A 44,777-nucleotide genomic window follows, 5' to 3' on the forward strand; every position below is an offset into this window, starting at 1 on the left:
CCCATCAGCCGGATCAGCTGCTCCTTGGCGAGCTGCGCGGCCAGTCGCGCCTCGGCGGTCTGGCCGGTCAATTCCGCATAGAACACCTGCTCACGAGCCTGATCGATCTTAGGAAAAGCCCCTGTCTTCCCGAGTTCGGTGGCAAGCTCAGCGGCCGCATCGGCGGCAACCTTCGCCCGGTTCATGTAGGCCACGGTTTCCCAGGCGCCGACCGCTTCGATCCATGCGGCACGCGTCTGCGCGGCCAGTGCGAGCGTGCTCTCGACAGCACGCAGCCGCGCCTGAAGAACGCGAACCTCGGAGACGTCCAGTCGCCGTTCACGCGTCATCAGCCGGATGACGTTGGCCGCAATCAGCCCCTCGACGGTTCGAAGCGCGCCGATGCCTGCGTAACTGACCGACAGGTTGGGATTGACCGGCAGGCTTTCCTGCCAGAGATCGGCAATCGACATGCCGATATCGGCGTAGGCGGCCTGCAGGCTCTTGTTGTTCAGCAACGCAACTTGCACGGCCGTTTCGACCCCGACGGTCTTGTTCGCCAGGAGCTGGCTGACGCGCTTGTTGACGGCAGCCGCCTCGGCCCGGTTCTGGACCCAGGCAGTTTCCTTGCCGAGGGTCGCCGCGGTCTGATTCTGCACGATCGCAAAGCCGAGCTTCGGATCGAAGTCCTCGGTGATGGCAACGCAACCGGAGATGACGAGTGGCACGACGGCAATGGCCGCATTGCGAAGAAGACGTATCATTTGGACGTCTCCTCCTCGGTCTCGGCAGCTTCGCCGACCGGCGCGATTTCGACGCCGGATCGACGCCATCCGGTCGGCTCGGCCGGACTGCGCCTGGAATAGCCGCCGATGACGGAGCGGTAATCGGCGCTACGGACCGCCGCGGAGGGATCTTCCGGTGAGGGGTATGTGAGAACTTGCAGCAAACCCATGGGTTCGCTTGTCGCGCAGCCAGCCAGAAGCAGGCCGGGCAAGCCGACAATCATGAAGCGGATCATTGAAAGGACCTAACGGGCGAACTTTACCGTTCGCCAGCCATTCACGGGCCGGTCGATACGATGAAGTTCAAAAATGTGGGGACGCGAGAACACCAGACGCCTTGGGCGTGAGGCGGACTCATCCGAGGCGATGTCCGGTCCGTCAGGAACGGCATGCGAACATCATAGGGCGCGCGGCGGCGCCGTCAGATCAGGTTCGCGGGGGTCTTTCGCCGGCGGGAACCTGGCTTCCCACCAATTCGACGACGTGCCAACCAGGAATCCAGTTGGCGGGCCAGTCCAGGTGATTTTCCACCAACAGGTCCGGCATCGAAGCCGGCGGGCAGTGATCGTTGTGTTTGTCGCCCGTCGCCTTGGGCGGATACTTGTCGGCGTAGCTGACGGCGTCGTTCACGACCGAAGCGACATGGTCCTCGGCAACTTGAGCAGCCGATGGACCGACGATGGAAACTGCAAAGGCACGATCGCCCGAATGCGGCAACGCGTGCGCCATCTGGGACGACAGCACCGCCACGCAGAACAGCGCTGCGGCGAACAGCCTGCCTATCGCTTGCGAGGGGTACTTCGAGATCGTCATCGGCATCCGCCTAGGGGATTCGCGTGAATCCGTCCATCCTGAAATGTTCACGTCGACGTCATCGGCTAGAAAGCGTCGCACTGCAAATTCTCCGAATCGCAGAGCAGTGAGCATTGTCGACGGCGTTCGATCCCATCGCAAAGTGTCCGAACTCGGGCGAACGTGATTGAAATCGGCTCCAACCTTGCTCCGAGATTGCGCGTGCGATCGCAACGCCAGGAGATCCCGTCCCGTCGTGAACCACGTGTTCGATCCCATGGTGTGACGGCGTATTGTTGACGTAGTCACAGGGGGACGCGCTATGGGCCGATTTCTTCACGGCAGCGCCAGCTTTCGACCACGACCTTGGCTTCGGCCAGCAGCCAGTAGAAGATATCGCCGTTCAGGAGTTCGTCCCGGAGCCGGGCGTGGAAGCTCTCGCAGTAGCCGTTCTCCCAAGGATTGCCAGGTTCGATGAACGCGAACTTTGCGCCGACGGCGACGATCGATTCCGGCACTGCCTTGGCGAAAAATTCCGGCCTGTTGTCCGATCGTATGTGACCCGGCGTGCCGCGCAGGATGAAGAGGTCTGTCAAGGCGTTGATGACTCTGGTCGAGTTCAGCTTGCAGTCGATCCGGGCGAAGGGCATTGCTTGGGGACGGCGGCCTCCGATAGGCTCTTTTGAAGCCGCGCCGCGGCCTCCGGCCAAGCGGTATTCGCATGCTGAAGCCAGGCCGCCTCACATCGTTCCGCTGACGGTCGTCAGACCCAGTATTTTCCAGGCCTGCATGCCACCGCGATAGTAGAAAATTCGGTCAGCCGGGTAGCCTTCCCTCAACATGGCCTGAATTGCCGTGGGCGATTGCCCACACCAGAGGCCATTGCAATAGAGGGCGACCCGCATCGCGCCGCTGCAATCCCAGGCTCCGGCCGCACCGACGCACCCGAGTTCGTCGAGACGGCCCGCCACTTCGGTGTAGGGAATATGCGTCGAGCCGGGGATCGTTTCCTCCAGGTGCCATTCCAGTGTTCGCGCGTCGATGACGCGGACGTTCTCATCGGCCAGCATATCGAGGAGTTCCAGTTCACCGATCGTCTCGACGCCGTCGGCAGCCCGGGCCGGTTGGATGCAGAAGGGCGGGCATTCGCGAGATGTCTTGGCGTAATAGCCGCTGACCTCGTTGTCCGTGTCCTGGATCCGCTCGATGACGACCGGCCCCTCGTCGGTTTCCACGGTCACGCTAGGAACGTCGGGGCTGATCTTGACGGCCGGCTCCTGGCTTGATGCGGGAGCAGTGGCCGCCACCGATACCATCATTGAAACAGCGACGCCGACGAGCCAATGCATGTCATTTCTCCCAAAGCTTCGGTTCACCGCCGAATTCTTACGCCATCATGGCTTGGAGCCCAACCCCTGAGTGACAAGAGTTTTCAGCATGTCGTGATGTCCTGAAGGTCGCGAGACGGCGCGGGGGCGGGTGCAGATTACGGCAGATCATCTTCGTCCCACCGCCCCCTCTCGTAATCGGGAGGCGCGTATGCAGAACGATGGTCTCAGTCCGGTTGTCGACCGATCGGCGCCTTGAACGATGCCGCAAAACCGTCCGCCCGGCCCGGGGCGGGCGATTGCAGCGTGAGCGTCGCCTGTGCCCCGTCCGCAATGGCCTTGGCGATCGACAGGCCCAGCCCGCTGCCCTCCGATATGGCCTGACCCCGCTCGAAACGCGCCGCCAGCCGCGTCAGCGTTTCGGGTGGGACGGCAGGGCCGTCGTTGATCACGCAAAGGACGCGGTCCGCTGTCAGGATCACCCGAACCGGAGCGTCGCCGGTGCCGTGGCGCTGCGCATTCTCGATCAGGTTGCGGGCGAGAATCGCAAAGGTATCGGGGTCGATATCCGACAGGACCGGGTCGTCCGGCAGTTCGAAGTCGATGCGCTTTTCCTTGGCAATCCCTTCAAGATCCGAGACCACCATGCGCAGCACGGGGCGCAGGTCCGCCGCAGTCTCGCGCCGCAATCGCCCGCCCTCGGCTCGGGCCAGTTGCATCAGCTTCTCGGATAGCCGCGTCAACCGTTTGAGGGCGGTCTCGATCTCGCCGGCCCTTTGGCCCACGGCGGGATCGGGGATTTCCGTCATCAACCTTTGAGTCTGTGCCAGCGCCGCCGCCACGGGAGTGCGCAATTCATGCGCGGCATTGGCGGTGAAGTTACGCTCGGCCTCCAGCGTACGCCGCAGCCGGTCCAGCAGCTGGTTGACGGCCTCCGCCACCGGCAGGATCTCATTTGGAAGATTGCTGTCGCCAACCTCGGACAGATCGCGGGCACCACGGCTGGCCAGCGCGCGGCTGAACCGGCGAACGGGCCGCAAGCTGCGCCGGACGATCACCAGCACCCCGAGAAGGCTGATCGGAATGACGAGGATCAGGGGTAGAGCGAGGCCAGCCAAAGCCTCGCGCGCCACGTCGGCACGGTGGCTCAATGGCTCGGCGACGGTGATGGTGATCGTGCCTTGCAGCGCCGCGTCGTAGTAGAGCCGATGCGTCTTCGTCTGGCGAAAACCCATGCCATCGAATGCCGGAAAGACCACGTCCTCGGTCCCGTGCGAGCGCAACAGCACGCGGTCCTGGTCGTCGCGCACGATGTAGGTGAAGAGCTCCTCGTGGCTTCGCAGGGTGGCGATGCGCTGGCTGACGCCCTGCTCTTCGCGGCCGATGATGTCCATCACCGCCAGCGGCAGGATGCGTTGGGCGGTTTCCTCAAGCGCGGAATCGAACACCTCGTTCATCTCGCCGCGCAGGATGGTGGCCGTCGCCCATGCCGTTGCCAGCCAGAGCAGAGTCAAGCCCAGTCCCAGCCCAAGCGCCAGCCGTGCCTGTAGTGAGCCCGGCCATCTCATGCCGCGCCCAGCCGATAGCCGAAGCCGCGCACCGTCTCGATCCAGTCGCGCCCCAGCTTCTTGCGCAACCGGCTGACATGGACCTCGATCGTGTTGCTCTCGATCTCGGTCTCGAAGGAGTAGAGCCGTTCTTCGAGCTGCGCCTTGGACAGGATCTGCCCGGGCCGCTGCACCAAGGCCTCGAACAACACCCATTCGCGGGCGGTCAGGGGCACGGCCCTGCCGCCCCGCCGGACTGTTCTTGCCGCAAGGTCGATTTCCAGATCCCCCAGCGTGATCAGCGGGTTGGGGTTGCCGGAATAGCGCCGGGCGACAGCATTCAGTCGCGCCGAGAGCTCGGAGAGATCGAAAGGTTTGACCATGTAGTCGTCGGCGCCGGCGTTCAGCCCCTCGATCCGGTCGCTGATCTGGTCGAGCGCGGTCAGGATGATCACCGGAGTCACGTCGCCTCGCACCCTCAAGGCGCGCAAAAACGGCTGGCCGCGCCCATCGGGCAGCATCAGATCCAGCAAGATCAGGTCGTAGACCGCCACTCCAAGATATTCGCTCGCTGCGTCAAGCCGCGTCGCCCAGTCGACGGAATGGCCGTCGGCGGCGATCTGGTCGCGCACCGCGGCGCCCAGCACCGTGTCATCCTCGATCAGCAGCACACGCATGTCGTTCCGGTCCCATTCGCTCTATCGGTCCCGTATTCACTGCGAAACTTACAGGCACCTGACGCGAAGAGTCGGCGTGCTTCAGGTCGCCGTCAGAATAGCGCGCGAAAAGGGCGCATCACCACCCGTTACGGGAGACGGAAAATGAAGAAATCCCTGATGGCCGTCGCACTTCTGTCGGGCGTTGTCGCGGCCGGGGCCGCCCATGCCGATGATGACGATTGCAATGTCCCTATGGCCAATTGGCAACCGCGCGAGGCGGTCCAGAAGATGGCCGAGGCGCAGGGCTGGACCGTGCGCCGGATCAAGACCGATGACGGCTGCTATGAGATCGATGGCCGCGACGCAAAGGGTCGTCAGATCGAGGTTACGGTCGATCCCGGCACGCTGGCAATCGTCGAGACGGAGTATGACGACGAGGACGACGCGGGCAACCGGCCGGAAAGGAACGCCACGCCCGCCGGAACGGTGGCGCCGCCGGATAGCGGTCTGTTCACCCCGGGCAGCAAGCCCGGCATGGTCGTCGAGTGATGACCCGCGTCTGGGGTCCGGTAGTGCGCCTGTTCCACTGGGCGCTGGTGGTAACTTTCGCGATCGTCTGGCTGACAGCGGACGAGCTTCAGCGGGTTCACGAAATCGCAGGCTACGTTGTGGCGGGCCTCGTCGCGTTCCGGTTGGTCTGGGGCCTTTTCGGCAGCCGCTACGCGCGCTTCGCGCAGTTCCTGCGCGGTCCGGCCACGACGCTCGCCTATCTGGGCGACATGGCGAGGGGGCGAGAACGCCGCTATCTCGGCCACAACCCGGCGGCCGCGGCGATGATCGTGGCGCTGCTCGTCACGCTATCCGGCACCGCCTTCTCTGGCTGGCTAATGGAAGAGCCGAGCCGTGTCGCGATGCTTGCCGGCCTGCCGCATATCGTTACTGCCGCCCATGCCGACGAGGAGGGCGACGAAGCCGGGTATGGTGAAGCGGAAACGAACGGGCCGCTGAAGGAAGTGCACGAGACGCTCGCCAACTTGATGCTTCTCCTCATTGCGCTGCACGTAGGAGGCGTGGTGCTTGCTTCGTTCCGCCATCACGAGAATCTCACCCGCGCCATGATCACGGGCAACAAGCGCGCGCCCGGCCCCGGTGATATCGCCTGACCCTGTTCTCAAGTGCCACGTGTCCCTCGGCCTGGACTGAGCCCTGCCTGCGTGGCGGGGTTTTTTCCTGACAACAAGCTGAAGCAGAAACGTCTGCGTTGTCAGGAAGCCCTCAGGTGGCGTCGCCAAATTGACCTTATCGGTTCAAAGGAGACCCACACCATGAAAACGAATCCAGGAAAAGGCGCGCTTCTATCGAAGGCAACGATCATGCGCACGTCATTCGTCGTCTCTGCCGTCGCCGCGTCCGTATTCGCCGCGACGGCTTCGGCAGATCCCCTTGAAATCCCGTACCTGCTGAGCGCGGCCCATGCGGACTTCCTCACGCAGCTCGAGGAAGTTGCCGGCACACCGGGTCAGATCGGCGGTGCGGCCCGCGCTGCGGCCGATCTTCTGGGCCCCCACATCGAGGCGGAGGAGAGGGCCGTCTTACCATCCCTCGGGCTCATCGAAGAGGTCACGGAAGGAAAGGCCGTGGCAGGGTCTCTGCCGACATTGGCGAGCCTGCAGGCGGAACTGCCCCTGCTGATCGACGGTCAGATAGAGGCCATCGGCGCGCTGGCAGAGCTGTACGCTGCGGGAGATGCGGGAGACCGGCCGGAGGTGTCGCGTCTTGCCGAGAGGATCATCTGGCACGAGATGAGCGATGCGGAGTTTCTCTATCCGGCGGCCGTTCTTGTCGGCTCTACCGCCCGCGCGGCCGAGGTCGATGCGTCTGAGAGCCAGAGCGACCCGGCGCCGCTCTACGGCCGTGACCCGATCCCGATGATGGGGCTGGGTAACCCGCACGCGCTCCACGCCCCTCAATGAACCAACGGCCCTCGTGTAGCGGGTTCCGCGAAGGCCGGCCGTTGCGGCCGGCCTTCCGTGACGCCGGCAAACCGCGGACGATGACCATCCGAACCGCGATGATAGTCGCCGTCCCGGCAAGAACGCCAAACTGCGTGCCGATCGACCATTTTCTTTGCCTGACACCAAGCTGAAGCGGAAACCGCGTCGCTGTCAGGAAACCCTCAGGTGCCATCTCCAGACTGATCCCATCGGATACAAGGAAACCTCGCCATGCGTAAACCTCTCGCCCTGCTTGCCACCACGGCACTGACGCTCGCCGCCATCGGCGTGCCCGCCTGGAGCGCGCTGCAAACCCCGCCCGACGGCGAGGAAAGCAGCTTTGCCGCATTCGTCCACGATGGAGCGGAGTCGCTTCAGTTCCTCCTCGTCAGCGACGAAGATGATGACGATCGCCGGCGGTCCAGCCACCGCGAAGACGACGAAGACGACGATGACGACGATGATGACAGCAACAGCGCACGCAATCCCGCGCCGGCCAAGTCCGTTGCGCCGCCGCAGAACCCTCTCTTCGGCAACGGCGCCGCGCCGCAGGTCCAAGTGAACTGACCCCCGCCCGTCGCCCCGTCCTCACCCCCGAACAAGAAGGCAGATTCCTATGAAGTTTGTTTTAGCAACGCTCGCGCTGACGACAGCGCTGACGTTTCCCAGCCTCGCCATGGCGCGCCCTGTCGTGCTGACGACGACGCTCAACACCTATGGCGGCGATGGTGCCTATCTTGCCTACTATGTCACCGATGCGCAGGGCGCCTATGTCGGCAGCCTCTGGATGGCTGGCGGCAAGTCGAAGTACTACGAGCACCTCTCGGACTGGTACCGCGCCACCGGCGGTGACCCGGCCCAGATCAACGGCATCACCGGCGCCAGCGTGGGCGCGGGTCGGCAGCTGAAGATCACGCTCGATCTGGCCGATGCGCTGTTCGATGCGGGATATGAACTGCACGTTGACGCGGCGGTCGAGGACATGCGCGACAGTCCGAACGAGATAGCCGTGCCGCTGACGACGAACGGCGCAAATACGCCGGTCCGCGGGCGCCGCTACATCGCCAACTTCAGCTACGGCATGTGAGGAGGCGAGGTCATGCTCCGGGCGCTCCATCGCTGGCCGGGCCTCGTGGCTCTGGCTCTCGTCACCGTTCTGGCGCTCAGCGGGGCGGCGCTGTCCGTCTTTCCGGCGGCGGAGCGCCTCGCTGCGCCGCAGGCGGAAGCCGGTCTGACCGTGGCCGACCTCGCTTCGCGCATCCAGGCTGTCTATCCTGGCGTCGAGCAGATCCGCCGCGCACCGTCCGGCCGGATCACCGCCTACTGGTTCGATGCCGGCACGCCGGGCGCCGCGGTCATCGATCCGGCTACGGGAGAGGGGATCGCTTCGGCTGACCCCAACCAGACCGAGCGCTGGCTGACCAACCTGCATCGCTCACTGTTCCTCGGGGACGGCGGACGCATCACCATGGCGGCGGCCGCTTTGGCGATGCTCGTCCTTTCGGTTTCCGGGGCGCTTCTGGTCGCGCGGCGGGCAGGTGGGTGGCGCCGCTGGTTCTCCCCGCTGCGCGGTCCGATGCCAGGCCGCCTGCATGTGGAGATCGCCCGCGTCGCGGTGTTGGGCCTCGCGCTCTCTTCAGCCACCGCGCTCTGGATGACGGCCTCCACCTTCGATCTTTTACCCGACGGCGGAGTGCCGCTTGCCGTCCCGTCCGAGATGAGCGGCGAAACTGGCGTGGCGCTCGGTGCGATCGACCTGCTCGGCGGAACCCCGACCGCGGAACTTCGCGAACTGAACTTTCCCTATCCCGGCGACGCAACCGATATCTTCACGCTGAAGACCGACCGGGGCATCGGGTATCTCGATCAGGGCACGGGCGCACTACTTGGCTGGACTGACCTGACCGGGTGGGAGCGCCTCTCGGAAACGATCTACATGCTGCACACCGGCCAAGGAGCGGCAACGCTGGGGCTGGTGCTCGGGCTGATGGCTCTCGGCGTGCCGGTGATGGGCGGAACCGGGATGGTGCTGTGGTGGGCGGGGCGGCGGAGCAGGCCGCAGATCCACGCCAACCAGCCAGCTTCCCGGGCCGAAACGATCATTCTGGTCGGCAGCGAGGGTGGCAGCACATGGAGCTTTGCCGCGACGCTGCACAAGGCGCTGACGGATGCGGGCCAGAGCGTTCATGCTGCACCGATGTCGGCCTTCGATCCGGCCCGCTACACCCGCGCGCAGCGGATCGTCGTTCTCGCCGCGACCTATGGCGACGGCGATGCGCCGGCATCGGCAAGAGGGTTCCTCGACCAGGTCGCGCAGCTCGAAGCGCCGCCCGCCGCAGCTTTCGCGGTGCTGGGTTTCGGTGACCGCAGCTTCCCGGCCTACTGCGCCTTCGCCCGCGTCGTTGCCGAGACTGCCGAGGCGCGGGGCTGGAAGATGCTGCTGCCGTTCGACACGGTCGACCGCCAGTCGCCGCAGGATTTCGCCCGCTGGGGCCGGGCGCTCGGCACCGCCATGGAGATCGAACTCGAGCTCGGCCACCAGCCGGTTCTGCCGGCGACAGAGGCGCTGACCCTGATCTCGCGCCGCGACTACGGGGCCGAGGTGCAGGCGCCGACCGCAATCCTGCGCTTCGCCCCGCCCACGGCCTCGCTCTGGAAGCGCGTGCTCGGCCGCGGCTTCGGAGGCTTTCGGCCCGGCGATCTTCTGGGCATCGTCCCCGACGGATCCGCCGTGCCCCGGTTCTACTCGCTCGCTTCGGGACGCGGCGATGGCTTCGTCGAAATCGTGGTCAAGAAGCACCCCGGCGGTCTTTGCTCCGGGCAGCTTCTCGACCTGCAACCGGGCGACAGCATGCCGGGCTTCATACGCCGCAACCCCGCGTTTCGGCCCGCGCGAAACCACAAGCCGATAATCCTCATCGGCGCTGGGGCAGGCATCGGACCACTTGCCGGATTCGCGCGGGCCAATCGGCGCGCCCGGCCGATGCACCTGTGGTTCGGCGCCCGGCACCCCGACAGCGATTTTCTCTATGGCACGGAGATCGCCGGTTGGCGGACGGAAGGCCGGCTTGCCTCTATCACGACCGCGTTCTCACGGACGGAGCAGCGGGCCTATGTCCAGGATGCGCTGCGAAGGGACGCCCCGAAGGTCGCGCGACTGATCGCCGACGGCGCGCAGGTGCTGGTCTGTGGCGGACGCGACATGGCTGCAGGGGTGGCGGAGGCGCTGACGGATATCCTGACCCCGCAGGGTTTGACACCTGCGATGTTGAAAGCGGAGAATCGCTATGCCGAGGACGTTTACTGATCTGGTTCGCCACGCGCTGAATGGGCCAACCATGGGCACCCGCTGGTCGGCGCTATTCGATGCATCGCCCGCTACGGACCCCGTTCCGATCCGTTGCGCGTTGGCCGAAAGCGTGGGCCTGTTGGATCGCCAGATGTCCACCTGGAAGCCCGATAGCGACCTGATGTGTGTCAATCGCGCGCCGGTGGGTGAATGGGTTTCGGTCCCTCCCGAACTGATGGAGGTTTTGGCCCGTGGCCTCGAGATCGGGCGGCTGTCCGGCGGGGCGTTCGACATCGGCATGGGCGATGTCGTCACAGCCTGGGGGTTCGGGCCGCAGCATGCGGACCCACAGGCGATGCGGGTAGCCCTGGGCAGGGCCCACGCCTTGGCGCATGAGGTTCTCGAGCTTGACGGCGATGCGCTGAGGGTTCGCAAACACGCGCCCATGACGCTGGACCTGGCGGGCATCGCCAAAGGTTACGCCGTCGATCGCATGATGGCGGTGCTGGGGCGTTTCGGGATCACGGATGCCCTGGTGGGGCTCGATGGCGAGATGCGCGCATGCGGTCGGCGCGCCGATGGCCGCCCCTGGACGGTGGCGCTGGAGCGGCCCGACTTTGAGACGCGCGCCCCACTCTCGATCCTGGAACTTGCCGATTGCGCGGTGGCGACATCCGGTGACTACCGACACTGGCTTGATGTTGGCGGACGGCGCCTGTCCCACACCATGGACCCGGCTCGCGGCGGCCCCGCGACGGGATCGCCGGCATCGGTCACCGTGCTGGCGGAAAGCTGCATGGACGCGGACGCCTGGGCCACGGCTCTCATGGTACGGGGCGCGCGCGCAGGGCTGGAGATCGCACGACATCGCGGGTTGAAAGCGATTTTCATCGAACGTGTCGGCGAGACCTTGCGTCAGAGCCGCGTCGGATGGATGGACCGGAAGGAGCATCCGGCTGCGCACTCACCAGTCGTTGACGCCTGAAGCAGACCCGCAGAAGCGTAAAACTTCCCCTGTGGATCGTCGCTGATGGCGCGTCGGCCGTGCAAGGTCGCGGGCGTGGGCGCTGGCCAACAAGATCGCCTGCGCGATCTGGGCGCTTCTCGTGGAGGGAGGCATCTATCGGGCGCCGGCGATCGGGGCGAAAGCGAGCGGCAAGGTGCCAAAGCGTGATGAACCTAAAGGGCGATGCCTTGATGCCAAACAGACCGTCAGAGGCACTGCGCCTTCGAGTGAGGGGAAATTGAACAGGCGATCAGTGTCGCAAATAGCGGAACCGCCCGCCATGCTCACCCGATCAGCGCGTTCAGATGCGCAACGACGCTGCGAGCAAGCGCCCCGGGTTCGTAGCCGCCCTCAAGCATGGAGAGCACGCGGCCTTCCCCATGCGCGCGTGCGACGGCAAGAAGCTTGTCGGTCACCCATACATAGTCGGCCTCGGTCAGGCAGAGGTCCGACATGTCGTCCAGAATATGGGCGTCGAAGCCTGCCGAAATGAACACCATCTGCGGTGCGAAGCGTTCAAGGGCGGGGAGCCAATGATCGGCAACCGCTTCGCGGAACTCCGGTCCGGCCGCCCCGGCGGCAAGCGGGGTAGCGACGAGATTGGGCGTCTCGGATGCACGTCCGGTAAAGGGATAAAACGGGTGCTGGAAGGACGAGCAGAACAGAACCCGCTCGTCATACTTGAAGATTTCCTCCGTGCCATTGCCGTGATGAGCGTCGAAATCGATGATCGCGACACGCTTCAGCCCATGTGCATCGAGCGCATGGGCTGCGGCAACGGCAATGTTGTTGAACAGGCAAAAGCCGAGCGCCGCTCCCGCCTCCGCATGATGGCCCGGCGGACGGACCGGACAGAAAATCGGGCAGGCCTCGCCGGAGAGGATCAGGTCGACCCCGAGGATACCGCCGCCAGCCGCCCGTTCCGCGGCGCGCAAGGTACCCGGTGACAACACTGTATCACCGTCAATCGCCACCAAGCCGGCGGCGGGCGACGTGGCTGCGAGCCGGTCGAGATAAATCGGTTCATGCACGCGCTCGAGCTGGGCGCGAGTGACAAGCGGTGCGTCGTAGTGCCGAACCACGAAATCGAGGCCGGATGAAATCATCTGGTTTGAAATCGCGTCCAGCCGCCCGCGCGTGTCGGGGTGGAGTGGCCCGGCGTCGTGTTCCAGGCAGTCGGGGTGCGAAACGATGCCGAGCATGTCTCACAGCGCCCGCTCGACGAAGACAAGTCCCGGGTCGTCGGGATCGGGACTTTCCGAGAAACCGAGTTCCGCCATCAGTTGCAGCATCGAGGCGTTGCGCGCCAGCACCGTACCCTCCATCACCGTCAGGCTGTGCTCGTCGCGCGCCGCTTCCATCAGCGCCTTCATCAGCCGCGTGCCGATGCCCTGCTTCTGCACCTCGTCAGAGACCACGACGGCGAACTCGCAGCTTTTCATATCCGGATTGATGACATAGCGCGCGACGCCTTGCTGACGTGGTCCGCGCGCCCCTTCGGTCATCGCAACCAGTGCCATCTCGCGGCGATAGTCGATCTGCGTGAAACGCACGAGCATCTCCTGCGAAAGCTGGTTCAGCGTGCCCATGAATCGGAACTGCCTGGCTTCCGGCGAGAGTTCGCGCACAAAGGTCTGCTCACTTTCCGCATCCTCCGGGCGAATCGGCCGGATGATCAGTGACGTGCCGTCGGAGAGGTGGTCCTTCCAGACGAGATGGCGCGGGAACGGATGGATCGCGACATGGTCATATGGACCGCTGCGCGCCGGCGGTCGGGCGATACCGATGCGCGCATCGACGGCGATGACGCCATCGCGACCGGCAAACAGCGGGTTGATGTCGAGTTCCGTCACCTCGGGTAATTCGCAGACGAGATCGGAAATGCGCAACAAGACGTCGATCACCGCCGCCCGGTCCACCGCAGGGCGGTCGCGAACGGCGTCGAGAAGGCGCGAAACCCGCGTGCGGTTGATCAGCCGGTTCGCCAGAACCGCGTTCAGAGGCGGAAGCGAGACGGCGCTGTCACGCAGCACTTCGACCATCGTGCCGCCGGCTCCGAACAGGATGGTCGGACCGAACACCGGATCGCGGCTGGCGCCGATGACAAGCTCGCGCGCATCCTCCACATGGGCCATGCGCTCAACAGTGACCCCGAGAAAAGCTGCGTCGGCGCGTGCCTTTGCCACGCCCTCGGCGATTTCCCGGAAGGCAAGCTTGACGTCGGCTGCATTCATGACGTTGAGGCGCACGCCGCCGACATCCGACTTGTGGGTGATGTCGGGTGAGTTGACCTTCATCGCGACCGGAAAACCGACCGTCTCGGCGGCGATCACCGCAGCGGCGGGGGTTGCGGCCTCGATGGTGACGTTGATCGGAATGTTGAAGGCATGCAGCAGGGCCTTGGATTCGATGTCGGAGAGCATGCTGCGCCCCTCGCCGAGTGCGTCGGCGATAATCATCCGCGCTCCGCTCAGATCCGGCGAGAAGGCGTTGCCGGGGCCGGGGGTTTCCAGCGCCAGTTTCCGGTGCCGGTAGTGCTGGGCCAGATAGGAGAATGCCTCGACCGCACGCTCGGGCGTGGTGAAATCGGGAATGCCGTTTTCGCTCAGATGGAAGCGTCCCTCGGCGACCGAGCTTTCGCCCATCCAGCAGGCGAGCACTGGCTTGAAGGGTTTTTCGGCGAGGGCCGAAACAACCGCTTCCGCCACTGCGGTCGCGTCGGTCATCGCCTGAGGTGTGAGCATCACGAGCAGACCATCGAAATTTGGATCGGTGAGGCCTGCCCTCACTGCCGCCACGAACTTGTCGGGCGCGGCGTCGCCGAGAATGTCGATCGGGTTGGCGCGCGACCAATAGGGCGGCAGGACCTTGTCCAGCGCGGCGACGGTGGCCTCCGACGGAGCAGCGAGATCGACGTCCATGTCGCCGGCGCGATCAGCGGCAAGAACACCCGCGCCTCCGCCATTGGTGACGATGCCAAGCCTATTGCCTTTCGAACGCTTGTTGGCTGACAGGATCTCGGCCGCGGCGAAGAGTTGGCCGAAGGTGCGGGCCCGCACGGCCCCGGCGCGGGCAAGCGCGGCATCGAAGACCTCGTCCGATCCTATCAACGCGCCCGTATGGGTGTGGGCGGCCGACGAACTCTGGTTGTGGCGGCCGGCCTTTAGCACAATGACCGGCTTTGTGCGGGCTGCGGCGCGTAGCGCGCTCAGGAAAGACGGCGCATCGCGCACGCCCTCGATATAGAGAAGGATCGCCTCGGTTTTCGGGTCGACGGCAAGGAAATGCAGGGCATCGCCAAAATCGATGTCAGCTGAGTTGCCGAGTGAGACGATCGCCGAAAAGCCGAGATGATGGGGTGCGGCCCAGTCGGCGATGGCCGAGCAAAGCGCGCCGGATTGCGAGATCAGAGCAAGACGGCCCTGCGGCACGCCGGAGTTCAAAAATGTTGCATTCAACCCTAGCCAGGGGCGGACAAGCCCGACGCAATTGGGACCGAGGAACCGTATATCCGCGCGACGCGCGGCGTCGAGCAGTTGGCGATGCAGCCGCTGGCCTTCCGCGCCGGCCTCCACGAAGCCCGCCGACAGGACGATAGCATTTCTGATGCGTTTTTCGCTGCAATCCTCGATGATCTGCGGGATCGTGCGGGCCGGCGTGGCAATGACCGCCAGATCGATGTCGCCGGGCACATCGAGGATCGAGCGGTAGCACGCCACTCCACCAATTTCCTTGTGCTTCGGATTGACCGGAATGAGGCGTCCCTTGAAGTCTTCAGCGGTCAGATTCGACCAGACCTTCGCGCCGACGCTGTTTTCCGCATCGCTGGCGCCGAACAGGGCGACGGACTCCGGATTGAAAAGCCGATGAAGTGGGCTTCGGTCGAGATAGGCTTGCATAGCGTCGCACCTTTGCTTGGGGACCGCGCGCGTGGATGGGGCGGCGGAACGACCAAGCTCCGACCGGCCGGAGCGCGGTCTTGCGCGATTTTGCGGCGATGGTAACCGCCCGGCATGACGGGACGTTGATCTCTATCAAGCAGGCAAAGTGATTTTGCCGCGGGCGTGGCGCCGCTTTCGTGAAGCCGAGCTTCGATCGCGGCATTCTACCGGTTGGAACTGAGACGACGAAATTGTCCTGATCGGCAGGAGTCTTTGAACGCTCGTCTTTCCTTCAGAGCTTTCCGCTTTCTCCGGGTTAGGTCCATCCGCCATAGCACCTGGTCTGCGGAGGCAGGCCCCGCTCCTGCTTACACCCGGCGCTGATGGGGCGACCTCGGCAGAAATGTCGACCGCGACAGAATCCGGCCCTCGACCTCCACGGTCAGTCTCAGCGCCCAGCTTCCATGATAGAAGGTCAGCCGAAAGCGGCCGCTGTCCTCCTCGATCCCCGTCTCGCAGCGGCTGGTGATCTCGCCCACAGCCATCCGCGAGCGCACGGTTCCGGGATCGAGCGCGAAGGCCTCCGCCAGGATCTCGGCGTCGACCACGAAACTGTCTGGCGTGACGGTGACGGTGCTACTCATGCATCCGTCCGCCTGCGGCTGCTGACCGCCACGATGCCGGCGAAACCGGGCGTCACGGCCAGGTCATCGACCTCACCCGGCGTGGCGGCCCGCGGCGACAAGGTGGCTCTCCTCAACCGGTCCACGTGCGAGGAAATGCTCAGGGATCGGATCATCGGTGTGTCCATTGCATCGAGATCATGCCGGCACGACCATGGGTCTGGGCAGGGCGACGTCCGCCAGCGTCGAGCGGTCGAGATCGGCGAGGAAGAGGGCTTCGGCCGCGCGCAGCCGCGCCTTTAGCCGGCAGCAGCCCGTGATCGAACAATCGCTGCCGCCAGGTGCGAAGCACTCGACCAATGCCTGCCCCTCCTCCAGAATGCGGATCACCGTACCGAGCCGAATGTCCCGCGGCGGCTTCGCCAGAACCGCGCCGCCGCCGCTGCCGCGCCGCGTGGCCACCAACCCGCCCTGCGCCAGCCGCTGCATGATCTTGCTCAGATGATTGCGCGACAGGCCAAATTCCTGCGCCAGCTCGGCGGTGGAATAACCGCGCTCCGGCGCGCTGGCCATGCGCATGAGCATCCTGAGGCCGTAATCGGTGAAGGAGGTGAGGCGCATCGCCGTCCAGGCTCCTGAGAAATGGGTATTTACAATACCTATTAGCGGGATTAGACCGAAATACAACCCTGTTCGACCGGAGCCCGCCATGCCGCAGAACCCAGCCATACTTCCACCCATCCGCTCGGCCCGGCCGGTGCTGACCGCCGGGATCATGGCGGAGACCGGGCTGGACGAGGGCCGGCTGACGGCTTTGGTCCACCGCTTTTATGCCAAGGTGCGCACCGACGCGATGCTTGGGCCCGTTTTTGCTGCGCGGATCTCCGACTGGGAGCCGCATCTGGCCAGGATGGTCGATTTCTGGTCCTCGGTCGCGATGATGACCGGGCGCTATCATGGTACTCCGGTGGCCAGACATGCGGGCCTGCCAGTGGCATGGGAGCATTTCGAACGCTGGCTGGAACTCTTCCGCGAAACCGCCGCCGAGACCTGCACCCCCGCTGGCGCTGCCCATGTTGTCGAACGCGCCGAGCGGATCGCACGCTCGCTCCACATAACCATCAAGGATGCCGCGCATCCGGAGCGCGACGCCCCGCCACGGCTTTGACGCCCGCGAAAGGAGACAGACATGACCGAAACCGTTCCGACCGACGATCCGGCCGAACTGACCCGCTGGATCGAAACCCACTATCACGCCCGCCACCGCGAGCAGCTTCCCGAACTCGCCGCGCTCGCGGCAAAGGTCGAGCAGGTCCACGCCGCTGCCCCGGAGGTGCCAGCGGGCCTATCGGAGCTCCTGCGGCAGATGATAGGCGCGCTCGAAGTGCATATGAAGAAGGAGGAGTTGATCCTCTTTCCGGCGATCCGTCGGGGCGGCATGCCCGGGATCGAGAACCCGATCGCGGTCATGCGCGCCGATCACGACGAGCACGGCGCCGAGATCGCCCGCATCCGCACTCTCACCAACGACCTGACGCTGCCAGGCGATGCCTGCCGCAAATGGACGGCCCTTTACGAAGGGCTGGCGGAATTCATCGCCGAGTTGGAAGTTCACGTCCGGCTGGAAAACGAGGTGCTGTTTCCGCAGTTCGAAACCGCAACCTGACAGGACGGGGCCACGACCGCCCTCGGCTTGCCGAATACTACCAATACGCATGGCGAGCACTGCGTCATTTTGTGACCTCTGCTGTGAAAGAGGTCGGAGCCAGGGAATTCGTACGACCGGTTGGCCACGGCGGAAGAGCCGAGTGATTGCGATCGTCGGCGAATGCGCCGATGGCCGCCAGCGCCGCGCCACTGAAGATCATCGATAACTGCCTCTGATACATCCCATACATGAGGTTGCTGCTCCCCGGCGGAGAGGCGAACCTTTCGGCTGTCGATATCCAGTAGGAATGGAGAGCAGCGATGCGATTGTATGCCGGTTTGGATGTGAGCCTCAAGACGACGCAGATTTGCGTGCTCGATGAAGAGCGGCGGATTGTTCGGCGAGGGTCGAGCGACACGCAGTCGGGGATGATCGCCGAGCGGCTGGAGCCGCTTGGCAGGAGCGTCATGCTGGTTGGTCTCGAGACGGGCTCGCTGACGCCCTGGCTGTATCATTCCCTGAAGGCCGCGGGTCTTCCAGTTGTTTGCAGGACGCGCGGCGCGCGGTCGACGCGGTGCGCTCTCGCCCGAAGAAGACCGACAAGGCCGATGCCCAGTCGCTGGCCGAGATGTTGGCATGCAGGTAGTATGCGCCGGTTCTCGTCAAGAACCTCGACAGCCACCGCCACAAGGCGTTGCGCGGTGCCCGCGACCAGTTGGTTCGCGTGAAGCGTCAGCTCAACGGTCAGGTGCGCGGGCTGCTGCGCCCGTTCGGCCTTTGGCGGATCGGATTGACGTCGATCAATGCTAAGATGGTCCCAACCGCCTCTGATGGTTGGGCTACGAAGGCAGATGCGCTGCTGCTGGCGCGCAGCTTGGCGTACCGCATCCCGGTGAGGGCGAAGGCAAACAGGTTTGGGATCGCGCTTCCCTGATCATCGGACTTATTGCGATCGTGTTGTCAGCAGTCAGGAGTCTTGCATGAGTTATGCCTCGATCTTGGTACATGTCGAGAACGCCGAGGCGTCCTCTAACGCGCGGCTCGACCTCGCTGTCGCTCTTGCCCAACGCTTCGACGCGGCTCTAATCGGAGCCGCCGCCGCCACGTTCCGTCCACCGCCGGTCGACGCATTCGGCGGTGTGGTGTTCGTCGATGTCGTCGCCGACGAACGAGAGCAGATCGCCGCCGAACTGCGAGACGCCGAAGCGCGATTCCGTTCACATTGTGCCGGCCGGACCCTCGCAACGGAATGGCGCTCCGCGGTTGATATGCCTGCCGAAATGCTGGCCCGCGAAGCCCGTTCGGCGGATATGATCGTTATCGGGCGCGATTTGGATCGCCAGCGTGCGGACGTCTACCGGACCGCCGATCCCGGCACAGTGATGATGGCCGCCGGCCGGCCCGTTCTCGTCGTCCCCGCGGGCACCAGCGTGCTTTCGGCCGAGCATGTGGTCATCGCCTGGAAAGACACCCGCGAGGCGCGCCGGGCGCTGTGGGATGCGTCGCCCTTTCTGCGGGCGGCGGCAGGTGTCCATGTCGTCGAGATCACCCGGGAAACGGAGTTCGAAGCCGCGCAAGCTCGCACTGCGGATGTCATCCGTCATCTCGAGCGTCATCAGGTCAAGGCGCGCTCGGACGTGCGCGTACAGCGGGAGGCGTCCGTGGCCGACGAACTTGTCCTGACTGCCGAGCAGAATGGGGCCGATCTCATTGTCGCTGGGGGATATGGCCATGCGCGCTTGCGAGAATGGGTCTTTGGCGGCGTCACCCACGACCTGCTGCGTCGCTGTCCAAAATGCTGCCTCCTGTCCCATTGAGCAAATCCGCCTGTCGACGACCTGCCTCGCATGCTGTGGGCCACCGCACTCGATCGTGTCGATCGCCGGCTCGGGCTTGCCGGGCAGGGCGGGGCAATCCAACAAGCGCTGAACACACATGACCTGGAAGAACACCATCCTGCGGGAGTCCGACACATGCTGGCGGATTGAAGACGCGACAAGGATTGCGCTCTTGGTCGACGGCTGGGCGTACCTGCCGGCGATGCGCGCCGCTATGGAGCGGGCCAAGCATTCCATTCTTCTTATCGGATGGGACTTCGACGCGCGAGTGCCTTTAGGACCCCCAACCGATGAGAACGGAGATAGCGAACCGCTCTGCGATCTGTTGACGCGCCTGTTGGCGCGAAACCCAGATCTCAAGGTCCATATTCTTATCTGGAAGATGGCGATTGGTTACAGCGTCCAGCGCCGAGACAGTCCTCAGCGTGCGGCGCGATGGCTGCCCGGAGATCGTCTGGAATATCGGCTGGACGGCGGCCATCCGGTCGGTGCTTCGCACCATCAGAAAATACTGGTCGTAGACGACAGCGTCGCATTTTGCGGAGGTTCCGACTTCACGCGCAATCGCTGGGACACCTCCTTGCACCTGCCCGTCGATCGCCGTCGCCGCACGCTCGACGGGAGCCTCTACAAACCTCGTCATGAGGTGATGCTCGCCGTCGCGGGGCCTGCGGCGGCGGCACTTGGCGAATTGGCGAGACGACGTTGGCGTCGCGCCACCGGTGTTCAACTTCCGCGGCCGGCCGCGGAAAAGACTGCGTGGCCCGAAAATCTCGCACCCGACATGAGCGACGTCAGATTGGGGATCGCCCGGACCGAGCCCGCCGACAGGCGGGGGACCGCCGTCAGGGAAGTGGAAGCCCTCTATCTCGCCGCGATCGCCGCCGCCGAACATTGGATTTATCTGGAGAATCAGTACATCACGTCACCGGTCATCGCCAACGCCTTGGCACAACGTCTCGGAGAACGGGACGGGCCGGAAATCGTCATCCTGTGCCCGGCCCGAAGCACTGGAATCTTCGAACGCTTGGCCATGGAGCGCCCTCGCATCCCCCTGATCCACTCGCTCCGTGGCAAGGACATTCACCAACGGTTGCGGGTCTTCGCCCCCATGGCCGCGATCGATCTGCCGATCACGGTGCATTCCAAGCTGATGGTCGTCGATGATCGTTTTTTGAGAGTTGGATCCGCCAATCTGAACAACCGGTCACTCGGCCTCGATACGGAATGCGACGTGGCGATCGAGGCCGGAGCAGACGATCGGGCAGCGAGACGGCGAATTCGGATGCTTCTGAGCCGGCTCGTGGCCGAACATGTCGGTGCCTCCGCGGAGGTCTTCGCCGCCGAGCTGGAGCGATCGGGCGGTCTGATCGCGACGACTACTCTGCTCAACCGACCAAAGGGAAGGCACCTCGATCCATTTCCGGCGTTGCAGCCGGGCTGGCTCGATCGATTGCTTGCGTGGGCGCATTGCTTCGATCCGTTCGACGCGGCCGACAATTGGCGGCCATGGCGTCGTCTCCGGGGCCGATCACGCTAATCGCCGGAACCCGGACCAGGCCGGCTCTTGACCGAGATCAATGTCTGCGCTGGACGTCCGGGCGAGCCTGCTTTGCATGCACATCGTCAGCACGAAGGAGGCCGACGCCGGTGACGACACTCGCGCAGACACCCGTTCCCCTCCGGCGGCTGTTTCGTCGTCTCGACTTCGCCCCCGTTCCCACCGACGATTTCCTGGGGCGCCTGCTCGCGGTCTGGCAAGCGCGACGAGACGAGCTGATATTTCCGTCGGAAAGGGATCTCAACATTGAGGAACTCGGCCCAGAAGGCACGTTTGCTTTCGTATATGGCGTGCCGCAGCAGGGGCTAAATTATACGCTTCGTTCGGGCGCCAAATCGTTAGATGCGGTGCTCGGGCACTGCGAGGTCGGGGCGAGCTTGGCCGCCGCGCCACGCCGTCGCGGGGCGGTACGGCTCAGGCGTTTGTTCGAAGTCGTCCGACAAGCAGGCGAACCCTTGCTCGCGGAATTTACGCTCGACGAGGCGGGCGGCGAGCCGAACGCGGCCGAGATCCTGCTGGCGCCGCTCTCCGAGGACGGCCATACCGTCGACGCGATTGTCGGCGGGCTATCGCTTCGCCCGATGAAAGCGGACGGATCGAGCCCTAAACGACGTGCCGTGGTCCGCCCGGACGGTCCGACGCTGTTCGCGCTCGGTTCCAGCGCAGCCTTCGGAGAGCGTGTCGCCCGACATCTCGACATCATGCTTGCGGCTCACGAGGAACGTTTCTTCGAGGACGGCGAGCACAAGGCGCGGCCGCTTGTCCGCGTTCGTGACCGCGATGTCTATGTCATCGACAGCCTCACCGGCGACCTGCGGCACACGAGCAACGACAAGCTCTGCCGGGTGCTCTTCTTCATCGGCGCTCTGAGGGACGCGGGCGCCGATCGGGTCACCGCCGTCGTTCCCTATCTCTGCTATGCCCGCAAGGATCGGCGGACCAAGAGCCGCGACCCGGTCACGACCCGCTATGTCGCCCAACTGTTCGAGGCGGTGGGGACGGATCGCCTGATGACCATGGAAATTCATAATCTCGCCGCCTTCCAGAACGCTTTTCGCCATCCGACGGTCCATCTCGACGCCAATAGCGCCTTCGTCGGTCATTTCGCGGCGGAGGTCGGGGACGCCCCGGTTGCGGTCGTCTCGCCCGATCTCGGCGGCGCCAAGCGGGCGGAGATCTTTCGCGAGCGGCTGGAAACGACGCTCGGCCGTCCCGTCGCGAAAGGCTTCATGGACAAGCAGCGCAGTGGTGGTGTCGTGACGGGGGAGCTATTCGCCGGGGATGTCGATGGCCGCGTGGTGGTCGTGGTCGACGATCTGATCAGCACCGGGACGACGATGGCGCGGGTCGCGGCGGTCTGCCGTGCCAAAGGCGCGACGAGGGTTTCGGTCGCGGCGACCCATGGCCTGTTCACCGGTGGTGCCGATGCACTCTGGGGCGAGGCGGCGATCGATGACGTCGTGATCACGGACACCGTGAAGCTGCCCGCGCTCGACGCTGGCGCGGTCGCAAACCGCCTGGTCGTGCTGGAGACGGCGGACATTTTCGCCGATGCCATCACGGAGTGTAGTCGTGCGGAGTTCGGCATTCGTCGTCGGGCCTGAGGCGTCGGGACAATCACGCCCCGAGCGGAGACTGCCGGCGTGCTGGCCTCAGCTCAGATGGCGCTGGATTTCGTCGACGGGATGCTTCGTGAGGTCCTTGTCGACTTCGGCGACGATCAGCTTGCGAACCGCGTCGGTGAAGCGGCCTCGCAAATCCGCCAAGGCCTTCGGCGGCGCCACGACGATCAACGCCGGTACATTTTCCCGGGCGCAGAGCCGGTCGATCTCCTCGGCCACGTCGGACGCGAACGCCGCTTCGGCCGCGGCATGCCAGTCGGTCTGCCCGACGGCGCTGCGCCGGCCCTGGGTCTGCGTTCTGCCAGGCTCGTCGCTTCCGTGCTTGCTAGTGAGCGGGTTGTCCGGCGCTTCGAGAACGTGCTCGACCGTTAGATTCGGACTGAATGGGCCGCCTTCGTTTATGAGCACGAGGGCCTTGCGCCCGTCGGCGACGAGGACCCGCGCACGGTGCGCGATTTTGACCGTGGTCATGGCGGTGACACTTCCTGCGTTCGATGATCCAGGATCACAGGGTAGCCGCATTGGCGACGCCCGGCTTTGACAAGGATCATGTCCGCTCGCTCTCATGTGGCGAGATCCGACCGCGCCGTTGCCACCCCGGCCGCCGGGCGACAGCGCCGCCTGGCTATCGCAGGGATTCTTCCGCCACGGCGAGGTATCGGCTCGCGAGCGGTTCCCATTTGGCCGGTTCCCGTGGTGCGGCATCGAGAAGGTGGGCGAGCGAGAGCCGGGCGCGCAACACCGCGCGAAAAGCGGTGTAGAACGCGACCAATCGCGGCGGCGGGCGGTCGCCGAGTTGATCCGCGACCTGCTCGATGAGCGCTGGCCCGATGGAGGGCGCGCCCAGTATCCGGCATTCCAGGCCGAGAAAGGCCAATTCGTCGAACGGATCGACGAGGCGCAGTTCCGGACTGAATTCGAGACAATCAAAGACCACGATCGGGTCGGTCAGGCAGATGTGCTCGGGCCGCAGGTCACCGTGCCCCTCGACGATCCGACCGGTGCGCGCTCGGTCCTCGATCAGCGGGCGGTCTGCTGCCATTCTCTGGTCGAGCTCGTCCAGCACCTCCGGAAGGCGCGCGGGGTCCACCGCGAAGGCGCGGTTTGTCAGGATCGCCCGATTGTCCGCCTGCTGTGCCAGGAGACGGTCGACATAGGCAGCCGGATCGAGCGCCGGATGGTCGGCCGTGCGGTAGAACCGCGCCAAGAGGTCCGCGATCCGGCTGGTCTCGGTCGCGCCGATCTGGTCTTCGTCAAGCATCCGGTCGAACATTCGATCCGCCGGCAGGCGCCGCATTACCACAAGCCAGTCGACCACGGTTCCGCGGCCGTCCAGCGCCAGATCGCCGGAATCGTCCTGGGTAAGGGGAGCAGTTCCCAGATAGGTCTGCGGCGCGAGCCGCCGGTTGAGGCGGACTTCCTCGCGGCAATTGGCCTCGCGGGCAGCCAATGTGGTGAAATCCAGGAAGGGGAAGCGGACCGGCTTTTTCAGCTTGTAGACGAGGTCGCCGGCCAGAAAGACCCAGGACATGTGGGTCTCCGTGACGAGGACATCGGCCGGGGCGTGATCGTAGGCGGCCGGCTCGCTGAGGAAGCGGACCTTGGCTTCGATGGGTCCTGTGCCGGCGCCATCGGGCGGCGACGCGGGGATGTCAGCGGATTTCGGGTCGCTCGGCATGGGGACGCACCGCATCAGATACGGGCCGAGATGTCATCGGCACGGCCCGAGGCGGCGGTCGCGACGGGCCATGCTTCAGCGGGTCGGCCAGAGATCCCGCAACGCCTTGCGCATGGAGTTGCGGACCTGGGTGATCTCGCCTTCGGAGATGTGGTTGTCCAGCAGCCTGAACACCGCCGCGATGGCTTCCTCGGTGTCGTCGAACGGATCATCGCGGAGATCGTTCTCGACGCGGGCGACGAAATCCTCTTTCGTCCGGTTCCAGGCCGGTGTCGCGGAGGGCTGCCACCCCTCGAAGAAGATGCCGCGAATGAGGACGGGCAACTGCGCCGACAGGTCCGCGGCTTCCTCGACCGAGATCGCGTCGCGCAAGGCGTGAAGCACCGATCGCAGCAGGCGCAGGGCGTGACGCTCGCCGCCCTCGTTCAGATCGTCGGCAAGTTCGTTGACCCATTGCTGCGCCTGTTGGGCGCCATGGGCGAAGGCTGGAATTGCGCTGCCGGTCACGATCCTGTCCTCCGGACGATATGTCGATCACCCCTTATGGGCGTGTTTGCGACATCCGCATTGCGGCAGATCAATCTGCCGATCCGCGAGCTTCGGCGCGCGCGACATGCTGCTTGACCGCGGCGAAGCTGTCCGGGCTGACGGAGATCGAGTCGATCCCGCATTCGACCAGGAAGGCGGCAAAGGCGGGATTGTCGCTCGGGGCCTGACCACAGAGACCGACCTTCGCACCGGCCTCGCGGGCAGCTTCGATCATGCTGCGGATCATCCATTTCACCGCCGCGTCCTCTTCGTCGAACAACTCGGCCAATAGGCTGGAATCGCGGTCGACGCCGAGCGTCAGCTGGGTAAGGTCGTTGGAGCCGATGGAGAACCCGTCGAAACGTTCGGCAAAGCCGCGCGCGAGGATGACGTTGGCGGGGATCTCGCACATGACGTAGACCTGAAGCCCGTCCTGATCGCGCTTCAGCCCGTTCTCCGCCATGACCTCGAGAACCCGGTCGGCCTCGCCGAGCGTGCGGCAGAACGGGATCATGACGATCACATTGGCGAAGCCCATCTCCTCGCGCAGTCGCCGGATCGCGCGACACTCCAACGCGAAGCCTTCCCGGTAACGCGGCGAGTAGTAGCGCGAGGCGCCGCGAAATCCGAGCATCGGATTCGCCTCCTCGGGCTCGAAGCCCTGTCCGCCAACGAGATGGGCATATTCGTTGGTCTTGAAGTCGCTCATCCGCACGATGCAGGGATGGGGGTGTGCAAGGGCGGCGATGCGGGCCAGGCCTTCGGCCAGCCGGTCGACGAAGAAGGCCGGTTTGTCCGCGTAGCCGCGCGTGATGGCCTCGATCTCGGCCCGGACGGCCGCATCGGTGATCGCAGCGAAATTGACTAGCGCCATCGGGTGGATCTTGATGGCGTTGTTGATGACGAACTCCATGCGGGCAAGGCCGACGCCGTCGGCCGGCAGCCGCCACCAGCGCGCGGCAGCGGCCGGATTGGCGAGATTCAGCATGATCTCGGTGCGGGTGGACGGCGCCTCGCCGGGATCGCTCTCCTCGACCGTGATGTCCGCGTCGCCTTCGTAGATGAAGCCCAGGTCGCCCTCCGCGCAGGACACTGTGATCGCCTGCTCGTCATGCAGCAGCTGCGTCGCGTCACCAGTGCCGACGATGGCCGGCAGGCCGAGTTCGCGGCTGACGATGGCCGCATGCGAGGTGCGCCCGCCGTGATCGGTAACGATCGCGCTCGCGCGTTTCATGATCGGCACCCAATCGGGATCGGTGGTTTCCGTCACCAATATGGCGCCGTCCACGAAGCGGTCGATTTCGTCCGGAGTGCGGATCATGCAAACCGGCGCCGAGACGATCGCCTGTCCGATCGAAAGACCCGTGCAGAGCGTTCGGCCGTGGGCGCCGAGCCGGTAGCGTTTATGTACACCGGCGGTTCGCTGCGACTGCACGGTCTCGGGTCGCGCCTGGACGATGAAGAGCGACCCGTCGCGGCCGTCTTTTGCCCATTCGATATCCATCGGACAGCCGTAATGCCGTTCGATCGCCTGCGCCCAACGGGCCAGCGCGAGGATGTCGTCGTCACTCAGCACCAGGCTTTGCTGTTCGACGCGCGACGTCGGCACGTTCTTCACCGGTCGCTCGCCGCCCTTGGCGTATATCATCTTGATCTGCTTGGCACCGAGCGTCTTCTGGATGATCGGCCTGAGTTGGGGATTGTCGAGAAACGGCTTGAAGACCTGGTATTCGTCGGGATCGACGGCGCCCTGCACGACGTTTTCGCCGAGCCCCCAGGCCGCATTGATGATCACCACGCGGTCGAAGCCGGTTTCGGTATCGATCGAGAACATCACGCCCGAACTGCCGAGATCGGAGCGCACCATCCGCTGAACGCCAACGGACAGCGCGACCTTGAGGTGGTCGAAAGCTTTCGTCTCGCGATAGCTGATGGCGCGGTCGGTAAAGAGCGAGGCATAGCAGCGCCGACAGGCATCCAGCACATTCGCCCTACCCGCGACGTTCAAAAACGTCTCCTGCTGGCCGGCGAAGCTCGCGTCCGGGAGGTCTTCGGCTGTGGCGCTGGAGCGGACGGCGACATCGACATCGCCGACGTCCGAGCGGCGCGACAATTCCTCGTAGGCCTTCGTGATCGCGGTGGCGGATTCGTCCGGCCAGTCGCCGCGCAGGAATGCCGCCCGGATAGCCCGGCCGGCTTCGGCAAGCGTGATCTTGCCGGCCATGCGCTCGGCGAGCGTATCCTGGATGGTCGCCGCGATTCCGTTCGCCGCGACGAAACGTCGGAACATCTCGGCCGTCGTGGCAAATCCAGGGGGAACCGCCACACCCGCCGGGGTTAGTTTTTGGACCATTTCCCCCAGCGAGGCATTCTTGCCGCCGACCTCCGGCACGTCGCCCCGCGCGATTTCCTCGAACCAGCGAATTCCGCTCCTGGGCATTGCGTATCTCCCGCTGTCTCTCGTCGTTGGCGATTGTGAAGGCCGGTCAGCAGTCGGCTATGACATCGATCAAGCGATCGCGAATTTCATCGACGACAGATCATCCCTTGGTTCTACACTGGAACTGGATCTCCTCGGCCCGGCCGGTCGGAGGCTGCCAGGCGAGGCCGCAACGTCTACTGAAAGCCTTTTTCGTATCCGGAAATGACCTGCAGAACGGCCGCCGAAATAGCGACTGCGGGAGACGCGCCACGTCCCGCGGCCATCGTCTGATCGTCGTCCTGGGACTCGTCTTCCTTCAGGACACAACTCCATTGCGAGCCGGGACGCGTGCTGCCTCTTAGCGTCACCGCCCAGCCGGGCAGGGCCTGAGCCGCGAGGGCCAGCGCGCCATCCGTCGACGCGAGGGCGTCAGCGGGCGCCGCCACCGCGGGCACGTGCTCCTCGAGAGCGTGACGGATGTCCGTTACCAGGTCTAAGTCCACCTCGGAGGTTGTCGCGCAGCGAACCAGCAGGCTTTGCAGATTTATCTCGGCCATAGTGATCTGATTCCTTCCATGGATGACCAAAGGCATGGTCGAGTCCCATCGCCGGTCACGTTGCTTCAGCGGGAGGGCGGCAGACTGAGCCGTTATGTCTGCACCTGTTCTCCCGGAGACCGATGCGCACAGCTGTGCGGTGCTCCCACGGTCTGCGACTGACCGCGCCGGAGGCCCTACCGACACAACGACATCGATCAGACCGCCGCATTGACGCGGATCAATGTCGAAGCCTCGCCTTCGCCGGCACGTTGCGAATCCCAGCGGACGCGGGCGGTTCGCGGGACGGGGCATGCCTCGGTCTTTCCGTATTGAGGGGCGCCCAGGGGTCGGCGAAAATTCTTCGCGGCGGAGCACGAGAGAAGGCGGGCACAGTGAGATCACCGGATCCGACTGAAGAGGAGCTAGACGCGCTCGCTTTGCTCGAGTCGCGGATCGGACATCTGCATGTCCGACAGCGGCTCGGACTGGAGAGGGATTATGAGGCCCATGTGTTTCGACGGGGCACGCACTTCTTCCACATCGAGAACTGGTATTCGATCCACGGCCTGATCCGCGGCGGGCTGAAACTCGTCGGCCTGCATCGACGCGGCCAGCGCAACGCTCACGCCATCCAGGTCCGTCAGAACGAGGTCCGCCTGACGGACTTGCCTGCGGCGTTCGATGGCTACACTGTCCTGCAGCTCTCCGATCTCCACTTCGGCATGAGCTCCGGCTTTCTTGGGTCACTCCTGGAGATGCTCGCGCCGCTTCGCTACGATCTCTGCGTCGTCACCGGCGACTATCGCGCGCTCACCTTCGGCCCATGGGAGGCAGCGGTCGACGACCTCCGCCGTTTGCGGCCGCATCTATCAGGCCCGGTTTACGCGATCCTCGGGAACCATGACACCATCCGCATGGTCCCGGCGATGGAGGACTCGGGCTATCGGTTGCTGCTCAACGAGTGGGTTCGGTTGTCGCACGACGGCGAGACGGTGTATCTCGCCGGCATCGATGACGCGCATTTTTACCGGCTGGAAAACTATCATCGCGCCGCTCATGATATCCCCCAGAACGCAGTTTCTATTCTTTTATCGCACACGCCCGAGGCCTATCGGCACGCCGCTCATGCCGGGTTCGATCTCATGCTGTGCGGCCACACTCACGGCGGACAGATCTGCCTGCCGGGCGGCATCCCCATCCTGACCGATGCCGATAGCCCGCGCGCCATGGCCAAGGGATCGTGGCGCTGGCACGACATGGCAGGCTACACATCGGCGGGGGCGGGCACCTCGATCGTGGATGTGCGGCTGAACTGCCCACCCGAAGTGACCCTGCACCGACTGCGGCGGGCATAGCCTCAATAAGGCCGATCCCGGATATTGAGCCGATACAGCAAGACGGACAGCAACGTTTCGAGGACGATGAAGGCGGCGATCAGAACAAAAATATCGGCAGCGCCCAGATTCAGCTGAGCCTGGAGAACCAGGAGTGGCAAGAGGGATTCGGGGATTTGATCGAGCCCGAACGCCCGCGCATGCACCGCCAGGCCCAGCCGTCGCTTGCTGAAACTGGCGAACAGGTCGCCCATAAGCGCTGATGCGGCGAGAATCGCGCCGAGCCCCCAGCCCATTCCCAGAAGACTGGCCGCCAGGCTGGTGCACAGAATCGAGGCGACGACACCGCGCGCCGTCTTCGCCGCGCCGAACAAGCGACGCCCGTCGAAAAATGTCGATCCGCCGTCGAGCGGCATAGCCAGGCGACCCGCCAGAAGCCTGGTCGCGAGGACCGGAGCGCCGTTGGCGATGAGGAGCAGCGCAAGAATTCGAGCAAGCAGGAGTGCGTCGGCTATTGTCAGAAGTCCTTTGGTCAAGGAAGGCGCAGTCGGTTCGGCCGCGAACCGGTACCGATTGGCGGCCAAACATTCCAGTTTCCTCAAACGGCGTCTTTGATTAGGCGCAAGGCGTTTGCCGAGAGTTGCTTCGATCGTCCCGCGACGCGGGGGGCTGGCCGAATTTGACGGAGGTCAATGACGCATCGACAAACTGGTGGATGCTGGCGGCGCAGGCCACTAGTGCACAAAAGCGAGGAGAAAAGCCGGTGAGACGCCTTGAGACGACGATTTCCCCGCTTGGACTTTCGGCGACCTTGCGGGCGCCGGATGACGCCGGGGGCCTGATCGTGTTCGCTCACGGCAGCGGCTCCAGTCGCCTCAGTCCCCGCAACGTCGCCGTCGCGGAGGTCCTCGGCGAACAAGGGTTTGCGACGCTACTGTTCGATCTTCTGACCGAGGCAGAGGAGGGGGATCGGCGCAACGTCTTCGACATACCGCTTCTGGCCGATCGCCTGCTTGACGCCGTGCGCTGGATCGAGGGCGAGTCAGGGCTGTCCGAACTGCCGCTCGGTCTGTTCGGCGCCAGCACGGGCGCCGCGGCCGCGCTGGTCGCGGCCGCCCGGCTCGGAACACGGATCGCGGCGGTGGTGTCGCGTGGCGGCCGTCCGGATCTGGCCGGCGACTTCCTGCGTGACGTCAGGGCGCCGACGCTGCTGATCGTCGGGGAGGCCGACCGCGAGGTGTTGAAACTCAACGAGGACGCCTTTGCCCAACTACGCTGCAAGAAGGCTCTTCGGATCGTCCCAGGGGCAACCCATCTCTTCCCCGAACCAGGCGCCCTCGAGACCGCGATCGAATTCACGGTGGAATGGTTCGGCGCACATCTCGCGGGCGTTCCCAAGGCTGATTGAGAGCAGACGATTGCGCGGCTATTCGAGGGTCTCCGGGTAACCTGTTCGGTCCCGCTCCGCCCAGATTTCGATGAGCATGATCGTGATCGTGACGGCCAGTGGCCCCAGAATCAGGCCGGCCATCCCGAACAGGACGAGGCCACCGATGATGGAGATGAATGCGGGAACGGTATGAAGACGGAGCCGGTCTCCAACGAAGATCGGCCGCAAAATATTGTCGATACTGCCAACCACTACGGCGCCCCAGACGGCAAGAATGGCGGCCTTGCCCAAGTCACCGTTGATGGCGAGAAAAATGGCGGCGGGTATCCAGACGATGAACGCGCCCAGCACCGGCACGATGGACAAAAGGCCCATGACCAATCCCCAGAGCAGCGGGGTTGGCAAGCCGAGAAACGAGAAGATCAGGCCACCCAAGATGCCCTGGATCGCCGCGACCGCGATCGTTCCATAGACCGTGGCATGGATGGTATCGACCACGCGCGTGAACAGCCGTTCGGTCTCAGCCGTGGTCAATGGCAATCGTTCTGTCAGAAAACGTCTTGCCGTCGTCTGATCGCGCAAGAAATAGAACAACATGTAAAAGGTCAACACGAACTCGATGACCTGCACGGCGGAGTTTCGCGCGAAGGCGGCGCCGGCGTTGCTCAGCCAACTGGCGAGATTTGCGATCACTGCCGGCAGGTCGATCTGTTGCTCGATCCACTTGCCGACCGGCGCAATGCCGGGCTGGGCGTCGAGAAGCTGCTGTATCGCGCCGGACCTCAGCCTCTCCTGAATGAGCGAGACACTCGCCGCCGCTTGTTCGATGAGGCGCTCGACCACGAAGATGGCGGGTCCGGCAACGGCCAGGACAACGATCAGCACCGAGATCATGGCGGCGAGATTGGGCCATGCCACAACGTTGACGATTCTCGCATGCAGCGGAGCAAACAGGATCGCCAGGGTCAATGCCCAGGTCAGAGCACCCAGAAAAGGCGCCGCCAAGAGGATGCAAACGACCAGACCGGCAATCGTCACCGCGGCGAGGACGAGGACACCGCTATGTCCGCCTGTCTGCTTTTCCTTCTCTCGCGATGCGATGGGTTCCATGGTTCGCTGCTTCATCGGAAAGACGCGTTCCTGTCGTTCTCGCGGCCGGGGGTCCCTGGATCAGTCTTGGCTTGGCTAAACGCCGAACGGATAGGTGTCCGGCGATCCCTTCGGCCGGGGTGCGGGCAGCGGGGTGATCGCGCGCGTTTCTTCGAACCAGACATAGGCGTCGAACTGCTCGGACAGGACCGCCTCGAAATAATGGCTGTAGATCTCCGTTTCCGGACGGTAGACGACGCCGATGGCGCGCTCCAGACGCGGCTTCGACAAAAGCTCGCGCACCTCGCCGTGTTTGGCATCGCGCAGGACCGTCAGTGAGCGCGCGATCCCCGTCTGCCGGAAGACACGCTCGAAGGAATCGGGCCGCGACGGAAGCACGCGCTTGACCTGCATCCGCCCACCCCAATCGTCCGCGGCCGCAACGGTGCCGCGATCGGTACCGAAGCCGATCAGAACGGCTTGGTCGCGGTAGGCGGTCCGGCAGAGTTCGCCGATGTTGAACTCGCCCTGCCAGCCCATCGCCGTGGCCGCCGCATTGCCGATGTGGGAGTTGTGCGCCCAGACGACCGCCTTCGCCCTGGGACCGCGTGCGTTCATGAGATTTTGAAGCGTATCGAACATGTGCCGGTCACGCAGGTTCCAGGACTCGGTCGAGCCGCGATACATGATGCGGTAATAGCGCTCCGCCGTCCGCACGATGCGGGCGTTCTGCGCGGCGTCGAAATAGGCCTCGCCATCCTTGCGCATGTAGTCGAGGCGGTTTTCCAGGATGGACTTGAGTTGCGCCACGACGGCGTCTTCGCAGGTGTTGCTGTGCCCAAGCACCACCGACCGGCCGTAAAGGGCTGGATCCGCCTGCCAGGGTGTCAGGCAACCGTAGCGCTGCCTTGCAGAATCCGCTGCGAGCGGATCCACCCGCTCCAGATAATCGAGGACCGCGGTGATCGAAGCGTACATGGAATAGACATCGAGGCCGCGAAACTCGACGCGACGATCCGTCGGGAGGCTGGCGTTGTGCTGACGCAACCATTCAGCGAACGTCGCGACCTCCTCGTTCCGCCACATCCAGGTCGGGAAGCGGGTAAAGGTCTCCTCATCATAGATCCCCGCCGCGCGGTGCCGGACATGCCGATCAATCCGTGCCGCGTCGGGCCAGTCGGCTTCGACCGCGACGATGTTGAAGCCATGTCGTTCGATAAGCTGCCGCGTGATGGCGGCCCGCGCCCGATAGAAGTCCGAACTGCCATGGGTCGCCTCGCCAAGAAGGATCACGCGGGCACCGCCAAAGCGATCGAACATCGCACCGAAGGCTTCGGCTTTCTCGGGAGGCGGGAGCGAGTCGCAAGCGTGCCGGATCGCGTCGGCGGTCTCGTCGGCGCCTGCCGCCCGGAACAGTTCGGATGGAAGCAGATCTGCCATCGAAATCTCCTGTCGCGGGGAGGGCGGTGCCATCTGGCCTAGGGAATCCGCGAATGCCAGGCTGCTGAGGGGTGGATCGTGGCGGCCAGGCTCCCCAAAGATGGCGACCAGCCTATGGGGGCAAACAACAAGCGCTTTGACATCCATCAAGGCATGCTCTGATCGCGGCCAGCATGGCACGCTATTCCCTGACAGACCCATTCATCCGACGGATTGACGCAGATCAAGATGTCTCATCGGCGGGTTGACAAAGTCGGGCTGAAAATTTCGTGCCTCGCATGTGCCCGGGGCAAAACACGTCGTTCGTCGATGCATCGAACAAATGTGCGGCGTCGGGCGCGACGAGGCTACCAATGGGCAAACGGTATGCGGAAGCCCGCTCCTTGCGAGATCAGCTGCGCCGTCGCAACGAGCGCGTCACCGAGCAATACATGGTGCAGGTGCGGTTGTGGTTGCCGGTTTCCAAGTCATGCTCGCGAACGCGGGTCATCGCGAGCGGCGATGCCCGCCATGCCCTGGCGATCGCCGCCGCCAAAGACCAGGCGGACATTATCGCGATCGCGCCCCGCGACGATGTGGAGATCCGCCGCGTCACTCTCCTCAACGAAAGCGGCCGGACCCGCGAGATCGACTTGACCAGCTACGCGGAAGTGGTGCTCGCGCCGGCGGCCCATGAGCGGCACCCGGCATTCAGTAAACTCTTCGTCCATAGCGAAAGGCTCGCCGAGCCCGGTGCGTTCATATTCACCCGCCGGCCCCAGCCCCCGCGGACCGGCCTCCGGTCCTCGCTCATCGCCTGGTGGCTGAGGACCCGGCGGTGACATCAGGCGGACTCGAGACCGACCGTCGTGCCTTCCTGAGTTGCCATGGCAATTCGGAACATCCACCGGGCGCGACCGACGTGCTGGTCGGCGGCGCCGGATGGACGCTCGATCCGGTCATGACGCTCCGCGCTCGAATTCGCCTGGCTCCGGAGCCCGGGCACAACTCGCCTTCGTGACTTGCGCCGCCGGCTCGCGTGAGACGGCGCTCGACAGGGTGATGGAGGACGCCTTGCGATCCGCGGCGATCGAGCCGCCGGCACACATGTTGGCCGCCGCGTCGCAAACGAGCCTTCCCGCGCAGGCGCGACTCTGAGCTTGGGTCTTTCCGGCGATTTGCCGATCGTTCTCGTGCGGGCGGCGGATGATTTGCGTACGCAACTGCTCCGGTCACCCCAGCGTGGAGCGGATTGGCAAGAGCGCGTCGCGCAACCGTCGCCGCAATCTTTCACATCCGAAGATGGCGAGGCTTGCGAAGATGGCGAGACTTGATCCCGCTCAAACGCCACGATGATGCGAAATCTTGATCAGGATCAATGCCGAAGCCGGATGCTCGGGCTTTGGTCATCCTGTTTCGTGGCAACAGCAGGCGGATTTCGCCTCCTCAAGTCTACGTGCTTGGCCGGCAAGACGTTCGCGGCGCGCTGGCGCGCGCGCCATGAAAGGGGGCAGCCCCGCTCATCGATAGGAGAAATATCATGGCCGATACAGCAACCAGGCTCCCCGTCAAGACCGACAAATCCGCCGCGCCCTCCACTTCGGCGTCCGGGCCTTGGGCGCCGTTCGAGACGCTCCGTCACGAGATGGAGCGCCTGTTCGACAGGTTCGGCGGCGGTCGTTCGCGAACGATGCTCGCCCGTCCGACTTTCGATTTTGATCTCTCCTGGCCGCGGGAGATGACGTTCGGAACCGTCCCTGCCGTCGACATCGCGGAAAGGGAGACAGAATACGAGATCACGGCGGAATTGCCAGGACTGGATGAGAAGGATGTCGAAGTCAGACTCGCCAATGGCTCGCTGATCATCAAGGGCGAGAAGAAGGAGGAGAAAGAAGAGAAGGAAAAGGACTACTACCTCTCCGAGCGCCGCTACGGGTCCTTCACGCGCTCTTTCCGGGTTCCCGACGGGATCGACACCGATAACATCGCGGCAAGTTTCACCAAGGGCTTGCTGACCGTGAAACTGCCGAAGACGGCCGAGGCGCAGAGCAAGGAAAAGAAGATCGCGGTAACGGCCGCCTGACGGCTGGTCCGCCGAGGCGAGCAGTCGTCCCGGGTGTCCCTGCGACGGCCGCCACTATGTTCATGCCGTCGTCTTGCCGCTGCCGCATTTTCCGCCCGTCTTGATGCAGTCGGAAGTTGACCGTCAAGATCGCGTCTTTCGATTGACCGGAGCCATACATGGCCAAGGATTCGCCGCCGCCGCCGCCGCTGCAAAAGCAGACAATCATCATCTGGTACGTTCTCGCGGCGGTTCTCGGCTTCAGCTTGCTGCAGTGGGCCTGGGGGACCTATTCGGAAATCGAGACCATTCCGTTCAGCCAATTCGAGGAGCTTTTGTCGAAGGACCGGGTCGCGGAGGTCACCGTCGGCGCGGATACGGTCCAGGGAACGCTCAAGAAGGCTTTACCGAGCGGCAAGACGCGCTTCGTCACTAACCGTGTCGACGCCGGGCTGGCGGATAAGCTCATCGCCCACGGAGTGACGGTGACCGGCGCGCCATCCAGCGGTTTCGCGGGGACCCTGCTCGCCTGGGTGCTGCCGTTCTTCGTCATCTACGTGATCTGGATGTTCCTGTTCCGTCGCATGGCCGGTGGGCAGGGCCTCGGCGGTCTCATGTCGATCGGCAAGTCGCGGGCCAAGGTCTATGTGGAGAAGGACACCAAGGTGACCTTCGCCAATGTCGCCGGCGTCGACGAGGCCAAGTCGGAACTGCAGGAAGTCGTCTCCTTTCTCAAGGACCCGACGACCTATGGCCGACTGGGCGCCCGCGTGCCGAAAGGCATCCTCCTGGTCGGGCCACCGGGCACCGGCAAGACGCTGCTGGCTCGCGCCGTGGCGGGAGAGGCGGGTGTGCCGTTCTTCTCGATCTCAGGGTCCGAGTTCGTCGAAATGTTCGTCGGCGTTGGTGCGGCGCGGGTCCGTGATCTGTTCGAACAGGCGCGCAAGGCCGCACCGTCGATCATCTTCATCGATGAGCTCGACGCTCTCGGCCGCAGCCGCACGGCGGGCGGCTATGGCGGCTTCGACGAAAAGGAGCAGACGCTCAACCAGCTGCTCGCCGAACTCGACGGATTCGATCCGAGCGTCGGCGTCATCCTGCTCGCCGCCACTAACCGGCCGGAAATCCTCGATCCCGCACTGTTGCGGGCGGGGCGTTTCGACCGCCAGGTTCTGGTCGACCGGCCGGATCAGGCGGGCCGCCTTGCCATCCTCAAGGTGCATGCCGGCAAGATCATCCTCGATGACGATGTCGATATGGCCAAGGTCGCGGGCCTGACCACCGGGTTCACCGGGGCCGACCTTGCCAATCTGATCAACGAAGCGGCGATCGCCGCCACCCGCCGCGACGGGGCTTCGGTTGCATTCGGCGACTTCACGACCGCTATTGAGCGGATCGTCGCCGGCATCGAGAAGAAAAGCCGCGTTCTGAGCGAGAGCGAGCGCCGCCGCGTCGCCTATCACGAAATGGGCCATGGGCTGGTCGCGGCCAATCTGCCGGGCGTCGATCCGGTACAGAAGGTCTCGATCATTCCACGCGGCGTCGGCGCCCTCGGCTATACCATGCAGCGGCCGACGGAGGATCGGTTCCTGCTCGCCGCCAGCGAATTGAAGAACCGGATCGCCGTCCTGATGGGGGGGCGCGCCGCCGAAGAGCTGATCTTCGAGGGCGACGTGTCGACAGGCGCCGCGGACGATCTCCAGAAGGCGACCGACATCGCCATCGAAATGGTAACGCGCTACGGCATGGATTCGGGCCTCGGCGAACGGACCTATACGCGGCCTGCGCAGGGGTTTCTCGCCGTGCCGCAGACCCGCGCATTCGAGGCCTCGCAGGCCACCGAGCGCGAGATCGACTTGGCTGTCCTTGCACTCATCGAGAGCGCGGCAGAGCACGCCAGGGAGATTCTCGCAGGACAGCGTTCCGATCTGGACGCCGGAGCTGAGATGTTGCTCACACGGGAGACGCTGACGGCCGAGGAGTTCGCACCTCTGCGGAGAGGGCCGCAAACCGCGGCGGGTCCGTCCGGCGGTGCGCCGTCGCCGAAGGCCGCGCTGGCGGCCTTCAAGGCAAACGGATCAGAGAAGGCCTGACGGGCGATCTGACGGCGGGGTCGATGCGTTGGCGCTTTTTCCGCCCCCGGACTTGCCGCTGGTGCTGGCGCCGAACAGGGCGTAGGCGGGACAGAACCGGACGAGCGCGGTGAGGATGAGGATCGCGGCGACGGCATAAGCCACCCATGACCACGGTGATGCCAATGACGTGTAGGCATAGGCGGCGAGCGCGATGCCAAGGAGGATACGGACGACGCGGTCGGCGGTGCCGACATTGGCGGTGCTGAACATGGAAAGACCTCCTGCTGGGGTTGAGGCCGGGCCATCGTGTCGTCGAGGGCACGAGCCGAACGGAGCCAAAGCTCGCGCGTGGGCAGCCAAGCTTCGACGGCTGCCCGCATTGCGGATCGATCGCATCGTTGCCGGGCGGCGCTGGCTCGGCATTGATCTGGATCAGTAAACATCGCTGCGGGGGAGATTTCTCCTTGGCGGGCGACGGCCTTTCGGCCGGACCAGCGCCGCCGGCATCCGGTTCTTCGCAAATGCACCTGCACGCTTGATCTGCGTCAATGACGCGACCCTGCGGTCGGATGAACGTCACGCGGAGCGTGCGGATGCGCATGTAAAGCTGTCTGGACGCTCTGCGGGAAACCGGATGGTGGATGGTCGCCGGTCGAGGCTCGAAAGCCGATCGGCACCCTCCGCCATCGAACGACCGGGAGAGACGGAATGAAAAGACCTGATGATGGGGCCAGGACGGTGGTGCCAGGCTTCGATCTCGAGGAGTTGTCCGCCGCCGGCCAGCGTTCTTTCGCGGCGATGACGCACATGAATGCGCATCTCTTCCACGCACTGGCGCGATACAATGGCGAATTGCTCGACTTCACTAAGAACCGGCTGGAGCGGGATCTGCTGATGTCGGAAAAATTGGCCGGCTGCAAGACGGTCGATGAAGCCGTCGATCTTGTTCAGGACTTCTGCAAGACCGCACTTGCCGAGTATTCCGACGAGGTCGGCGCACTGGTGGAGCTTGGCACCAAGGTGACCTCCTCCACGATGGACGGGATCGGCAGGGAAACAGCGGCCATGATCAACGGCAAGGCCGAGACGCTGGTGCCAGCGTCCCACTGACGGGGGAGACGTTAGCGCTGCAACGGATCGTCGGCGGCGGTCACTCCGTCATCGACGAATATAACAGCCAGTGCGCGTCCCCGCTTGCGATCTCCTTGCGACATGGCATGAGGCAACCGAATGTCGGGAACACTCAGAAGGCAGCGCCGACAGGCGGCGGAACGGCGCCCAGGAAGAAGCCATCCGCCGCAGCGGACATCCGCGCAGACATACCGCGACGTTGAGCCGGGTACCCGTCAGCCTTCGCCGCCGCCACGCGACCAGTTTGACTACGCAGCGGTTCTGGATCGCAGCGCCCATGCCGCCATCGCCCGGATGACCGGCGGAATATCGCCGGCCAGTTTGGCGGAGGCGTGGTTCGATTGGGCCCTGCATCTGACGGCCGCACCGGGCAAGCGGCTGGAACTCCTTGATCTCGGGTTTCGCCAATGGAGCCGGCTGGCTGACTACGTCTACCACAGTGCTCTGCATGAAAGTCTGGATGGCAGGGGGCCATGCGCCTGTGTCGAGTCAATGCCGAACGACAAGCGGTTTTGTGACAGTGCGTGGCAGGTCTGGCCTTTCAACGCGATCCATCAGGCATTCCTGCTGCGGCAGGAATGGTGGCACCATGCCACGACTGGTATTTGCGGCATGACGCCACATCACGAGAGGGTGGCGGATTTCGTCAGTCGCCAGATCCTCGACACCGTCGCGCCATCGAACATGCTGGCGCTCAACCCTGAAGTTCTTGATGCCACACTGCGCGAGGGCGGGCGCAATCTCGTGCGCGGTCTTTGCAACGCGATCGACGACATACGGCTGGAGCTGGAAGGAGCGCGGCCGCCCGAAGTCGAGGCCTTTCGCCCTGGCGTCGGGGTGGCGCTCACGCCAGGCCGCGTCGTCTATCGCAACGAGCTGATCGAGCTGATCCAGTACGCTCCGTCCGGGGATCGGGTGCGGCCGGAACCGGTGTTCATCGTGCCGGCCTGGATCATGAAATACTACATCCTTGATCTGTCGCGGCACAATTCGCTCGTGCGCTATCTGACCCACCAAGGCTTCACGGTGTTCATGATCTCCTGGCGCAATCCTGGACCGGAGCAGCGGGAGATATCTTTCGATGACTATCGCCGCCTCGGCGTCATGACCGCGCTAGATGTGGTCGGCGATATCGTCCCGGACCGAGAGGTCCACGCCGTGGGCTATTGCCTCGGCGGCACCTTATTATCCATTGCCGCGGCAGCCATGGCACGGGCAGGGGACACGCGGCTGGCAACCATCAGCCTGTTTGCCGCCCAGACCGATTTCGAGGAACCGGGCGAACTGTCGCTGTTCATCAGCGATAGTCAGGTCGCCTTCCTCGAGGATTTGATGTGGGAGCAGGGGACCCTCGACTCGCGACAGATGGCCGGCGCTTTCCAGATGTTGCGGTCGCAGGACCTCGTCTGGTCGCGCCTCGTGCGGCACTACCTGCTTGGCAAGCCGACACCGATGTTCGATCTGATGGCCTGGAACCTCGACACGACGCGACTGCCGTTTCGCATGCATTCGCAGTATCTGCGGCAGCTGTTCCTGCGCAACGACCTCGCCGAGGGGCGGTATCGCGTTGACGACCAGCCGGTGATCCTGTCGGAAATCGACGCGCCGATCTTCCTCGTCGCTACGGAGACCGATCACGTGGCGCCGTGGAAATCGGTCTACAAGCTTCATCTTCTCGCCGATGCCGAACTAACCTTCGTTCTGACGAACGGCGGCCACAACGCCGGGATCGTATCGGAGCCCGGACATCCCGGCCGCCGCTACCGCATCACCTCGCGCGCTGCCGAGGGCGCATATCGCGCACCGGAGGAGTGGGAGGCGACAACCAAGGAGCAGGAGGGATCCTGGTGGCCTCGCTGGGCCGACTGGCTGGGCGAACGAAGCGGAGCCGAGACGACGCCACGACCGATGGGATCGGATGCGTATCCCGTTCTCGACGCGGCGCCGGGGCGCTATGTTCTTGAGGACTGACCAGCGGCTTGCCGCGGGTCAGTCCGGGGACGTATCGCCTCCCGTTCGCAGGACCCGTCAGGAACCGCTCTGTCGCGGCGTCACCGCAACCCCGTCGCCGACCGTGTCGCTGGGAAACAGGATGATCTTCGCGTCCGGCTTCAGCCCGTCGATCAATTCCGCCGCCGCGGTGTCGCGATGGCCGATGGTGACTTCCGTCAGAACCGCGCGGCCGTCTTCCACGGCGTAGACGCTCCATTGATTGCCCATCCGGAACAAGGCGCCGAGCGGCAGCCGACGAACATCTTCGCCGTGCCAGAGCACGATGCGGGCGACCACGCGGTAGCGATGGCCGGGCCGCTTCTTTCCGTCGAGCGGCGAAACGATGTCGAGCCGGACATTGACCCGTTGCTCCTCGATGCCGAGGGCGGAGACCTTGGTAAAGGCGGTCGGTTCGATGCGGCGAATGCGGGCCTGCAGGTCCGGCCCGCCCCAGCCGGTGATCGACGCATCCGCGCCCTCGCGCACGGCGACGGCATCGGCGGATAACAGATCGACCACGACTTCGAGCCGCGTCGGATCACCGATTTCCGCGAGGGGAGTGCCGGTCGGTACGACCGTTTCGCTCTCCAGCGGCACCGACAGGACGACGCCGTCGCTCGGCGAGAAAAGCGGAACGCAGTGGCAGGAGTTGCTGGCATCGAGCGGGTCGCCCGGCTGCAGGAGCCGCGCCCTGGCGCTTGCGAGTTCGCTCTGGCGTATTGCCAGTTGAGCCTCTGCCCCGCGCAGTTGGGCACGCTGGCGATCGACATCGGTGGCCGCCAGTTCGAGCGCCTTCGCCGAGAGGGTGCCGGTCTTGCGCAGCGTTTCGACCCGGTTCAACTCCGACTCCGACTGGCGCAGATCGGCCTGGGCGTGATTGAGATCGGCCTCGGCCAGCGCCACGGCGGCGTTCGCGGCGTCGATCGCCGCGCGAAGTTCGGACTCGGATCGGGCGTCTATAAACGTTGGATCAGAGGGACGCAGGGTCGCAACCTGGGTCCGGTTGGCGATGACCGTATCACCCACATGCAAGGAACTGCGTTCGATCTTTGCCGGAAACGGCGCGGAAATCGCGTAGATCTCGCGGAATTCCACCATCCCTTCCTCATCGATCGTCACCGTCAATGGCCCGTTCTCGACAGTCGCCAGGTCAACGGATGTCGGCTTCGGGCGAAGCGTCTCGTAAAATGCGAAACCGACCGCTGCGGCGCCCAGAAACACGAGTAAGACTTTCAGCCAGCGGCCCATCTTCAGTCTCTCGTCTTGAGGACACGGATAAGATCGAGCCTATCAACGCGTCGCCTTATGATGAAGGCGGAGAGTACCGCGGCCGCCAAAACGACGAGACTCGCCTTGGCAAATGTATGTGCCTCGAGAACGATCGGAAGCTGGAAGAGGTCGCTTTCGAAGCCGCGACCGACGAGCATGGCGAACCCCGCCCCGAGGCCCCAGCCGAGAGGTTGGGCAACCAGTACGATGATCGCCATCTCGACCAGCAATACCTGCGACACTTCGCCGCGGGTAAAGCCAAGGACTCTCAGGCTCGCAAGTTCCCGCGCCCGTTCGGACAGTTGGATTCGGGCCGAATTGTAGATGACGCCGAACGCGATGATGACCGCGAGTGTCACGTAAAGCGTCATCATGATGGAGATGTTGCGCTGAATGGTTTCGCGAAATTTTTCCCGCGACAGGGTTTGGAGGCCGATCGACGCGATTGTCGGGGTGTTCTTGATGGCGGAATACAAGCGATCCAATGCCCGCGTATCGATGGCCAGATGGGCGCCGCCGACCCGGGGGCCTTCGCCCGCCAACCGTCCAAGGGCGTCCATGTCCATGTAGACCGCTAGGCCAAGGTAATTCCGGATGACCGCGCTGATCCTCACGTCGACCACCTCCCTCCTTCCGGTCAGGATCTCGACGGTGACCGTCTGACCGCGGGTCAGGCCGAGAACGGCAGCGACCCGTTCGGAGATGGCAAGTCCGTCTGCCGGCAGGACCACCGGCTCCAGGTCTTCGTCGAGAACTCGCGAGAGCGTCGCGCCGGGCGGCTTTCCGGTGATGGCGAGTCGGCGCGACAGGCTGCCATGCCGGAGCAAGGCCGGGAGACTCCGATATGGCTCGGCGATGAGGATACCCGGCAGGTGGCCGACGGCTGCCATCACCGAGGGTGGCCGTTCCTCGGCGAAAGTCAGGCTGGCATGTTGCCGATCGGAACGAAAATAGATCGTATCAATCATGAAGTTCACAGAATCGCCAGCAAACAGCGCCGTTACCAGAAGGGCGACGGCGAGCGCGATGCCGAAACTCGTGGCCGCCGCACGGAGCGGGCGATGCACAAGATGACGGATCGCCATGACCGTCAGGCGGGAAAATATCCGCAACAGGCCGAATTGCTCCATGAAGTGGTGTCGGTAGCGCGACGGCTGCGGCGGTTGCATGGCAATCGCCGGCTCCAGGGCGAGAACCGACATGATCGCCTTCATCGCCCCGATCAGTGCCGCTGCGAGCGAGATGCCCGCGGCCAGAACATACAGGTCCAGGCTGGATTGGAAGATCAGGAAGGGAAACGAGAAGAAGTTGCCATACAGCCTTGTGAGACCTTGACCGAGCCAGGTTCCGGCAACTGATCCGATCGCGATCCCGACCGCTGAAATGGCGATGACGAGCTTGGCGTAGTGCCAGGCGATCGTGTGGCTAAAATACCCGAGCGCCTTGAGCAGCCCGATCTGCTCGCGCTCCAGCGCGATGAGCCGCGACAGAACGATATTGATAAGAAAGGCCGAGACGATCAGGAAGATCGGCGGGATGATCCGCGCCATCGCCGAGAGTTCCGTCAGCTCCGCATCCAGGAATGCGTGGGATAGATGGTCCTTTCGACCGTAGGCGGCCGTTCCCCCATAGGGGCGCAGAAGGCGATCGACGGCGGCGACGACGACGGCCTCGTTCGCCCCGGGCAGAAGCCGCAAAACCGCGTCGTTGAATGCGCTTTCCCGGTCGAACAGTGGGGCGAGCACATGCCGCGTCATGTAAAGAATGGCGAAGCGGCGCGGATCGGGCACGATGTCCCCTGGACCAAATGAATAGATGAATTCCGGCGAAAGTACTGTGCCGACGATCCTGAGCCGCTCCTTGCGGCCGTTGAGAATGGCGGAAAATTCATCGCCGACACGGAAGTCGTGGGCCAGGGCGAAATCCTCATTGACCGCCACCTCCTTGGGGCGGTCGGGCTGCGGCAGGGTGCCACTGCGAATGACCAGGCGATTGACCCGCGACGCCCTGCGGTCGGGGATGGAAACGACCTGTGCCGTCGCCGGTTCGCGGACACCGTCAAGATCGAGAAGGATTGTGCGGCTGATCCGCAATTCGAAAGCCGCGACTCCGTCGATGACCGCGATCGACTGGCCGAGAGCGATCGGCGCGCGGTTGGCCTGGGCAAAGACATGGGCAAAGCTGTAGCGCTCGTAATAGGCTTCTCGCGTCGCCAGCAGTGAGCGGTAGGCGCCGACGGCGATGATGATAGTCATGACCCCGCAGGCCATGACCAGGGCCACGGCCAATCCCTGCGCCCAGAGACGAGCGAGATCACGCAAAAGCTTGCGGTCGAGTGCGGTCATCGCATCACCACGTCACCTGGTTGGGCGCGACGCGTGTCTCGTTGCAGATGACCTGGGCGATGCGTCCGTCGACGAACTGGAAGACACGATGGGCGATCGCCTGAATCCCGGCATTGTGCGTGATGATCGCCGTTGTCGTCCCCAGCGTTTCGTTGATTCCAATCAGCGCCTCGAGCACCTTGATGCCGGTGGCTGAATCAAGCGCGCCAGTGGGTTCGTCGCACAAGAGCACTTCCGGCTGCTTGGCGACGGCGCGCGCGATGGCGACGCGCTGTTGCTCGCCACCCGACAGCTGGGCGGGAAAATGATCCTGGCGTTCCGAAAGGCCGACGAGCGCGAGCGCATCGGAGGGGTTCATCGACCTTGGCGCGATCTCGGTGACAAGCGCCACATTCTCGCGCGCCGTGAGGCTGGGGATCAGATTGTAGAACTGGAAGACGAAGCCGACATGGTTGCGCCGGTAGAGCGTCAGCGCCCGGTCGGAACTTTGCGTCAGGTCCTCGCCCTGAAACGTCACCCGGCCGGCGCTGGCGCGATCGAGCCCTCCCATGATGTTGAGCAGTGTCGACTTTCCCGAGCCGGACGGACCCAGCATGACGACGAATTCGCCGGCATGGAGTTCGGCGTCGACGCCGCGCAAAGCCCATACCTCGACGCCGCCGGTCCGATAGACCTTGGTGACCTCCTGCATCTGGAAGACTGGAGTGACGCTGGACATGCTGGCCAGCTTATCGGTCGCGCTACGTCAGCAGGTTGACCTCCATCAATTCCAACTGTCGAGCGGCGCACGGGGCTCGCGGAAGACCGCCTTAGCCTGACATTCGGCTATCGTGATCGCGAGCGCATATGTCATTCACCGATCGCCAGAAGAGCCCGTTGTCGCAGGATTTCGATATTGCGGGAATCGATCAGCTTGATGAACCCCAGTTCCTTCAGTCTCGTGAACGTCCGG

General features: G+C 64.3%; 40 protein-coding genes and 3 pseudogenes (1 of these 43 running past the window's edge). 20 read left to right on the top strand and 23 right to left on the bottom strand.

All coding sequences use genetic code 11. From position 1 onward, the window contains the following. The 7 genes and pseudogenes from ING15_RS08380 to ING15_RS08410 form a co-directional block, all read right to left on the bottom strand. Positions 1–743 carry the 5' portion of a TolC family protein gene (locus ING15_RS08380; RefSeq protein ID WP_206454330.1) on the bottom strand. The gene continues 709 nt to the left of window position 1, outside the view, so only the first 743 of its 1,452 coding nucleotides appear in the window; the start codon lies at positions 741–743; the stop codon falls past the left edge of the window. Continuing rightward, the gene (locus tag ING15_RS08385; RefSeq protein WP_206454331.1) at positions 740–988 is read right to left on the bottom strand and encodes a hypothetical protein; all 249 of its coding nucleotides are present in this window, start codon (positions 986–988) and stop codon (positions 740–742) included. Before ING15_RS08385 ends, ING15_RS08380 begins: the two co-directional genes overlap by 4 nt. A gap of 202 nt (positions 989–1,190) precedes the next feature. After that, positions 1,191–1,577, bottom strand: a complete 387-nt coding sequence (locus tag ING15_RS08390) for a hypothetical protein (RefSeq protein ID WP_206454332.1) — start codon at positions 1,575–1,577, stop codon at positions 1,191–1,193. 323 nt (positions 1,578–1,900) lie between these two features. Then, positions 1,901–2,194 (bottom strand): annotated as a pseudogene (locus tag ING15_RS08395) (integrase core domain-containing protein); the annotation flags it as partial. A 102-nt stretch (positions 2,195–2,296) separates the two neighbouring features. Next, positions 2,297–2,905 carry a rhodanese-like domain-containing protein gene (locus ING15_RS08400; protein ID WP_206454333.1) on the bottom strand — a complete coding sequence of 203 codons (609 nt, stop codon included), beginning with the start codon at positions 2,903–2,905 and terminating at the stop codon, positions 2,297–2,299. Between the two features lie 206 nt (positions 2,906–3,111). After that, positions 3,112–4,452 carry an ATP-binding protein gene (locus ING15_RS08405; RefSeq protein WP_206454334.1) on the bottom strand — a complete coding sequence of 447 codons (1,341 nt, stop codon included), beginning with the start codon at positions 4,450–4,452 and terminating at the stop codon, positions 3,112–3,114. Further along, positions 4,449–5,108 (bottom strand): response regulator transcription factor, encoded by a 660-nt coding sequence (locus tag ING15_RS08410; protein WP_206454335.1) that lies wholly within the window; start codon positions 5,106–5,108, stop codon positions 4,449–4,451. Before ING15_RS08410 ends, ING15_RS08405 begins: the two co-directional genes overlap by 4 nt. A 144-nt stretch (positions 5,109–5,252) precedes the next feature. Here ING15_RS08410 and ING15_RS08415 point away from each other — a divergent pair, with 144 nt between their 5' ends. From ING15_RS08415 to ING15_RS08445, 7 genes are all read left to right on the top strand, one after another. After that, positions 5,253–5,639 carry a PepSY domain-containing protein gene (locus tag ING15_RS08415; protein ID WP_206454336.1) on the top strand — a complete coding sequence of 129 codons (387 nt, stop codon included), beginning with the start codon at positions 5,253–5,255 and terminating at the stop codon, positions 5,637–5,639. After that, positions 5,639–6,253 (top strand): cytochrome b/b6 domain-containing protein, encoded by a 615-nt coding sequence (locus ING15_RS08420; protein WP_206454337.1) that lies wholly within the window; start codon positions 5,639–5,641, stop codon positions 6,251–6,253. Before ING15_RS08415 ends, ING15_RS08420 begins: the two co-directional genes overlap by 1 nt. Positions 6,254–6,304: 51 nt before the next feature. After that, positions 6,305–7,063 carry a hypothetical protein gene (locus ING15_RS08425; RefSeq protein ID WP_206454338.1) on the top strand — a complete coding sequence of 253 codons (759 nt, stop codon included), beginning with the start codon at positions 6,305–6,307 and terminating at the stop codon, positions 7,061–7,063. A 252-nt stretch (positions 7,064–7,315) separates the two neighbouring features. Then, on the top strand, positions 7,316–7,651 hold the full coding sequence (locus ING15_RS08430) for a hypothetical protein (RefSeq protein WP_206454339.1): 336 nt from the start codon (positions 7,316–7,318) through the stop codon (positions 7,649–7,651). Positions 7,652–7,700: 49 nt separating this feature from the next. Next, on the top strand, positions 7,701–8,171 hold the full coding sequence (locus ING15_RS08435; protein WP_206454340.1) for a DUF2271 domain-containing protein: 471 nt from the start codon (positions 7,701–7,703) through the stop codon (positions 8,169–8,171). Between the two features lie 12 nt (positions 8,172–8,183). Beyond that, a complete protein-coding gene (locus ING15_RS08440; protein ID WP_206454341.1) occupies positions 8,184–10,391 on the top strand; it encodes a PepSY domain-containing protein in 2,208 nt (735 codons plus the stop codon). Beyond that, complete coding sequence (locus ING15_RS08445; protein WP_206454342.1) at positions 10,372–11,358, top strand: FAD:protein FMN transferase; 987 nt, start codon at positions 10,372–10,374, stop codon at positions 11,356–11,358. Before ING15_RS08440 ends, ING15_RS08445 begins: the two co-directional genes overlap by 20 nt. 305 nt (positions 11,359–11,663) lie before the next feature. Here ING15_RS08445 and ING15_RS08450 read toward each other — a convergent pair whose 3' ends face one another. The 4 genes from ING15_RS08450 to ING15_RS08465 all read right to left on the bottom strand — a co-directional run bounded on the left by ING15_RS08450 (position 11,664) and on the right by ING15_RS08465 (position 16,504). After that, positions 11,664–12,581 (bottom strand): histone deacetylase family protein, encoded by a 918-nt coding sequence (locus tag ING15_RS08450; protein WP_206454343.1) that lies wholly within the window; start codon positions 12,579–12,581, stop codon positions 11,664–11,666. Between the two features lie 3 nt (positions 12,582–12,584). Beyond that, the gene (locus tag ING15_RS08455) at positions 12,585–15,278 is read right to left on the bottom strand and encodes a bifunctional acetate--CoA ligase family protein/GNAT family N-acetyltransferase (protein WP_206454344.1); all 2,694 of its coding nucleotides are present in this window, start codon (positions 15,276–15,278) and stop codon (positions 12,585–12,587) included. 350 nt (positions 15,279–15,628) lie between these two features. Next, a complete protein-coding gene (locus tag ING15_RS08460; protein ID WP_206454345.1) occupies positions 15,629–15,904 on the bottom strand; it encodes a DUF6522 family protein in 276 nt (91 codons plus the stop codon). Between the two features lie 177 nt (positions 15,905–16,081). Beyond that, entirely contained in the window at positions 16,082–16,504 is a 423-nt protein-coding gene (locus ING15_RS08465; protein WP_206454346.1) for an RrF2 family transcriptional regulator, read from the bottom strand. Between the two features lie 88 nt (positions 16,505–16,592). Between ING15_RS08465 and ING15_RS08470 the strand changes: the two genes are divergently transcribed. The 6 genes and pseudogenes from ING15_RS08470 (at position 16,593) to ING15_RS08490 (ending at position 22,534) form a co-directional block, all read left to right on the top strand. After that, positions 16,593–17,051, top strand: a complete 459-nt coding sequence (locus ING15_RS08470; RefSeq protein WP_206454347.1) for a group III truncated hemoglobin — start codon at positions 16,593–16,595, stop codon at positions 17,049–17,051. A 21-nt stretch (positions 17,052–17,072) separates the two neighbouring features. Then, positions 17,073–17,549, top strand: coding sequence for a hemerythrin domain-containing protein (locus ING15_RS08475; RefSeq protein ID WP_206454348.1), 477 nt, complete (start codon positions 17,073–17,075; stop codon positions 17,547–17,549). Between the two features lie 962 nt (positions 17,550–18,511). Continuing rightward, positions 18,512–19,348, top strand: a complete 837-nt coding sequence (locus tag ING15_RS08480; RefSeq protein ID WP_206454349.1) for a universal stress protein — start codon at positions 18,512–18,514, stop codon at positions 19,346–19,348. Between the two features lie 403 nt (positions 19,349–19,751). Then, a pseudogene (locus tag ING15_RS19930) lies at positions 19,752–19,901 on the top strand (hypothetical protein); the annotation flags it as partial. A gap of 252 nt (positions 19,902–20,153) precedes the next feature. Beyond that, positions 20,154–20,909 (top strand): phospholipase D-like domain-containing protein, encoded by a 756-nt coding sequence (locus ING15_RS19460; protein WP_232845636.1) that lies wholly within the window; start codon positions 20,154–20,156, stop codon positions 20,907–20,909. A gap of 110 nt (positions 20,910–21,019) precedes the next feature. Further along, positions 21,020–22,534, top strand: a complete 1,515-nt coding sequence (locus ING15_RS08490; RefSeq protein ID WP_332873795.1) for a ribose-phosphate diphosphokinase — start codon at positions 21,020–21,022, stop codon at positions 22,532–22,534. 48 nt (positions 22,535–22,582) lie between these two features. Here the strand turns inward: ING15_RS08490 and ING15_RS08495 are convergent, their stop codons facing one another. The 5 genes from ING15_RS08495 to ING15_RS08515 all read right to left on the bottom strand — a co-directional run bounded on the left by ING15_RS08495 (position 22,583) and on the right by ING15_RS08515 (position 27,737). Next, positions 22,583–23,023 carry a host attachment protein gene (locus ING15_RS08495; protein ID WP_206454352.1) on the bottom strand — a complete coding sequence of 147 codons (441 nt, stop codon included), beginning with the start codon at positions 23,021–23,023 and terminating at the stop codon, positions 22,583–22,585. A 154-nt stretch (positions 23,024–23,177) separates the two neighbouring features. Beyond that, positions 23,178–24,230 (bottom strand): hypothetical protein, encoded by a 1,053-nt coding sequence (locus ING15_RS08500; RefSeq protein ID WP_232845637.1) that lies wholly within the window; start codon positions 24,228–24,230, stop codon positions 23,178–23,180. A 75-nt stretch (positions 24,231–24,305) separates the two neighbouring features. Beyond that, complete coding sequence (locus ING15_RS08505; protein WP_206454353.1) at positions 24,306–24,737, bottom strand: DUF2267 domain-containing protein; 432 nt, start codon at positions 24,735–24,737, stop codon at positions 24,306–24,308. Positions 24,738–24,807: 70 nt separating this feature from the next. After that, complete coding sequence (gene ppsA / locus ING15_RS08510) at positions 24,808–27,198, bottom strand: phosphoenolpyruvate synthase (protein ID WP_206454354.1); 2,391 nt, start codon at positions 27,196–27,198, stop codon at positions 24,808–24,810. A gap of 176 nt (positions 27,199–27,374) precedes the next feature. Beyond that, positions 27,375–27,737: a hypothetical protein gene (locus tag ING15_RS08515; protein WP_206454355.1), complete on the bottom strand. Its 363-nt coding sequence runs from the start codon at positions 27,735–27,737 to the stop codon at positions 27,375–27,377. Between the two features lie 374 nt (positions 27,738–28,111). Between ING15_RS08515 and ING15_RS08520 the strand changes: the two genes are divergently transcribed. Continuing rightward, positions 28,112–29,074 (top strand): metallophosphoesterase, encoded by a 963-nt coding sequence (locus ING15_RS08520; protein ID WP_332873797.1) that lies wholly within the window; start codon positions 28,112–28,114, stop codon positions 29,072–29,074. Between the two features lie 2 nt (positions 29,075–29,076). Here the strand turns inward: ING15_RS08520 and ING15_RS08525 are convergent, their stop codons facing one another. After that, positions 29,077–29,427, bottom strand: a complete 351-nt coding sequence (locus tag ING15_RS08525) for a CDP-archaeol synthase (protein WP_232845638.1) — start codon at positions 29,425–29,427, stop codon at positions 29,077–29,079. A gap of 389 nt (positions 29,428–29,816) precedes the next feature. Between ING15_RS08525 and ING15_RS08530 the strand changes: the two genes are divergently transcribed. Beyond that, positions 29,817–30,461, top strand: a complete 645-nt coding sequence (locus tag ING15_RS08530; RefSeq protein WP_332873798.1) for a dienelactone hydrolase family protein — start codon at positions 29,817–29,819, stop codon at positions 30,459–30,461. A gap of 18 nt (positions 30,462–30,479) precedes the next feature. Here the strand turns inward: ING15_RS08530 and ING15_RS08535 are convergent, their stop codons facing one another. Then, positions 30,480–31,553 (bottom strand): AI-2E family transporter, encoded by a 1,074-nt coding sequence (locus ING15_RS08535; protein ID WP_206454357.1) that lies wholly within the window; start codon positions 31,551–31,553, stop codon positions 30,480–30,482. A 75-nt stretch (positions 31,554–31,628) separates the two neighbouring features. Beyond that, positions 31,629–32,972: an erythromycin esterase family protein gene (locus ING15_RS08540; protein ID WP_206454358.1), complete on the bottom strand. Its 1,344-nt coding sequence runs from the start codon at positions 32,970–32,972 to the stop codon at positions 31,629–31,631. 431 nt (positions 32,973–33,403) lie between these two features. On the opposite strand from ING15_RS08540, the pseudogene ING15_RS19840 reads away from it, so the two are divergent. The 3 genes and pseudogenes from ING15_RS19840 (at position 33,404) to ftsH (ending at position 37,106) form a co-directional block, all read left to right on the top strand. Continuing rightward, positions 33,404–33,972, top strand: a pseudogene (locus ING15_RS19840) (hypothetical protein). Positions 33,973–34,491: 519 nt separating this feature from the next. Beyond that, positions 34,492–35,034, top strand: a complete 543-nt coding sequence (locus tag ING15_RS08555) for an Hsp20/alpha crystallin family protein (protein WP_206454361.1) — start codon at positions 34,492–34,494, stop codon at positions 35,032–35,034. A gap of 158 nt (positions 35,035–35,192) precedes the next feature. Continuing rightward, positions 35,193–37,106: an ATP-dependent zinc metalloprotease FtsH gene (gene ftsH / locus ING15_RS08560; protein ID WP_206454362.1), complete on the top strand. Its 1,914-nt coding sequence runs from the start codon at positions 35,193–35,195 to the stop codon at positions 37,104–37,106. On the opposite strand, the gene ING15_RS08565 is transcribed toward ftsH, so the two are convergent. Further along, entirely contained in the window at positions 37,092–37,358 is a 267-nt protein-coding gene (locus ING15_RS08565; RefSeq protein WP_206454363.1) for a YgaP family membrane protein, read from the bottom strand. The two genes, ftsH and ING15_RS08565, sit on opposite strands and share 15 nt — an antisense overlap. A 438-nt stretch (positions 37,359–37,796) precedes the next feature. Between ING15_RS08565 and ING15_RS08570 the strand changes: the two genes are divergently transcribed. Then, positions 37,797–38,198 carry a phasin family protein gene (locus tag ING15_RS08570; protein WP_206454364.1) on the top strand — a complete coding sequence of 134 codons (402 nt, stop codon included), beginning with the start codon at positions 37,797–37,799 and terminating at the stop codon, positions 38,196–38,198. 120 nt (positions 38,199–38,318) lie between these two features. Beyond that, complete coding sequence (locus tag ING15_RS08575) at positions 38,319–40,190, top strand: PHA/PHB synthase family protein (RefSeq protein ID WP_206454365.1); 1,872 nt, start codon at positions 38,319–38,321, stop codon at positions 40,188–40,190. A 57-nt stretch (positions 40,191–40,247) separates the two neighbouring features. Here ING15_RS08575 and ING15_RS08580 read toward each other — a convergent pair whose 3' ends face one another. Genes ING15_RS08580 through ING15_RS08590 form a run of 3 tightly spaced genes read right to left on the bottom strand, consistent with a single transcriptional unit; the run spans position 40,248 to position 44,543 of the window. Further along, entirely contained in the window at positions 40,248–41,459 is a 1,212-nt protein-coding gene (locus ING15_RS08580; protein WP_206454366.1) for an efflux RND transporter periplasmic adaptor subunit, read from the bottom strand. A 2-nt stretch (positions 41,460–41,461) separates the two neighbouring features. Next, complete coding sequence (locus ING15_RS08585) at positions 41,462–43,825, bottom strand: ABC transporter permease (RefSeq protein WP_206454367.1); 2,364 nt, start codon at positions 43,823–43,825, stop codon at positions 41,462–41,464. A gap of 4 nt (positions 43,826–43,829) precedes the next feature. Next, positions 43,830–44,543, bottom strand: coding sequence for an ABC transporter ATP-binding protein (locus ING15_RS08590; RefSeq protein WP_206454369.1), 714 nt, complete (start codon positions 44,541–44,543; stop codon positions 43,830–43,832). Between the last annotated feature and the right edge of the window lie 234 nt (positions 44,544–44,777).

The sequence above is a fragment of the Aurantimonas marina genome, from assembly GCF_017183135.1.
Lineage (GTDB): Bacteria > Pseudomonadota > Alphaproteobacteria > Rhizobiales > Rhizobiaceae > Aurantimonas > Aurantimonas marina.

What these genes read in the sequence shown, in the direction of transcription:
- ING15_RS08385 (WP_206454331.1), bottom strand. Translation starts at nt 988, where the DNA reads ATGATTGTCGGCTTGCCCGGCCTGCTTCTGGCTGGCTGCGCGACAAGC.
- ING15_RS08390 (WP_206454332.1), bottom strand. Translation starts at nt 1,577, where the DNA reads ATGACGATCTCGAAGTACCCCTCGCAAGCGATAGGCAGGCTGTTCGCC.
- ING15_RS08400 (WP_206454333.1), bottom strand. Translation starts at nt 2,905, where the DNA reads ATGCATTGGCTCGTCGGCGTCGCTGTTTCAATGATGGTATCGGTGGCG.
- ING15_RS08405 (WP_206454334.1), bottom strand. Translation starts at nt 4,452, where the DNA reads ATGAGATGGCCGGGCTCACTACAGGCACGGCTGGCGCTTGGGCTGGGA.
- ING15_RS08410 (WP_206454335.1), bottom strand. Translation starts at nt 5,108, where the DNA reads ATGCGTGTGCTGCTGATCGAGGATGACACGGTGCTGGGCGCCGCGGTG.
- ING15_RS08415 (WP_206454336.1), top strand. Translation starts at nt 5,253, where the DNA reads ATGAAGAAATCCCTGATGGCCGTCGCACTTCTGTCGGGCGTTGTCGCG.
- ING15_RS08420 (WP_206454337.1), top strand. Translation starts at nt 5,639, where the DNA reads ATGACCCGCGTCTGGGGTCCGGTAGTGCGCCTGTTCCACTGGGCGCTG.
- ING15_RS08430 (WP_206454339.1), top strand. Translation starts at nt 7,316, where the DNA reads ATGCGTAAACCTCTCGCCCTGCTTGCCACCACGGCACTGACGCTCGCC.
- ING15_RS08435 (WP_206454340.1), top strand. Translation starts at nt 7,701, where the DNA reads ATGAAGTTTGTTTTAGCAACGCTCGCGCTGACGACAGCGCTGACGTTT.
- ING15_RS08440 (WP_206454341.1), top strand. Translation starts at nt 8,184, where the DNA reads ATGCTCCGGGCGCTCCATCGCTGGCCGGGCCTCGTGGCTCTGGCTCTC.
- ING15_RS08445 (WP_206454342.1), top strand. Translation starts at nt 10,372, where the DNA reads ATGCCGAGGACGTTTACTGATCTGGTTCGCCACGCGCTGAATGGGCCA.
- ING15_RS08450 (WP_206454343.1), bottom strand. Translation starts at nt 12,581, where the DNA reads ATGCTCGGCATCGTTTCGCACCCCGACTGCCTGGAACACGACGCCGGG.
- ING15_RS08455 (WP_206454344.1), bottom strand. Translation starts at nt 15,278, where the DNA reads ATGCAAGCCTATCTCGACCGAAGCCCACTTCATCGGCTTTTCAATCCG.
- ING15_RS08460 (WP_206454345.1), bottom strand. Translation starts at nt 15,904, where the DNA reads ATGAGTAGCACCGTCACCGTCACGCCAGACAGTTTCGTGGTCGACGCC.
- ING15_RS08465 (WP_206454346.1), bottom strand. Translation starts at nt 16,504, where the DNA reads ATGCGCCTCACCTCCTTCACCGATTACGGCCTCAGGATGCTCATGCGC.
- ING15_RS08470 (WP_206454347.1), top strand. Translation starts at nt 16,593, where the DNA reads ATGCCGCAGAACCCAGCCATACTTCCACCCATCCGCTCGGCCCGGCCG.
- ING15_RS08475 (WP_206454348.1), top strand. Translation starts at nt 17,073, where the DNA reads ATGACCGAAACCGTTCCGACCGACGATCCGGCCGAACTGACCCGCTGG.
- ING15_RS08480 (WP_206454349.1), top strand. Translation starts at nt 18,512, where the DNA reads ATGAGTTATGCCTCGATCTTGGTACATGTCGAGAACGCCGAGGCGTCC.
- ING15_RS19460 (WP_232845636.1), top strand. Translation starts at nt 20,154, where the DNA reads ATGAGCGACGTCAGATTGGGGATCGCCCGGACCGAGCCCGCCGACAGG.
- ING15_RS08495 (WP_206454352.1), bottom strand. Translation starts at nt 23,023, where the DNA reads ATGACCACGGTCAAAATCGCGCACCGTGCGCGGGTCCTCGTCGCCGAC.
- ING15_RS08500 (WP_232845637.1), bottom strand. Translation starts at nt 24,230, where the DNA reads ATGCCGAGCGACCCGAAATCCGCTGACATCCCCGCGTCGCCGCCCGAT.
- ppsA (WP_206454354.1), bottom strand. Translation starts at nt 27,198, where the DNA reads ATGCCCAGGAGCGGAATTCGCTGGTTCGAGGAAATCGCGCGGGGCGAC.
- ING15_RS08515 (WP_206454355.1), bottom strand. Translation starts at nt 27,737, where the DNA reads ATGGCCGAGATAAATCTGCAAAGCCTGCTGGTTCGCTGCGCGACAACC.
- ING15_RS08535 (WP_206454357.1), bottom strand. Translation starts at nt 31,553, where the DNA reads ATGGAACCCATCGCATCGCGAGAGAAGGAAAAGCAGACAGGCGGACAT.
- ING15_RS08540 (WP_206454358.1), bottom strand. Translation starts at nt 32,972, where the DNA reads ATGGCAGATCTGCTTCCATCCGAACTGTTCCGGGCGGCAGGCGCCGAC.
- ING15_RS08555 (WP_206454361.1), top strand. Translation starts at nt 34,492, where the DNA reads ATGGCCGATACAGCAACCAGGCTCCCCGTCAAGACCGACAAATCCGCC.
- ftsH (WP_206454362.1), top strand. Translation starts at nt 35,193, where the DNA reads ATGGCCAAGGATTCGCCGCCGCCGCCGCCGCTGCAAAAGCAGACAATC.
- ING15_RS08565 (WP_206454363.1), bottom strand. Translation starts at nt 37,358, where the DNA reads ATGTTCAGCACCGCCAATGTCGGCACCGCCGACCGCGTCGTCCGTATC.
- ING15_RS08570 (WP_206454364.1), top strand. Translation starts at nt 37,797, where the DNA reads ATGAAAAGACCTGATGATGGGGCCAGGACGGTGGTGCCAGGCTTCGAT.
- ING15_RS08575 (WP_206454365.1), top strand. Translation starts at nt 38,319, where the DNA reads ATGTCGGGAACACTCAGAAGGCAGCGCCGACAGGCGGCGGAACGGCGC.
- ING15_RS08580 (WP_206454366.1), bottom strand. Translation starts at nt 41,459, where the DNA reads ATGGGCCGCTGGCTGAAAGTCTTACTCGTGTTTCTGGGCGCCGCAGCG.
- ING15_RS08585 (WP_206454367.1), bottom strand. Translation starts at nt 43,825, where the DNA reads ATGACCGCACTCGACCGCAAGCTTTTGCGTGATCTCGCTCGTCTCTGG.
- ING15_RS08590 (WP_206454369.1), bottom strand. Translation starts at nt 44,543, where the DNA reads ATGTCCAGCGTCACTCCAGTCTTCCAGATGCAGGAGGTCACCAAGGTC.